The 41,406-nt window shown below is 66.5% G+C and carries 41 protein-coding genes, 1 tRNA gene and 1 pseudogene; 15 read left to right on the top strand and 28 right to left on the bottom strand.

All coding sequences use genetic code 11. From position 1 onward, the window contains the following. The 6 genes from QOC76_RS19040 to dop all read right to left on the bottom strand — a co-directional run. Nucleotides 1-465: FAD-dependent oxidoreductase (locus QOC76_RS19040; RefSeq protein WP_526359187.1), on the bottom strand; the 465-nt coding region annotated here is incomplete at its 3' end. Between the two features lie 8 nt (nucleotides 466-473). Then, nucleotides 474-2,915 (bottom strand): FAD-dependent oxidoreductase, encoded by a 2,442-nt coding sequence (locus tag QOC76_RS19035; protein ID WP_526359185.1) that lies wholly within the window; start codon nucleotides 2,913-2,915, stop codon nucleotides 474-476. Nucleotides 2,916-3,069: 154 nt separating this feature from the next. After that, nucleotides 3,070-3,792 (bottom strand): proteasome subunit alpha, encoded by a 723-nt coding sequence (gene prcA, locus QOC76_RS19030; protein ID WP_526359183.1) that lies wholly within the window; start codon nucleotides 3,790-3,792, stop codon nucleotides 3,070-3,072. Next, a complete protein-coding gene (gene prcB / locus QOC76_RS19025; protein ID WP_526359181.1) occupies nucleotides 3,789-4,718 on the bottom strand; it encodes a proteasome subunit beta in 930 nt (309 codons plus the stop codon). The genes prcA and prcB overlap by 4 nt, the downstream gene beginning before the upstream one ends. After that, complete coding sequence (locus QOC76_RS19020; RefSeq protein WP_046365221.1) at nucleotides 4,715-4,909, bottom strand: ubiquitin-like protein Pup; 195 nt, start codon at nucleotides 4,907-4,909, stop codon at nucleotides 4,715-4,717. The genes prcB and QOC76_RS19020 overlap by 4 nt, the downstream gene beginning before the upstream one ends. Before the next feature lie 90 nt (nucleotides 4,910-4,999). Next, nucleotides 5,000-6,496, bottom strand: coding sequence for a pup deamidase/depupylase (gene dop, locus QOC76_RS19015; protein ID WP_526359179.1), 1,497 nt, complete (start codon nucleotides 6,494-6,496; stop codon nucleotides 5,000-5,002). Between the two features lie 304 nt (nucleotides 6,497-6,800). On the opposite strand from dop, the gene QOC76_RS19010 reads away from it, so the two are divergent. After that, on the top strand, nucleotides 6,801-7,955 hold the full coding sequence (locus QOC76_RS19010) for a hypothetical protein (RefSeq protein ID WP_526359205.1): 1,155 nt from the start codon (nucleotides 6,801-6,803) through the stop codon (nucleotides 7,953-7,955). A gap of 128 nt (nucleotides 7,956-8,083) precedes the next feature. Then, nucleotides 8,084-9,262, top strand: a complete 1,179-nt coding sequence (locus QOC76_RS19005; protein WP_526359203.1) for a hypothetical protein — start codon at nucleotides 8,084-8,086, stop codon at nucleotides 9,260-9,262. Between the two features lie 88 nt (nucleotides 9,263-9,350). On the opposite strand, the gene QOC76_RS19000 is transcribed toward QOC76_RS19005, so the two are convergent. Both QOC76_RS19000 and arc read right to left on the bottom strand, forming a co-directional pair. After that, nucleotides 9,351-9,902, bottom strand: a complete 552-nt coding sequence (locus QOC76_RS19000; RefSeq protein ID WP_526359177.1) for a hypothetical protein — start codon at nucleotides 9,900-9,902, stop codon at nucleotides 9,351-9,353. 132 nt (nucleotides 9,903-10,034) lie between these two features. Beyond that, on the bottom strand, nucleotides 10,035-11,855 hold the full coding sequence (arc, locus tag QOC76_RS18995; protein WP_526359175.1) for a proteasome ATPase: 1,821 nt from the start codon (nucleotides 11,853-11,855) through the stop codon (nucleotides 10,035-10,037). Nucleotides 11,856-12,002: 147 nt separating this feature from the next. Here arc and QOC76_RS18990 point away from each other — a divergent pair, with 147 nt between their 5' ends. Genes QOC76_RS18990 through QOC76_RS18980 form a run of 3 tightly spaced genes read left to right on the top strand, consistent with a single transcriptional unit; the run spans nucleotide 12,003 to nucleotide 13,278 of the window. Further along, nucleotides 12,003-12,434, top strand: a complete 432-nt coding sequence (locus QOC76_RS18990) for a hypothetical protein (protein ID WP_526359173.1) — start codon at nucleotides 12,003-12,005, stop codon at nucleotides 12,432-12,434. Between the two features lie 11 nt (nucleotides 12,435-12,445). Further along, a complete protein-coding gene (gene lppK / locus QOC76_RS18985; protein WP_526359171.1) occupies nucleotides 12,446-12,970 on the top strand; it encodes a lipoprotein LppK in 525 nt (174 codons plus the stop codon). Nucleotides 12,971-12,981: 11 nt separating this feature from the next. Beyond that, nucleotides 12,982-13,278, top strand: a complete 297-nt coding sequence (locus tag QOC76_RS18980) for a DUF503 domain-containing protein (RefSeq protein ID WP_526359201.1) — start codon at nucleotides 12,982-12,984, stop codon at nucleotides 13,276-13,278. Here QOC76_RS18980 and QOC76_RS18975 read toward each other — a convergent pair. After that, a complete protein-coding gene (locus QOC76_RS18975; RefSeq protein WP_526359169.1) occupies nucleotides 13,275-14,102 on the bottom strand; it encodes a class I SAM-dependent methyltransferase in 828 nt (275 codons plus the stop codon). The two genes, QOC76_RS18980 and QOC76_RS18975, sit on opposite strands and share 4 nt — an antisense overlap. A 75-nt stretch (nucleotides 14,103-14,177) precedes the next feature. Between QOC76_RS18975 and QOC76_RS18970 the strand changes: the two genes are divergently transcribed. The 3 genes and pseudogenes from QOC76_RS18970 to QOC76_RS18960 all read left to right on the top strand — a co-directional run. After that, nucleotides 14,178-15,077, top strand: a complete 900-nt coding sequence (locus tag QOC76_RS18970) for a RecB family exonuclease (RefSeq protein ID WP_526359167.1) — start codon at nucleotides 14,178-14,180, stop codon at nucleotides 15,075-15,077. 170 nt (nucleotides 15,078-15,247) lie between these two features. Beyond that, nucleotides 15,248-16,042 carry an acyl-CoA thioesterase domain-containing protein gene (locus QOC76_RS18965; protein ID WP_526359165.1) on the top strand — a complete coding sequence of 265 codons (795 nt, stop codon included), beginning with the start codon at nucleotides 15,248-15,250 and terminating at the stop codon, nucleotides 16,040-16,042. Nucleotides 16,043-16,044: 2 nt separating this feature from the next. Further along, a pseudogene (locus tag QOC76_RS18960) lies at nucleotides 16,045-16,412 on the top strand (flavodoxin family protein); the annotation flags it as partial. On the opposite strand, the gene QOC76_RS18955 reads toward QOC76_RS18960, so the two are convergent. The 6 genes from QOC76_RS18955 to QOC76_RS18930 form a co-directional block, all read right to left on the bottom strand. Beyond that, complete coding sequence (locus tag QOC76_RS18955; protein ID WP_526359163.1) at nucleotides 16,357-17,742, bottom strand: FAD-containing oxidoreductase; 1,386 nt, start codon at nucleotides 17,740-17,742, stop codon at nucleotides 16,357-16,359. The pseudogene QOC76_RS18960 and the gene QOC76_RS18955 sit on opposite strands and share 56 nt — an antisense overlap. Continuing rightward, a complete protein-coding gene (locus QOC76_RS18950) occupies nucleotides 17,743-18,243 on the bottom strand; it encodes a DUF4126 family protein (protein WP_526359161.1) in 501 nt (166 codons plus the stop codon). Nucleotides 18,244-18,313: 70 nt separating this feature from the next. Beyond that, a complete protein-coding gene (hisG, locus tag QOC76_RS18945; protein ID WP_526359199.1) occupies nucleotides 18,314-19,165 on the bottom strand; it encodes an ATP phosphoribosyltransferase in 852 nt (283 codons plus the stop codon). Nucleotides 19,166-19,170: 5 nt separating this feature from the next. Then, the gene (locus QOC76_RS18940) at nucleotides 19,171-19,452 is read right to left on the bottom strand and encodes a phosphoribosyl-ATP diphosphatase (protein ID WP_526359159.1); all 282 of its coding nucleotides are present in this window, start codon (nucleotides 19,450-19,452) and stop codon (nucleotides 19,171-19,173) included. Nucleotides 19,453-19,488: 36 nt separating this feature from the next. Continuing rightward, nucleotides 19,489-20,961 (bottom strand): sugar porter family MFS transporter, encoded by a 1,473-nt coding sequence (locus tag QOC76_RS18935; RefSeq protein ID WP_526359157.1) that lies wholly within the window; start codon nucleotides 20,959-20,961, stop codon nucleotides 19,489-19,491. 82 nt (nucleotides 20,962-21,043) lie between these two features. Next, on the bottom strand, nucleotides 21,044-21,727 hold the full coding sequence (locus QOC76_RS18930) for an HAD family hydrolase (RefSeq protein WP_526359197.1): 684 nt from the start codon (nucleotides 21,725-21,727) through the stop codon (nucleotides 21,044-21,046). Nucleotides 21,728-21,767: 40 nt separating this feature from the next. Between QOC76_RS18930 and QOC76_RS18925 the strand changes: the two genes are divergently transcribed. Further along, nucleotides 21,768-22,577: an NmrA family NAD(P)-binding protein gene (locus tag QOC76_RS18925; protein WP_526359155.1), complete on the top strand. Its 810-nt coding sequence runs from the start codon at nucleotides 21,768-21,770 to the stop codon at nucleotides 22,575-22,577. Here QOC76_RS18925 and QOC76_RS18920 read toward each other — a convergent pair. Beyond that, nucleotides 22,574-22,708, bottom strand: coding sequence for a hypothetical protein (locus QOC76_RS18920; protein ID WP_526359153.1), 135 nt, complete (start codon nucleotides 22,706-22,708; stop codon nucleotides 22,574-22,576). The two genes, QOC76_RS18925 and QOC76_RS18920, sit on opposite strands and share 4 nt — an antisense overlap. A 36-nt stretch (nucleotides 22,709-22,744) precedes the next feature. After that, a complete protein-coding gene (gene metH / locus QOC76_RS18915) occupies nucleotides 22,745-26,416 on the bottom strand; it encodes a methionine synthase (protein ID WP_526359195.1) in 3,672 nt (1,223 codons plus the stop codon). 474 nt (nucleotides 26,417-26,890) lie between these two features. Between metH and QOC76_RS18910 the strand changes: the two genes are divergently transcribed. After that, a complete protein-coding gene (locus tag QOC76_RS18910; RefSeq protein WP_526359151.1) occupies nucleotides 26,891-27,781 on the top strand; it encodes a PAC2 family protein in 891 nt (296 codons plus the stop codon). Nucleotides 27,782-27,909: 128 nt separating this feature from the next. Here the strand turns inward: QOC76_RS18910 and QOC76_RS18905 are convergent, their stop codons facing one another. Genes QOC76_RS18905 through QOC76_RS18890 form a run of 4 tightly spaced genes read right to left on the bottom strand, consistent with a single transcriptional unit; the run spans nucleotide 27,910 to nucleotide 32,289 of the window. After that, nucleotides 27,910-29,343, bottom strand: a complete 1,434-nt coding sequence (locus tag QOC76_RS18905; protein ID WP_526359149.1) for a DUF1254 domain-containing protein — start codon at nucleotides 29,341-29,343, stop codon at nucleotides 27,910-27,912. Then, entirely contained in the window at nucleotides 29,340-30,218 is an 879-nt protein-coding gene (locus tag QOC76_RS18900; RefSeq protein WP_526359147.1) for an SDR family NAD(P)-dependent oxidoreductase, read from the bottom strand. The genes QOC76_RS18905 and QOC76_RS18900 overlap by 4 nt, the downstream gene beginning before the upstream one ends. Nucleotides 30,219-30,242: 24 nt before the next feature. Next, on the bottom strand, nucleotides 30,243-31,481 hold the full coding sequence (mshC, locus tag QOC76_RS18895; RefSeq protein ID WP_526359145.1) for a cysteine--1-D-myo-inosityl 2-amino-2-deoxy-alpha-D-glucopyranoside ligase: 1,239 nt from the start codon (nucleotides 31,479-31,481) through the stop codon (nucleotides 30,243-30,245). 10 nt (nucleotides 31,482-31,491) lie between these two features. Continuing rightward, a complete protein-coding gene (locus tag QOC76_RS18890) occupies nucleotides 31,492-32,289 on the bottom strand; it encodes a 3'(2'),5'-bisphosphate nucleotidase CysQ (protein ID WP_526359143.1) in 798 nt (265 codons plus the stop codon). A 28-nt stretch (nucleotides 32,290-32,317) separates the two neighbouring features. On the opposite strand from QOC76_RS18890, the gene QOC76_RS18885 reads away from it, so the two are divergent. Further along, entirely contained in the window at nucleotides 32,318-33,385 is a 1,068-nt protein-coding gene (locus QOC76_RS18885; RefSeq protein ID WP_526359141.1) for a DUF4185 domain-containing protein, read from the top strand. 1 nt (nucleotide 33,386) lies between these two features. Here the strand turns inward: QOC76_RS18885 and QOC76_RS18880 are convergent, their stop codons facing one another. From QOC76_RS18880 to QOC76_RS18860, 5 genes are read right to left on the bottom strand one after another with little or no spacing between them, the layout of a single operon-like run. Beyond that, a complete protein-coding gene (locus QOC76_RS18880; protein WP_526359139.1) occupies nucleotides 33,387-34,202 on the bottom strand; it encodes an Rv2133c family protein in 816 nt (271 codons plus the stop codon). Beyond that, the gene (locus QOC76_RS18875; protein WP_526359137.1) at nucleotides 34,186-34,767 is read right to left on the bottom strand and encodes an Rv2134c family protein; all 582 of its coding nucleotides are present in this window, start codon (nucleotides 34,765-34,767) and stop codon (nucleotides 34,186-34,188) included. Before QOC76_RS18875 ends, QOC76_RS18880 begins: the two co-directional genes overlap by 17 nt. Nucleotides 34,768-34,788: 21 nt before the next feature. Continuing rightward, nucleotides 34,789-35,496, bottom strand: a complete 708-nt coding sequence (locus tag QOC76_RS18870) for a histidine phosphatase family protein (RefSeq protein WP_526359135.1) — start codon at nucleotides 35,494-35,496, stop codon at nucleotides 34,789-34,791. Next, on the bottom strand, nucleotides 35,493-36,323 hold the full coding sequence (locus tag QOC76_RS18865) for an undecaprenyl-diphosphate phosphatase (RefSeq protein WP_526359193.1): 831 nt from the start codon (nucleotides 36,321-36,323) through the stop codon (nucleotides 35,493-35,495). Before QOC76_RS18865 ends, QOC76_RS18870 begins: the two co-directional genes overlap by 4 nt. Before the next feature lie 44 nt (nucleotides 36,324-36,367). After that, nucleotides 36,368-36,679 carry a hypothetical protein gene (locus QOC76_RS18860; RefSeq protein ID WP_526359133.1) on the bottom strand — a complete coding sequence of 104 codons (312 nt, stop codon included), beginning with the start codon at nucleotides 36,677-36,679 and terminating at the stop codon, nucleotides 36,368-36,370. A gap of 111 nt (nucleotides 36,680-36,790) precedes the next feature. On the opposite strand from QOC76_RS18860, the gene QOC76_RS18855 reads away from it, so the two are divergent. Genes QOC76_RS18855 through QOC76_RS18845 form a run of 3 tightly spaced genes read left to right on the top strand, consistent with a single transcriptional unit; the run spans nucleotide 36,791 to nucleotide 39,147 of the window. Next, nucleotides 36,791-37,798: a YncE family protein gene (locus QOC76_RS18855; RefSeq protein ID WP_526359191.1), complete on the top strand. Its 1,008-nt coding sequence runs from the start codon at nucleotides 36,791-36,793 to the stop codon at nucleotides 37,796-37,798. A 22-nt stretch (nucleotides 37,799-37,820) separates the two neighbouring features. Beyond that, nucleotides 37,821-38,078 (top strand): DUF5703 family protein, encoded by a 258-nt coding sequence (locus tag QOC76_RS18850; protein WP_526359131.1) that lies wholly within the window; start codon nucleotides 37,821-37,823, stop codon nucleotides 38,076-38,078. A 7-nt stretch (nucleotides 38,079-38,085) separates the two neighbouring features. After that, nucleotides 38,086-39,147, top strand: coding sequence for a quinone-dependent dihydroorotate dehydrogenase (locus QOC76_RS18845; RefSeq protein ID WP_526359189.1), 1,062 nt, complete (start codon nucleotides 38,086-38,088; stop codon nucleotides 39,145-39,147). Between the two features lie 89 nt (nucleotides 39,148-39,236). Here the strand turns inward: QOC76_RS18845 and QOC76_RS18840 are convergent, their stop codons facing one another. After that, complete coding sequence (locus tag QOC76_RS18840) at nucleotides 39,237-39,767, bottom strand: YbhB/YbcL family Raf kinase inhibitor-like protein (protein WP_526359129.1); 531 nt, start codon at nucleotides 39,765-39,767, stop codon at nucleotides 39,237-39,239. A gap of 28 nt (nucleotides 39,768-39,795) precedes the next feature. Then, complete coding sequence (locus tag QOC76_RS18835; RefSeq protein ID WP_526359127.1) at nucleotides 39,796-41,139, bottom strand: M20/M25/M40 family metallo-hydrolase; 1,344 nt, start codon at nucleotides 41,137-41,139, stop codon at nucleotides 39,796-39,798. Nucleotides 41,140-41,215: 76 nt separating this feature from the next. On the opposite strand from QOC76_RS18835, the gene QOC76_RS18830 reads away from it, so the two are divergent. Next, nucleotides 41,216-41,301, top strand: a tRNA-Leu gene (locus tag QOC76_RS18830). The last annotated feature ends 105 nt before the right edge of the window (nucleotides 41,302-41,406 follow it).

The following is a 41,406-nucleotide window of genomic DNA, read 5'->3' as shown; positions in this document are numbered from 1 at the left end:
GATGTGCGCCTGAACCGTCATCTCCGGGCGGGCGAACCCCGCCTTCGCTTCGTAGAGGGCGATGTCGCCGGGGTACGGCGTGAATGTCGGATAGCGACGCCGGATCTCGGCGGCGTCGAGCATCTCGTGCGACAGGCCCCATTCCTGGCTGGCGCGTTGGCTTCCGGCGACGGTCAGGCAGTTCGACGGCCCCATGAACAGGCCGCCGGTCAGCCGGTAGACCTCGAGCCCGGTGTCGGTGGCGAGTTGGTCCCACAGCTCGTAAGCCCGCAGGAGCAACGGCACGTACGCCGGGTCCTCGAAGTAGGACTGCCGAATGATGCGCGAGCCGCCGTGGCTGGAGCCCTTGTCGTGTGCGGGAGTGAACTTCTCCAGCCCCAGCACTCGCTGACCCCGCGCGGCCAGGTGGTAGGCGGCGGCGCTGCCCATCCCGCCGAGACCGATGACGATGACGTCGTAACCCATTGTTTGCGTTACCTCTTGATCCGCGCCATCTCGGGATCGACGACGGGCTCGGCGTGCACACCGGCCGCCAACCGGGTGCCGCGATAGTCGACGGTGACGCCGTCACCGACCTCGGCCGCGGCAGGCAGCCACGCGTAGGCGATGGTGCGCCCGACCGTCGGCGAATACGCCGCGCTGGTCACATATCCGACGCAGCGCTCGGCGATGTACACCGGCTCCTTGCCGAGCACGACGGCGGTCGGTTCGTCGAACACGATGCTGCGCAACACCTTCTGCGGTGCCGCCGCGCGCTCCAGCGCCGCCTTGCCGACGAAGTCGTCCTTGGTCATCTTGACCGCGAAGTCCACGCCCGCCGCGGCGGGCAGGTGCTCGGCGGTCATGTCGGTGCCCCACAGCCGGTAGCCCTTTTCGATGCGCAGGCTGTTGAACGCGATCCGCCCTGCGGCGATCACGCCGTGTGGCCTGCCCGCCTCGACGAGCAGATCCCACAGCGCGGCACCGTATTCGGCGCTGGTGTAGATCTCCCAGCCCAGTTCGCCGACATAGGAGACCCGCAGCATGGTGACGGGAATCGCGCCGAGGTAGGTCTGCAGCGCGCGGAAGTACTTGAATTTGTCGTGCGCCAGGTCGTCGGGGCACAGCGGCGCCACCGTGTCGCGGGCCAGCGGGCCCCACACGCCGACGCAGCAGGTGCCGCCAGTGATGTCGCGCAGCGTGACGTCACCAGGTAGGTGGCGGCTGAGCCAGTCGAAGTCCATCGGCCCGTTGACGGCGACCTGGAACCGGTCGTGCGCGAGCCTGGCGACGGTGATATCGCTACGGATTCCGCCGGTTTCGTCGAGCAGCATCGTGTAGGTGACCGATCCGACGCTCTTGTCGACGTTGTTGGTGGACATCCGCTGCAGGAACGCCGCCGCGCCTGTGCCCGCGATCTCGTAGCGGGTCAGCGGCGTCATGTCGTACATGGCGACGTGCTCGCGGGTCCAGTGCGCCTCGGCGATCGAGATCGGCGACCAGAACTGCGACGACCAGTCGTCGCGCTGCGGGAACGGCAGACCGTCGGCGCTGAGTCGTTGTGCCAGTTCGGCGTTCGCCTCGAACCAGGCCGGCCGCTCCCAACCCGCACCTTCGTAGAAGAACGCACCGAGCTCCTTCTGCCGCTCGTAGAACGGGCTGGTGCGCAGCCCACGGAGCGCAGTGCGGAACTGGGAGGGGTGGATGACGTCGTAGACCTCGACGAAGGCCTGCGAGCTGGTCTGCATGATGAAATCGGGGCTGCGGGCCATGTCCTCGAAGCGATAGAGGTCGCATTCGTGGGTGTCGATCGACGGTGTTCCGTCGACGATCCATTCCGCCGTCGCCTTGGCGACACCGGCGGAGTGCGTCACCCACACCGCTTCGGCAACCCAGAACCCCTTCAGGTCGCGATGCTCACCCATGATCGAGAAACCGTCGGGCGTGAAGGAGAAGATACCGTTGAACGCTTCTTCGACCTTCGAGTCCCCAAGTGCCGGAATGAGTTCGGCTGCTGCCGACCAAGCGGGCGCGAAGTCCTCCTCGGTGAAGGGCAGCATCGACGGCATCGGCTCGCCTGCCGTATCGGCCATCAGGGTGGTCATATCGACTGGCATCGGCCGGTGGCTGTAGGAGCCGATACCCAGGCGGTCGACGTGCTCGCGGAAATAGACGTCCTGATCTTGATGGCGCAGGATCGGAAGGCCGGCCTCGGACGACTCGGTGTTCCGGCCCACCAGCGCGGCGATCTGTCCGGTGCGCGCGTACTGGTGCGCCATCGGAACCAGTGGCACCACGAGGCCGACCTCCTTGGCCAGCCGGGCGCCCCAGAACCCGGCCGCACACACCACGATGTCGGCGTCGACGACACCGTCGGCCGTGCGCACACCGACCACCCGGCCGCCCTTGTCGACGATTCCGACGACCTCGATGTGCGGCACGAAAGTCGCGCCGCGCGCCATCGCGCGACCGGCCTGGGCCTCGACGGCGCGCACCGCCTTGGCCAGCCCGTCGGCGGGTGTGTGGAAACCCCCGAGGATGCGGTCGACATCGACCAACGGATGCAGCTGGACGCATTCGGCGGGGCTGAGCAGCCTGCCCTCGATTCCCCAGGCTTCGGCCCAGCCGACCTTGCGGTGCAAGTCGGCCCAGCGCTCGGGGGTGGTGGCCACCTCGAGCCCGCCGACCTGGTTGAAGACCCAGCCGTCGCGGTGTTCCAGCGAGCAGAACTTGTCGATGGTGTATCCCGCGAAAGCGCTCATCGTCTTCGACGGATTGGTTTGGAACACCAGGCCGGGCGCGTGGGAAGAGGACCCGCCGGTGGCGAACAGCGGCCCCCGGTCGAGCACCGTGAGGTCGGTGAGTCCGCGCGCGGTGAGCTCGTCGGCGAGGGCAGCCCCGACGACCCCGGCACCGATCACGACGACTTTTGGCATGGCGAGCCGATCTGTCGGCTGTTGCTTATAGCGCAACGCGTTGTGCAAGACGCAACAAATGCTCCTCCAGCAGAGTCGCCACGTCAACAGGAACACGCCGAAAAGAACAGCCTGGCAACCGGCTGTGAGCAGGAGACCTGCGAGTGGAGGGCGGCTACTCTTCTGAGCTGGACGAGTCCTCGGGCAGCACGGCCTCGAGGGCAGGCCCGGTGATGCGGCGGAATGCCCGCCGTGGCCGGTTCGTGTCGAGGATGGCGACCTCGAGTGTGTCGGGGCCGAGGATACGGTCCTCCGAGCCGTTGCGACCCGCCTTGAGGGCCGCGACGGCGATCTTCACCGCCTCCGAGAGCCCGGTGTTCTCGGCATAGGAGTCCTTGAGCTTCTCGATGATCGGCTCCGTCGTGCCGCCCATCACCACGAAGTGCGGTTCGTCGGCGATCGACCCGTCATAGGTGATGCGGTAGAGCTCCGGCGCCTTGGTCTCGCCGAAGTGTGCGACCTCGGCCACACACAACTCGACCTCATAAGGCTTGGCCTGCTCGGTGAAGATAGTGCCCAGCGTCTGGGCGTACACATTCGCCAGCTGACGGCCGGTGACGTCGCGTCGGTCGTAGGCGTAGCCCCGGGTGTCCGCGAACTGGATGCCGCCGCGGCGCAGGTTGTCGAACTCGTTGAACCGCCCGACCGCGGCGAACCCCACTCGGTCGTACAGCTCGCTGACCTTCTGCAGCGACCGCGACGGGTTTTCCGCGACGAACAGCACACCGGAGTCGTACGCGAGCACCACCACGCTGCGGCCCCGGGAGATACCCTTGCGCGCGAGTTCCGACCGTTCGCGCATCGCCTGCTCGGGCGAGATGAAATACGGAAAGCTCACGAGTCGCCCCGCGCATCGGTCGACGGCCCGGACGTGGTGCGGAATGTGTCTTCGCGAGAACGACTTTCGATGACCTCACGGGCCAACGCCGCGATCCGCTGCTCGGGCACCTCCTCGGCACCCTCGGCACCGAGGATCACCGCCGTCGGGTAGATGCCACGCACCAGATCGGGCCCGCCGGTCGCGGAGTCGTCGTCGGCCGCGTCGTAGAGGCCCTCGATGGCCACCCGCAGCGCCGACTCGGCATCGACCACCCGCGAGTACAGCTTCTTGATCGACGACTTGGCGAAGATCGAGCCGGAACCAACCGACTGGTAGCCCTCTTCCTCGAAGTTCCAGCCACCCGCGGCGTCGAACGAGACGATGCGCCCCGCCGCCTCCGGATCGGAGTCGTCGAGGTCGTAGCCGGCCAGCAACGGCAGCGCGATGAAGCCCTGCAGTGCCGCACCGAGATTGCCGCGCACCATGGTCGCCAAGCGGTTCACCTTGCCCGGGAACGTCAGCGGCACACCTTCGACCTTCTCGTAGTGCTCGAGTTCGACGGCGTAGAGGCGGGCGAATTCGACGGCGATCGCCGCCGTGCCCGCGATGCCCGTCGCCGTGTAGTCGTCGGTGATGTACACCTTCTTCACGTCACGGCTGGCGATCATGTTGCCCTGGGTCGCGCGGCGGTCACCCGCCATCACCACACCACCGGGAAAGGTCAGCGCGACGATCGTGGTGCCGTGCGGCAGCGCATCACCCGCTCCGACGCCCTCGGCACCGGTTCTGTTCACGGGTAGGAGTTCGGGCGCGGAACGACGAAGCAGTTCAGAGAAGGACGACAGGTCTACGCGCACGTGAGGAGCATAGAAGGCTTGCGGAACTGACGGAGCTCCGGGAAGAGGTGACGGGAAGTGCAGCTGATCGCGTTGCGTCCAGCTCACTGGCCACCCTTCTGGACGTATGCGCGAACGAAGTCTTCGGCATTCTCCTCGAGAACGTCGTCGATCTCGTCGAGCAGATCGTCGGTCTCCTCGGTCAGCTTCTCGCGACGCTCCTGCCCGGCGGCCGTGCTGCCGGTGAGGTCGTCGTCCTCGCCGCCACCACCGCCGCGCTTGGTCTGCTCCTGAGCCATCGCTGCCTCCTGCTTTGTCATCGGCGCCTATAGCCGCCCGCCGTTACTTCACACTACCGTTCGGCAGCGGGATTGCCCGGGATAGCACGGCTAATTGGTGAGCTGCTCTACCAGTTCTACGGCGCTGTCAACGGAGTCCAGCAGCGCCCCGACGTGCGCTTTACTACCCCGCAGCGGCTCCAGGGTCGGAATCCGGACGAGCGAATCACCGCCGAGATCGAAGATCACCGAGTCCCAGCTCGCCGCCGCGATGTCGGCGCCGAAGCGTCGCAGGCACTCCCCACGGAAGTAGGCGCGCGTGTCGGTCGGCGGATTGTCGACGGCGTCGCGCACCTGCTGTTCGGTGGTCAGCCGCTTCATCGAGCCGCGCGCCACCAGGCGGTTGTAGAGCCCCTTGTCGAGGCGCACATCGGAGTACTGCAGATCGACCAGGTGCAGGCGCGGTGCCGACCAGTTGAGGTTCTCCCGGTTGCGGAAGCCTTCGAGCAGACGGAGTTTCGCCGGCCAGTCCAGGATATCCGCACATTCCATCGGGTCCCGCTCGAGCAGGTCGAGGACGTTGGCCCAGGTTTGCACGACGTCCGCGGCGCGCGGGTCGGGGTCGCGGCTGTCCACCAGCTTGGCCACCCGGTCCAAGAAGATCCGTTGCAGCGCAAGGCCGGTCAACTCGCGCCCGTCGGCGAGAGCGACGGTGGCGCGCAGCGACGGGTCGCGGCTGACGACGTGCACGGCGTGCACGGGCCGGGCCAGCGCGAGATCGCTGAGGTCGATGCCCTCTTCGATCAGGTCCAACACCAGCGAGGTGGCACCGAGCTTGAGGTAGGTCGACGTCTCGGCGAGGTTCGCGTCACCGATGATGACGTGCAGTCGCCGGTATTTGTCGGCGTCGGCGTGCGGTTCGTCGCGCGTGTTGATGATGCCGCGTTTCAGCGTGGTCTCCAGACCGACCTCGACCTCGATGTAGTCGGACCGCTGGGACAGCTGGAATCCGGGCTCGTCGCCCGACGGCCCGATCCCCACCCGGCCGGACCCCGTTATCACCTGGCGGGAGACCAGGAACGGGGTCAATCCTGCGATCACGGCCGAGAACGGCGTCTGGCGCGACATCAGATAGTTCTCGTGCGAACCGTAGGACGCGCCCTTGCCGTCCACGTTGTTCTTGTAGAGCTGCAGCTTCGCCGCGCCCGGCACGCTGGCCACATGGCGCGCGGCGGCCTCCATCACGCGTTCGCCGGCTTTGTCCCAGACGACCGCGTCCAGCGGGTCGGTGCACTCGGGTGCCGAGTACTCCGGGTGGGCGTGGTCGACGTACAGCCGCGCGCCGTTGGTCAGGATCATGTTGGCCGCGCCGACCTCGTCGGCATCCACCACCGGCGGCGGACCCGCCGACCGGCTCAGGTCGAAACCGCGCGCGTCGCGCAGCGGCGATTCCACCTCGTAGTCCCACCGGGTGCGCTTGGCGCGCTGGATCCCCGCGGCGGCCGCATAAGCCAGCACCGCCTGCGTGGACGTCAGGATCGGATTCGCGGTGGGGTCCGACGGCGACGAGATGCCGTACTCGACCTCTGTTCCGATAATCCGCTGCATATCCCCAGCCTAGGCGACGACCCGAAGTAGCCTGCGACCGTGCCATCGGATCAGCACGATCGCGACACGACCGCGAGCCGGTTGGTGGCCACGCTGGGCGCCCCCATGGCCGCCGCGAATTATCCGGTCACCATGGTTCGCGAGGTGATGGCTGCAGATCGCCCAGCTTGCGTTCGGCATCCCGATCGCCGCGCAGGTGGGCGGGGTCGCGGAGGGCAACTTCCTTGCCTTCATCCGTGTCACCGAGCTGACCGAAACGCCGCACCGGCGTGCGATGCACGATCAAGGACGGGAGTACGCACCGATGGTGTCTGCGGAGGTCGCACAACGGCGCGCTGCCGATCGATGGTTCCTCGAACGAGGGTTGCCTGCGGTACTTCGGCCTGGGGCGTTGGTGCGACGGCTGATCCCACGGTCGGCACCCGCAATGGCAGTTCTGGCGGTGTTCATGGCCAACTCCGTCCTGGTTGTTCTCGTCAGCGGCAAGCACACGATCGATATCGACGGTCACCCGACGCGCACAGAGTGGTTCGTCCTGGCGCTGCTGGTGCTGGTCCTGCCGGTCGCGGTGACTGTCGGCTGGCTGGTGTCGCGGATCCGTAGCGTGCGTGTCCGCACGTTGGTGGCCGTCGGGTCGGTGGGCGTAGCCGTCGCCGGGGGCATCCTCGGCGGCCCGAGCCCGCGAATCGTCACCAATCTTGTGTTCGAGGGCATCGTGATCCTGGGTGCGCTGGCATTCACGGCGTGCGGAGCGGGGTCGATCCTGGGGTGGGGCCTGCGGACCGCCTTGGCGAATCTCGCATTCGTCGGCGAGCTGTTCGTGCGCGCGCTGCCCGTCGTGCTGCTCACCGTCCTGGTCTTCTTCAACACCTACGTCTGGTCGATGGCGTCGACCATCAGCCGGCCTCGGCTGTGGCTGGCGCTGTCCTTTCTCGGCCTGATCGCTATCGCGTTCATCACATCGGCGACGGTGGACCGAGTGCGGCCCATGCTGGCGGGGTCCCGCCAATCTTTCGACGACGACATCCGGTTGACCGGCACCCCTTTCGAGGGCATGCCTCACCCCGCCGCCGGCTATCCGTTGTCTTGGACGGAACGCTGCAATGTGATCTTCGTGCTCGCCACGTCGCAGGTGCTTCAGGTCGGTCTTGTGGCCATCGTCGCCGGGCTCATCTTTTTCGTGCTGGGTTTGATCCTGCTCAGTCCGCAGTTGCTGGCGCAGTGGACACGAAACGGCCCGAGTGACGGCCAGCTCTTGGGGATGACGCTGCCTGTGCCGCAGGCCCTGATTCAGATCAGCATGTTTCTCGCAGCGATGACGTTCATGTATGTCAGCGCACGGGCCGTCGGCGACGGCGACTACCGGACCCGGTTCCTCGACCCGCTCATCGACGATCTTCGGCTGACGCTGGTCGCGCGCAGCCGCTATCGGGCCGCCGTCGCAGGCACCGGTTCGTAACGCTTTTCCAGCGATTCCACCCGAACACGACCAGAGCCTTGCGCGCGAATATCCCCGAGTTCCACGGCCGTCGTCGCATCGGCGTCACTCCACCATTCGCACTGGAATCTCGCCGTCTCTCGCGCACAATGGTCGCCGTGCCGAATATGCGAGAGGTCCATCAGTGGTTCCTGCATCGGGGGCTGCCGCTGGTGCTCACCCGTCGGGTCCGCTCGCGCGCGCTGATCGAGCGCTCGGCACCGGTGGTCAGCGGCGTCGGCGCGGTCATCGCGTTGACGATGGTGCTGGCCGAACTCACCGGCGGCGACCCGGATTTCGGCAACGTGACCCGCCTCGCCGTGCTGACCTTGTTATTGACCGCCGCCCCGGTGGCGCTGTACCTGCTGCATCAGACCGGCACCACGCTGGGCATCGCGGGCAGGCGCTCGGCCGCGCTTCTGGTGATGGCTTTGTTCGTGTTCGGACTTCCGTTCGCCGACAGCGGATTTTCCGGTTTTGCGGCCGCCGAGATCTTCGGCTTCGCCGTTGTCGCGCTGCTCGCCGTATGGCTGACATACCTCGGCTTCGGGGCGATCGCGCTGTGGGCGTTTCGGTACGCCATGGTGCAGGTCGGCGCGCTCGGCACCCTGATGAGCCGCGCACTGCCGCTGCTGATGCTCACGGTGGTGGTGTACTTCACCGGCGAGCTCTGGCAGCTGGCCGCAAGGATGACCCGCCAAAGGCTTTGGCAGACCGTCGGTTTCCTCGCCCTCGTCGCCATCGTCTTCATGGTCACCACGATTCGCGACGAAGTGCACGCGCTGCGCGACGACCGAGCCGAACAACACGACCCGGCCCGACTGCTGGCGGATACACCGCTGAAGATCGAGGCGGACCATCAGCCGACGCGCAGTCCGCTGTCACTGGCCGAGCAGGTGAACGTCGTGGCCGTGATGGTGGTATCGCAGGCGATCCAGGTGGTCTTCTTCACCGCTGGGCTGTTCGCGTTCTTCCTCGCGCTGGGCGTCATCGCCATACCCGACGATGTGACCGTTCTGTGGTCCGCCGAAGAGGGCTGTCCCGTCGGCGAACCGCCTTGCGCCGGAACGTGGTTCGGCGTTCACATCCCGATACCGCAGACCGTGGTGCACACGTCGCTGTTCGTCGCGGTGCTGTCCGGGTTGTACTTCACGGTGAGCACGAGCGTCGACCCGCTGTACCGGCAGCGTTTCTTCGACCCGCTGGTGTCCGACGTGGCGGTGAGCCTGGCCGGCCGCGACGCCTATCTCGAGATGGAGCTCCGCGGTTCCCTAGACCCGGTGCCCTAGGCACCGCGTGCATGGCTCTCCCCGTCACCGCGAGCGTGCGTGTCTGCACCCGACACGCCGCTCAGCGGCGTCACTCTGTGCACGCTCGTCACGGAACTAACTGCAGCGAATAGCTGTTCGCGAGATCGTCTTGGGTCACGCAAGCGGGGCTTGCAAGGCCTGGCAGATCGGCCAGCGTCAGAGCCGGGTCGATCGTCTGGCTGAATGTCTGCATAACCCAGCGCCTGCCGTCGGGGTCGACGAGCTCATAGATCTCCCGGCCCGCGTCGAATGTGAACACTACTTTTCGGTCAACCTGGTTGACGTTATACGGCGCCGGGTTCATGGAGGCCAGCTGTACGGTGGCCTGCCGGATCATCTCGAGGCCACCGAAATTGTTGTGTTCCAGCGCTTCTCGATGTAGCTTGCCGATGCTGCTCATCAGCCAGTACCTGGGTCCGTTCAGCAGGGCGGCGACGGTGCCGTTCTTTTCCGCGATGGCCTTCGCGTTCAACGCGTCCCACAGTTCGGCGGGGCAGTCGTTGAGCGGGAAAGTGTTGTAGACGTTGGCCTGTGGACCCGACGCGCCGACGGTGACCAGAAGCACCTCGCCGTAGCGCTTGCCGAATACGCCGTCGATCACAGAGATGTCATCGGACATATCGCGACGGTAGCCCTCGGCACGCCGCGAAGGTGCGCGAAGTGCCGCGATTCGACGGCGTGTCCGGCAGCAGACACGCACGCTCGCGGTGAGGGGGTGACCGACCCCGGCTCGCGGTGCAAGGCCTAAGGCCTACAGGTACTGACCCAGGTTCGACTCGGTGTCGATCGCCCGCGAGGCGCTCGACGACTTGCCGGTGACCAGGGTGCGGATGTAGACGATCCGTTCGCCCTTCTTGCCCGAGATCCGTGCCCAGTCATCGGGATTGGTGGTGTTGGGCAGGTCCTCGTTCTCGGCGAACTCGTCGACGATCGAGTCGAGCAGATGCTGAATGCGCAAGCCGGGTTGGCCTGTCTCCAGCACCGCCTTGATCGCATTCTTCTTCGCGCGGTCGACCACGTTCTGGATCATCGCCCCGGAGTTGAAGTCCTTGAAGTACATGACTTCCTTGTCACCGTTGGCGTAGGTGACTTCCAGGAACCGGTTGTCGTCGATCTCGGCGTACATCCGGTCGACGACCTTCTCGATCATCGCCTTGATGCATACCGCCCTGTCGCCGTTGAACTCGGCGAGGTCTTCGGTGTGAATCGGCAAGTGCTCGGTGAGGTACTTGCTGTAGATATCCTGCGCCGCTTCGGCATCCGGACGTTCGATTTTGATCTTGACGTCGAGACGGCCCGGCCGAAGGATCGCGGGGTCGATCATGTCCTCGCGGTTGGACGCTCCGATCACGATGACGTTCTCCAGCCCCTCGACACCGTCGATCTCCGACAGCAGCTGCGGGACGACCGTCGTCTCGACGTCCGAGCTGACGCCAGTGCCGCGGGTGCGGAAGATGGAGTCCATTTCGTCGAAGAACACGATCACCGGAGTGCCCTCAGAGGCCTTCTCCCGTGCCCGCTGGAAGATCAGCCGGATGTGCCGCTCGGTTTCACCGACGAACTTGTTGAGCAGCTCGGGGCCCTTGATGTTGAGGAAGTACGACTTCGCCTCGCGGGCGTCGTCGCCGCGCACCTCGGCCATCTTCTTGGCCAGCGAGTTGGCGACCGCCTTGGCGATCAGCGTCTTGCCGCAGCCGGGAGGTCCGTAGAGCAGCACACCTTTCGGCGGGCGCAGCGAGTACTCCCGGTAAAGCTCCTTGTGCAGGAAAGGCAGCTCGACCGCGTCGCGGATCTGCTCGATTTGGCGACCCAGGCCGCCGATGTCGCCGTAGCTCACATCGGGAACCTCTTCCAGCACCAGGTCCTCGACCTCGGCCTTGGGGATGCGCTCGAAGGCGTAGCCGGCCTTGGTGTCGACCAGCAGCGAGTCCCCGGGCCGCAGCTTGCGCGGCCGCAGGTCGTCGTCGACGTCGTCGTCGTAGCTGACGGGCAGGTCCTCCGCCGCAACCAGCGGATCGGCGAGCCAGACGATGCGTTCCTCGTCGGCGTGACCGACCACGAGGGCGCGGTGCCCGTCGGCAAGGATTTCGCGCAGGGTGGAGATTTCCCCGACGGATTCGAAGTTTCCGGCCTCCACGACGGTCAGCGCCTCGTTCAGACGGACGGTCTGGCCCTGCTTCAGTGACGTCGTTTCGATGTTCGGCGAGCACGTCAGCCGCATCTTGCGGCCGGAGGTGAACACGTCGACGGTGTCGTCCTCCTGGACGCCGAGGAGCACGCCGTAACCGCTCGGCGGCTGACCCAGCCGGTCGACCTCCTCACGGAGGGCGAGCAACTGCTGTCGGGCCTCCTTGAGGGTCTCCATCAACTTGGAATTCCTGGCAGCGAGCGAATCGATCCTCGCCTCCAGCTGGTGCACATCACGGGCGCTACGGAGACCGCTCTGCGGTCCCACCGCGTTTTCCAGCTGCTCGCGCAGTACTGCTGCTTCTCGGCGAAGTTCCTCGAGCTCGGCCGCGTCATCGCTGGACATCGGTGTCCCGTAGGATTCAGAACGCTCTGACTCGCTCATGTTGCGCTCCCTCCATGCACCGCAAGTTGGTGCAGTAACAACTTCAACGCTACCGGCGATTCAGCCTTTGTGTGCGGTCTAGGTATTCGACACACCAGCACCACTTGTTAGCCTGAAGCCTGACCCGGGCCAATCGAAAGGACAATCGTGACCCTCAAAACCCTCCTTACCGGCGTCGCAGCTGCTGCTGTGATGGGTGGTGCGGCCATGGGTGTGACGTCGATTGCATCCCCCGCAATCGCTTCCGCAGACGACTGCGTCGACGCGGGCACTCTGCAAGGTGTGATTGACAGCCTGGTGGCCCCGGGCGGGGACTTCGCGGGTCCCAAGGGCCAGCTGATCTCGCCGCCGCTCGGCATCCTGTCGGGCAAGTATGCCAACGGCAAGCTGCGGGGCCTCTACGCGGCCGGCACCCTGCCCACCCCGATCTCCGTCGGGGCGCCGACCTGCTCCGGCAACACGGCGACATCACAGATCACCGCGGTCGGTAAGACCATGCCGATCACCTTCGTCAACGTGCTGGGCAACTGGAAGGTCACCGGCGCATCCGCTAATACGGTGCTTGCAGCATTCGGCTGATCCCGACCAACATGCGACAGCGGCCAACGGTATTTCCGTTGGTCGCTGTCGCGTTCTTCGGCGTCATCGCACTGTCGGGGTGCAACAGCGATACGCCACCGGCGGCCGAACCGCCCACGACGACGGCCGTCGCGGCCACGCCGCCGCCCGTGTCATCTCCCCTCCCACCGCCGGAGGCACTCGTCGATGTGCTCGCCCGGCTGTCGGATCCCGCTGTGCCCGGCGCCGAGAAGACCGGCCTCGTCGAGTTGGCGACCGCCGATGACGCCGCGGCGCTCGACAGGTTCGGCAAGGCGCTCGCCGACAACGGCGCTCTGCCGCTGAGCTTCGAGGCGGTCGACATGAAGTGGTCGGACACCGAAGCGGGAAACGTGGTGGCGACCGTCAACGTCACGACCGCCAACAAGCCGCCCGGCACGTTCACCTTCCCGATGGAGTTCACCCCCGTCCGGACCGGATGGCAGTTGACTCGCAAGACCGCTGATCTGCTGCTCCAGTTCGGCGAGGGGGCGACCGCCGCATCGCCTCCTCCGTGACGACGGCCGGTATGTGGATCGGCTGGCTCGAGTTCGACCTGCTGCTCGGTGACGTGCATTCACTGAAACAGAAGCGCTCTGCGGTCCGGCCGGTGATCGCCGAACTTCAACGGAGGTTCGCTGTTTCGGCGTCGGAAACCGGATCGCAGGATCTGCACCGGCGCGCCGGTATCGGGATGGCTGTGGTGTCAGGCGACCGGACTCACGTGGTGGATGTGCTCGATGCCGCCGAGCGATTGGTCGCCGCACGGCCGGAGATGGAACTGCTCTCGGTGCGGCGCGGACTGCGACGCAGCGACGACGACTAGATCTGTCGCTTACGCCGTGACTGCATCGGCGCGACGGTGCCGGGGGCGAGCTTGCGCGCGCTGATCAGAAAAGCGGTGTGTCCACGCATGCTCTGTTGCGGCCGCACGGCCAGCCCCACCACGTGCCAGCCTCGCTGCAGCGTCTCCCACGCCCGCGGCTCGGTCCAGCACTGCTGCTCCCGCAAAGCCTCGACGACCCGCGACAGCTGGGTCACCGTCGCCACGTAGATCATCAGTACGCCGCCCGCTACCAGCGCTTCGGCGATCGTGCCCAGCACCTCCCATGGGGCCAGCATGTCCAGCACCACGCGGTCCACTTGGGGGCCGCTGTATTCGGCGACGTCGGCGATGACCAAATCCCAGTTCTCGGGCAGCTCGCCGAAGAAGGTCGCGACGTTGCGCGACGCGTGCTGGGCGTGGTCGTCACGCACGTCGTAGGACACCACCCGGCCCTCGGGCCCGACGGCGCGCAGCAGCGAGCACGTCATCGCACCCGAGCCTGCGCCCGCCTCCAACACCCTGGCGCCGGGAAAGATGTCGCCTTCGTGCACGATCTGAGCCGCATCCTTGGGGTAGATCACCTGCGCACCGCGCGGCATCGACATCACGTAGTCGACGAGCAGGGGCCGCAGCACAAGGAACGGATCGCCGTTGGCCGAGGGGACCACGCTGCCCTCCGGCAGTCCGATCACTTTGTCGTGGGCGATCGCTCCCCGGTGGGTGTGGAATTCGCCGCCTGCCGTCAGCACCACGGTGTAGTGCCGCCCCTTGACGTCGGTGAGCTGCACGCGATCTCCAACGGCGAACGGACCGGTCCTTGGCACAGCTGCCCAGCCTGCCAGCAGACGCGCCGAGGTAGGTGTCCGGGGTTGTCGGAGCGGAGCCATAAGCTGCCCGTCATGGACCAGAACGAGGTCCCGTCCCCGCCGTCGGAGCACCGAAGGCCAGCTCTGTCGCCGTCGCGGGCCAGCGACTTCAAGCAGTGTCCGCTGCTGTATCGGTTCCGCGCCATCGACCGCCTGCCCGAGCCGGCGTCGACCGCGCAGCTGCGGGGGTCGGTCGTGCACGCGGCGCTCGAACAGCTCTACGCACTGCCTGCGCCCGATCGTGTGCCCGACACCGCGAGGTCGTTGGTCGACCCCGCGTGGGAGCGCGTCGTGGCCGACCGGCCCGACCTCGCCGACGATATCGACGCTGACGTCCGGGCGGCGTTGCTGGACGAGGCGAGGGCGCTGCTGTCCGGGTACTACCGACTCGAGGACCCGACCCGGTTCGACCCGGAGAGCTGCGAAGAACGCGTCGAGGTCGAGCTCGCCGACGGCACTCTGCTGCGCGGGTTCGTCGACCGCATCGACGTCGCGCCGACCGGTGAGCTCAGAGTCGTCGACTACAAGACGGGCAAGGCGCCGCCGGAGGCCCGGGCGCTGGCCGAGTTCAAGGCGATGTTCCAGATGAAGTTCTACGCCGTCGCATTGCTTCGGTCACGCGGCGTCCTGCCTGCAAGGCTGCGGCTGTTGTATCTGGCCGACGGCCAGGTGCTCGACTACTCCCCCGATCTCGAGGAGCTCGAGCGATTCGAGAAGACATTGATCGCCATCTGGCGGGCCATCCAATCCGCAGGCGCGACAGGCGATTTCCGTCCGCATCCGTCACGGCTGTGCGACTGGTGCGCCCACCACGCGCACTGCCCGGTGTTCGGTGGCACGCCGCCTCCGTACCCGGGTTGGCCGGACCGCCCCGCCGAAGGCAGCGGTCCGGGTGACGATGCGGTGCTGTACTCGGCGGAGCCTGCTGCGTGAGCGTCCGAAGGCGAGCGTGAGTGAGGATCGCAGCGAAGCGAGGACCGCAGTGAGCGGGAGCCGAGCCATGAGCGTCCGAAGGCGAGCGGGAGTGAGGATCGCAGCGAAGCGAGGACCGCAGCGAGCGGGAGCCGGGGCATGAGCGTCCGAAGGCGAGCGGGAGTCGAGGCATGAGCGGATGTCACTACCGTCGGCTCGGCGCCGACGGCGACGTCCAACTCTTCGAGGCCACCGACTACACCCGAAGCAACTGGGATCGCGAGATCCAGCACGGTTCACCGCCGCTGGCACTGATGACAAAACTCATCGAGGAACTCGCACGCGATTCGCCGTTGCGCATCGGCCGGGTGTCGATGGACATTCTCGGCGCGATTCCTGTTGCGCCGGTGCGGGTTCGGGCCTGGGTCGAACGCCCCGGCAGTCGCATCTCCTTGCTGGCGGCCGAAATGGTGGCCGCACGGCCCGGCGGCCCCGACCGTGCCGTCGCCCGCGCGTCGGCGTGGCTGCTGGCGACCAGCGACACCGCCGACGTCGCCACGGACCGCTTCCCGCCCCTCGTCGAAGGCGAGGCGGATCGGGTACCGCACAGCTGGGAGGGCGCCACGGGCTATCTGGAAGCGATCAGCTGGCGCCGACAACGGGATCTCGACAACGGATCACCGGTCGTGTGGATGAGTCCACTCGCCCATCTCGTGGATGCCGAACCGATGACGCCGGTGCAGCGCCTTGCCCTGGTGGTCGACTGCGCCAACGGCGCGGGCGCGGCGATCGATCCCGCGGCCTTCGTGTTCATGAACACCGATACCGCGATGCATCTGCACCGCGTTCCCATCGGCAATGACTTCGCGCTGCGGGCACGGGGCTCGATCGGACCCGACGGCATCGGCGCCACCACAGCCGACATCTTCGACCGGCAAGGGTTCGTCGGGACGTGTGCCCAGACCTTGTTCGTTCAGCGGCGCTGACATGCATGAACGGCACATGGCGCGACAAGGTGTCGGCCGGCTTCATGAACTCCGGAGCCAAGGCGGACGACAAGATGCACACCCTGACCTCGCTGTCGGTGTTCGCCGCCCAGCATCACATGCACTGGGTAACCTGGGATTGGGCGCCGGCTGGAACAGCTCGTCCGGTAGCGAGGACGACCTCAGCAGGCTCGGCTTCTGGTTGGGCGCGGGCGCGCAGACCGACGTCGACGCCCACCCGGATCAGATGCATCCCTCCGATGTCCGGACGTGCAATCATCTCGGCCGGCGGGTGGCGGCGGTGACGCGACAACTCAACCTTGGTCGAGCGGCTTCATCTCCTGCAGCATCGTCGGCACCAATTCACTGACCGTCGGGTGGATGTGCATCGTGCGGGCGACCGAAGTGTAGGGATCCCCGGCGGACATGATGTCGAGGAGTGAATGCACGACCTCGTCCCCGCCGACGCCCAGGATGGCGGCACCGAGTATCTCCTTGGTCTCGGCGTCGACGACAACCTTCATGAAGCCCTGTGTCTCCCCTTTTTCGACCGCACGCCCGACTCTCGTCATCGGTCGCTTGCCTATCAACGCCTTTCGGCCTGACTTGCGCACCTGGTCGACGGTCAGGCCTGCGCGGCCGAGTGGCGGGTCGATGTAGAGCGCGTAGGTCGGCACGCGGTCGCTGATCCGGCGCGGATCGTCGTCGAGCAGATTGGCGGCCACGATCTCGAAGTCGTTGTACGACGTGTGCGTGAACGCGCCGCGACCGTTGCAGTCGCCCATCGCCCAGATGTGTTCGACGTTTGTCCGGCACTGGTCGTCGACCACGATGTAGCCGCGGCCATCGGTCTCAACGCCCGCGTTCTCCAGTCCCAGGTCGTCGGTGTTCGGCCGCCGCCCGATCGCCACCAGCAGATGGGTGCCTGCGATGGGGTCGGCACCGTCGCGCGGCGTCACATCGAAACCGTTGTCCCGCTTGCGAAACGCGATCGCCGTAGCGTTGAGTTCGACGGCGATCCCCTCCTTCTCGAGGATCTCCTTGATGGTCGCGGAGACGTCCTCGTCCTCGCGGGATGTCAGCCGCGGACCTTTCTCGACGACGGTGACCCCGGCACCGAAGCGCCGGTACATCTGGGCGAACTCGAGCGCGATGTAGCTGCCCCCGATGATGACGAGATGTTCGGGCACCGTGTCCAGATCGAGGATCCCGACATTGGTCATGTAGTCGATATCGGAAAGTCCCGGCATCTCCGGGATCACAGCCCGGCCACCGACATTCAGGAAGATCCTGTCCGCCTGCAGGACCTGGTCGTCAACCCGAATGGTGTGCGGGTCGACGAACCGTGCGTGTCCTCGGATCAGCGTGCAGTTATCCATCCCTTCGAGCCATGACTCGACGCCCCTGCGGTCGTCGAGCATGATCTTGTCCTTACGCGCCTTGACCCTCGCCATGTCCACACTGACATCGCCTATGCCGACGCCGTATTCGGCGCCGCGGCGGGCCGTTTGCGCGGCGTGCGCACTGGCCACGAGCGTCTTGGTCGGGATGCAGCCGGTGTTGACGCAAGTACCGCCGACGAGCTTGCGTTCGATCACCGCAACCGTCTGCCCGGCCTCGGTCAGCCTTCCCGCCAGGGGTGGCCCGGCCTGGCCGGCACCGATGATGATCGCATCGAACCTCTGTGCCGCAGTTGCCATTCAGATGACCGCGACGAGTGCGACGACCGCGAATCCGCCGACAATGGCAATGGCATCCTCGACAAGGGCGACCGGCAGGTCGCGTCCGCCACTGGCCGCGACGAGCCGCTTACGCGCTTCGGCACCGCCGAGCGTGCCGACGACCGCGCCGATCAACGCGGCACCGATCGCACCGACGACGACCCACGCCGTCGGGTTCAGCACGGCCCCGGTGGCGAGCACCGCACCGGAGAACGCACCGGTGAACAGCCTGGCGCCGAACTGCATCGGCACCCGCCTGCTCGGTGTGCTCGGCAGTTGGTCGGTCACCAACTCCCCGATCGCCAGAATGGTCAGCACCGTGACCGTGATCGGGTGCGCCACCCAATGCGCCCAGGTGTCGTCGAGGTTGATCCAGCCGAGCGCTCCGGCCCATGCCATCACCGCGGGCGCGGCCAATGCGCGCAGACCGGCGACCACACCGATCAGCAGAGCAAACAGCAGAACCAGGAAATACGTCATGCGGACCTCTCAGACCGGTGAAAACGTCACCCGGACGCTAACACGCAGAACTGGACAGAACCCGACTTAGTCAGAAGCGGCAGAACCTGATGTCGGAGGCCAGTATTGCCTTGGCGCCGATGGCCGCCAACTTGTCCATGATGGCGTTCACGTCGCGGCGCGGTACCAGTGCGCGCACTGCAACCCAGGCCGCATCGGCCAGCGGCGCGATGGTCGGCGACTCCAGTCCCGGAGTGACGGCGGTGGCCGCCTCGACCAAGCTGCGCGGGCAGTCGTAGTCCAGCATCAGATACTGCTGGCCGAACACCACGCCCTGCACGCGCGCGGCCAATTGATCGCGTGCCGCGGCGTTGTTGTCGCCGGGGTCGGTGTGTTCGATGAGCACCGCCTCCGAATCACACAGCGGCTCACCGAAGGCGACCAGATCATGCAGGCCCAAGGTGCGACCTGAGCCGACGACGTCGGCGATGGCGTCGGCCACACCGAGTGCGACGGAGATCTCGACGGCCCCGTCGAGGCGGATAACAGTCGCCTCGATCCCTTTGGCCGCCAGATCCTTTCGGACCAGGTTGGGAAACGCGGTGGCGATCCGCCTGCCTGCGAGGTCGGCGACTGTCCAGTCGCGGCCTGCAGGGGCGGCGTATCGGAAGGTCGACGACCCGAAGCCCAGGGCCAGCCGCTCGCGCACGGGGGCATCGGATTCGGCGGCCAGATCGCGACCGGTGATACCGAAATCGAGCTGCCCCGATCCTACGTAGATGGCGATGTCCTTGGGGCGCAGGAAGAAGAACTCGACGTTGTTGACCGGGTCGATGACCGTCAGGTCCTTCTGGTCGGTGCGACGTCGGTAGCCGGCCTCCGAGAGAATCTCGGCGGCGGGCTCGCTCAGCGTGCCCTTATTGGGTACCGCGACCCGCAGCATGTCGCTCACAGTTTTCCGTACACGTCGTCGAGGGTCAGTCCGCGGGAGAGCATCAGCACCTGCGTCCAGTACAGCAACTGGCTGATCTCCTCGGCCAGCGCGTCGTCACCCTCGTGCTCTGCGGCCAGCCACACCTCGCCCGCCTCTTCGAGGATCTTCTTGCCCAGCCCGTGCACGCCGCCGTCCAGCGCGACGACGGTGCCGCTACCGTCCGGCCGGGTGCGCGCCTTTTCGCTGAGCTCGGCGAACAGCGCGTCGAAAGTCTTCACGGCTCGCGATTGTTTCACGGGCTCCCGGGCAAAGTCACGGCGGTTTAGCGCCGTCTACGTCTTCGCGGTCGACTGCCCCTCGTGGACGATGTTGCCGTGCATGTCCTCCAGCGAGACACCCTTGGTCTCCTGCACCCACCTCCACACGAAGAGGAACGAGAGCACCGCGCACAGTCCGTAGAAGCCGTAGGCCAAGCCGAGGTGCTCGCGCAGGCCCGGGAACGTGACGGTGATCAACCAGTTCGCGGTCCACTGACCGGCGGCGGCCAAGCCCAGGGCGGCCGCGCGGATGCGGTTGGGGAACATCTCGCCAAGCAGGACCCAGACCACCGGTCCCCACGACATGCCGAAGGCGACGACGAACAGGTTCGCGGCGACCAACGCGATCACGCCGGACGCACCGGGCAGGCTCGGCTTGCCGTCGACGATCGTGGCGTTGGCGAAGATGACCGCCATCGTTATCAGGGTCACCGCCATCCCGGACGATCCGATGAGCAACAGCGGCTTGCGTCCGATCTTGTCGATCAGTGCGATGGCGATCAACGTGGTGGCCACATTCACCACGGAGGTGATTACCGTGTATACGGCCGACTGATCGGCGTCGAATCCGACCGCCTGCCACAGCACGTTGGAGTAATAGAAGATCACGTTGATACCGACGAACTGCTGGAATACCGACAGCCCGAGGCCGACCCAGACTATGCCGTAGATGCCGCCGGTCGGCTTGCGCAGATCCTTCCAGGACGGCTTGTCCTCCCGTTCCAGCGTTTCCTGGATACGGGTGATGGTGATCTCCAGATTCCGCTTACCGAGCAGCATGGTGAGCACGCGACGAGCTTCCGGAATCTTGTGGCTGGCAACCAGATAGCGCGGAGACTCGGGAATGGTGAATGCCAGCGCTCCGTACACAATTGCCGGCACAGCCATCACCATGAACATCCAGCGCCACGCATCCAACCCCAGCCACAGCTGCTCGTTCGGGCCACCCGCGATCTTCTGCAGCACCCAGTTGATCACGAAGGACAAGAAGATGCCGGACACGATGGCCAGCTGCTGAAGCGAGCCAAGACGCCCGCGGATGCTGGGCGGCGATGTCTCGGCGATGTACGCGGGGGCGATGACCGAGGCGATGCCGACCCCGATGCCGCCGACGACACGGAAGGCGACCACCAGCCACACGTTCGGCGCCAGCGCCGTGCCGATCGCACTCACCAGGAAGAACAAGGCGGCGATCTTCATCACCGAGATGCGCCCGATCGAGTCGGCGATCCGGCCGGCAGACATGGCGCCGACTGCGGCACCCAGCAGCGCGGACGCCACGGCGAACCCCAGCTTCGCGTTGTCGATCCCGAAGTCTTCCTGGATCGAATCAACCGCACCGTTGATCACGGCGCTGTCGTAGCCGAACAACAGACCGCCGAGGGCGGCCACCGAGGCGATCCTGACAGCCGTTCGGCCCGATGAGAAGTCCTCGTCGGCGATCGGTAAAGACGATTCATCCCCTACGGGTGCATTGGAACCTGCCATGGGCGTCCCTTTCGCAGCGTTGCGTGATCCGGGTCACTTGAGTACCCCTGTCTTACCATTGGCAAGCACGCCGCGGGTGCACTTACGCCGAGCGTTCCCCGACGTCACCGCTGAGTTGGGCATGGATCCGGCGAAGATCCCCGATTTCCAGGCCCGCCAGCGAACTCGCATGAGTCCGCCGCGGACCGTCGGGCACCTCGACATCGTTGGGCACCACCAACACCGGGCATCCGGCGCGTTCCGCCGCCGCCGTCCCGGTGACCGAGTCCTCGACTGCGAGGCACTCCTGCGGCGTCAGGCCCAGCAACCCCGCCGCGCGCAGATATGGGTCCGGTGCGGGTTTGCCGTTCGACACCTCGTCTCCGCATACCGTAGCCGAGAAGTAATGGCGCCCAATGCCGTTCAGTGCCCTCTCGGTGAGGGCTCGGGCAGTGTTGGTAACCAGCGCCATCGGTGTGCCCTCGGCGGCAAGCGCGTCCAACAGCTGCTTCGCGCCTTCACACCACGGCAGGCCCGCCTCGAAGAGGTCGGCGGTGTAATCGTTCAGCCAGCGGCTGGACTCGGCCATCGCGGCGGGATCGAGGTCGAGACCGAGGTCCGTGTAGACGATGCGCATGGTGTTCTCGGCAACGCTGCCCACCATCGAGGCCCGAACGGCGGGCGTCAGCTCACCGCCGAGCTTGTCGTAGAGCGCGGCCAGGGATACGTCCCAGACCTTTTCGGAGTCGACGAGGGTGCCATCCATGTCCCACAGCACCGCCTTCACACCCGCGATTGTGTCACGGAGCCCACGTAGCGTGAAAATCATGACCATCCTTGTGACCGGCGCCACCGGCAACATCGGCAGGCGCGTCGTCGATCATCTGATCGACATGGGCGCCAACGACATCCGCGCACTGACCACTGACCCGGCCAAGGCCAATCTGCCAGCCGGCGTGACACCCGTCATCGGATACCTCGGCAGACCCGAATCGCTGCCCGCTGCGCTTGCCGGCGTCGACCGGATGTACCTTGCGCCGCTGCCCGCAACGCTTCAGACCACGCTCGAGATGACCAAGGTCGCCGGCATGGCCTACGTCGTGGCGCTGTCCGGTGTCGACTACTGGCAGAGCCATGCCGACACCATCGCGGCCTCGGGCGTCGCCAACACGCAGCTCGGGCCGGGCGAATTCCTAGAGAACCTGGTGCTCTGGGCAGACCAGATCAGGACCACGGCGACGGTGCGCGATCCGTATCCGGGGGCGGTGGAAGCGATGATCTCGATGGATGACATCGCCAGGGTGGCCGCGACGCTGCTGATGACGCCCGGCCAATCGCATCACGGTCGGATGTATGAGCTCACCGGCCCGGAGTCGCTGACCCGCGCACAGATCGCCGAGCAGATCGGAGTCGGCATCGGCGTCGACGTGGGGTTCGAACAGTGCAGCCGCGACGAGGCCGTCCGCGCCCTGCGGCCGGTGATGGGCGACAGAGCCGGCTGGTACCTCGACACGGTGGCCGGTGCGCTCGACAAACCGCAGCAGGCCAATGGGTTGGTCGCCGAGCTCACCGGTGTTCCCGCGCAGTCGGTCGCCGAATGGGCGCGCGAAAACGCCGCGCTCTTCGGCGCGGTCTAGACGTTGAAGGACTTGGCCTCGGGCTGGTGCAGGACGAACGCATCGGTCGACTGCTCCTGATGGAGTCGGCGATACCCGTCAACCGGCTGCGCCGCCGCATAGGAAAGTGAACCGAAACCATTCGGCCGCATGGTGTTTCGGCTCGGTGAGCATGACGCCGTCACAGCTCAGTCCTCCGGGTTGTAGCCGAGGTTGGGGGCAAGCCAGCGCTCGGCCTCCTGCAGAGTCCAGCCCTTGCGCTTCGCATAGTCGGCGACCTGGTCCTGGGCCAGCCGGCCGACCACGAAGTACTGCGACTGCGGGTGCGAGAAGTACCAGCCGCTGACGGCGGCACCGGGCCACATCGCCATCGACTCGGTCAGCTCGATGCCGGACCGCTCCTTGACGTCCATCAGCTCCCAGAGCGTCGCCTTCTCGGTGTGCTCCGGGCATGCCGGATAACCGGGGGCGGGGCGGATTCCCACGTACTTCTCATCGATCAGCGCCTCGTTATCCAGCTGCTCGTCAGGCTGAAATCCCCAGAACTCCTTGCGGACCCGTTGGTGCAGCCGTTCGGCGAACGCCTCAGCCAGCCGGTCGGCGAGCGACTCCAGCAGGATCGCGCTGTAGTCGTCGTTGGCTGCCTTGAACTCCGCGATCTTGTCCTGGCTGCCCAGCCCCGTGGTGACGGCGAAGGCGCCGACGTAGTCAGCCAGACCCGTGTCCTTGGGCGCGATGTAGTCGCCGAGGCTCCGGTTCGGGATGCCGTCACGGTGCTCGCCCTGCTGGCGCAGGTTGTGCAACCTGGTGAGCACCTCGGTGCGGGTCTCGTCGGTATAGACCTCGAAGTCGTCGCCGACCGCGTTCGCCGGGAAGAACCCGATCACGCCGTTGGCAGTCAGCCACTTCTCCTTGATCAGGGTGTCGAGCATCTCCTGGGCGTCGTCGTACAGCTTGCGGGCCGTCTCGCCCGAGACAGGGTTGTTGAGGATGTCGGGGAACCTGCCCTTCATCTCCCAGGCGTTGAAGAACGGCTGCCAGTCGATGTATTCGCGCAACTCGGCGACGTCGTAGTCCAGGAATTCGCGCACGCCAAGACCCTGGGCAGGCACCGGTGGCGTGTAGCCGTCCCACTCGATCGGCGTCCGGTTGGCGCGGGCCTTCTCCAGCGTCAGCATCGGCCGCTCGCTCTTCTGGGCGTGCCGTTCGCGCAGGGATGCGTAGTCCTTCTCGGTGGCCTCCAGCAGCGCTGGACGCTGCTTGTCGTCGAGGAGCGCAGCAGCCACCGGCACCGAGCGGGACGCGTCCTTGACCCAGACCACCGGACCGGAACGACGCGGCGACACCTTCACCGCGGTGTGGGCGCGCGAGGTGGTCGCGCCACCGATCAGCAGCGGGATCTGCAGATCCTGACGCTCCATCTCGACGGCGAAGTTGACCATCTCGTCCAGCGAAGGGGTGATCAGGCCGGACAGCCCGATGATGTCGGCGTCGTGCTCCTTCGCCGCGTCCAGGATCTTCTGGGCGGGCACCATCACCCCGAGGTCGATCACCTCGTAGTTGTTGCACTGCAGGACAACCCCGACGATGTTCTTGCCGATGTCGTGGACATCGCCCTTCACGGTCGCCATGATGATCGTGCCGTTGGTGTCCTTACTCACTGAAGCTCCAGCGGCACCGGACTGTTCCTTCTCCGCCTCGATGAACGGCAGCAGGTACGCCACGGCCTTCTTCATCACCCGTGCCGACTTCACGACCTGCGGCAGGAACATCTTGCCCGAACCGAAGAGGTCACCGACGACGTTCATGCCGTCCATCAGCGGGCCCTCGATCACTTCGATCGGGCGACCGCCTGCGGCCTCGATCTCGGCCCGTAGCTCCTCGGTGTCGGCATCGACGTTGGCGTCGATCCCCTTGACCAGGGCGTGCGTAATCCGCTCACGGATCGGGAGGTTGCGCCACTCGGCCGCCACCGGGTCGTCGGCTTTCTCGGAACTGTTGAACCGTTCGGCGATCTCCAGGAGCCGCTCGGCCGCGTCCTCGCGCCGGTTCAGGACGACGTCGGTGATCCGGTCCCGCAGCTCGGGGTCGATCGAGTCGTAGGGCACCAGCGCACCGGCGTTGACGATGCCCATGTCCAGGCCGGCCTTGATGGCGTGGAACAGGAACACCGCGTGGATCGCCTCCCGGACGGGGTTGTTACCACGGAACGAGAACGACACGTTCGAGATGCCGCCGGAGATGTGCACCCCTGGCAGGTTCTCCTTGATCCAGGCGCAGGCCTCGATGAAGTCGATCCCGTACGTCGCGTGCTCCTCGATACCCGTCGCCAGCGCGAAGCAGTTCGGGTCGAAGATGATGTCCTCGGCAGGGAAGCCGACCTCTTCGGTCAGGATCCGGTAGGCGCGCCCGCAGATCTCCTTGCGGCGCTCCAGGTTGTCGGCCTGACCCTGCTCGTCGAAGGCCATCACGACCACGGCGGCGCCGTACTTGCGGCACAGACGTGCCTCGCGGATGAACTTCTCCTCGCCCTCCTTCATGGAGATCGAGTTGACGATCGGCTTGCCCTGCACGTTCTTCAGGCCCGCCTCGATGACCTCCCACTTGGAGGAGTCGATCATCACGGGGACGCGGCTAATGTCGGGCTCGGCCGCGACCAGCTTGGTGAACCGGTCCATCGCGGCGACGCCGTCGATCATGCCCTCGTCCATGTTGATGTCGATGACCTGCGCACCGACCTCGACCTGCTGCAGGGCGACCGACAGGGCGGAGTCGTAATCCTCGGCCTTGATCAGGTTGCGGAACCGGGCGGAGCCGGTGATGTTGGTGCGCTCGCCGATGTTCACGAACAGGGAGTCTTCGGTGATGTTGAGCGGCTCCAGGCCCGAGAGCCGGGTGGCCACTGGGATCTCCGGCAACTCCCGCGGCGGTTTGCCCTCCACGACCTTGGCGATCTCGGCGATGTGCGGCGGGGCCGTTCCGCAGCAACCACCGACCAGGTTGACCAGGCCGGCCTCGGCGAACTCGGCGATGTAGCCGGCCTGAGCCTCCGGCGACTCGTCGTACTCGCCGAAGGCGTTGGGCAGGCCGGCGTTCGGGTAGCAGGAGACGAAGGTGTCCGCGATCCGCGCCACCTCGGCGATGTAGGGCCTCATCTCCGGCGCGCCCAGGGCGCAGTTGAGGCCGACCGCGAGCGGCTTCGCGTGCCTGATCGCGTTCCAGAACGCCTCGGTGACCTGACCGGACAGCGTCCGCCCCGAGGCATCGGTGATGGTGCCCGAGATGATCACCGGCCAGCGCCGCCCGCGCTCCTCGAACAGCGTCTCGACGGCGAACACCGCCGCCTTCGCGTTCAGCGAATCGAAAATCGTCTCGATGATGAGGAGATCGGCACCACCATCGACTAGTCCGTTGGCGGCATCGAGGTAGGCGGCGACCAGCTGGTCGTAGGAGACGTTGCGGGCTCCGGGGTCGTTGACGTCCGGCGAGATCGACGCGGTCCGCGTCGTCGGCCCGAGGGCGCCGGCCACGTAGCGGGGTTTCTCCGGAGTGCTGAACTCGTCGGCGGCCGCCCGCGCCATGGCGGCTCCGGCGTAGTTCAGCTCGTACGCGAGCTCATGCATGTCGTAGTCGGAGAGCGACACCGCGTTCGCGTTGAACGTGTTGGTCTCGAGTATGTCGGCACCCGCTTCGAGGTACTCGCGGTGGATCCCCTCGATGATCTGCGGCTGGGTCAGGTTGAGCAGGTCGTTGTTGCCTTGCAGAGCGGTCGGCCACTCGCTGAACCGTTCGCCGCGGTAGCCGGCCTCATCGGGACGGTCCCGCTGGATCGCCGTGCCCATCGCGCCGTCGATCACCATGATCCGCTGGCGCAGAGCAGCCGTCAGTTCATCGGTGCAGTCGGGGCGGATGTTCGGCTCCCCGATCTTCGGCTCAAGGGCGTTCACGTGCGTTCCTTCCGTAACGGAAGGCGTCCTTTACTCCGTCGAGCGTGGCGGCTACCGGTAGCGACCCGGAACCGTTGCAACGCCTCTCGACCAGGAAAGTCTACGTCGTCACCCGATCGATGTCTGGACGCCCAGTTCATTGCACTCAAGCGACAGCTCGCGAACCTTATCCGCAGTGTCAGCCGCAATGTCGTGCCCCAGAGGTTAACCAGATTGCAGGCGAACGTATTTCGTATCGACCGCGCCCTCGAGGTTGTTGACGTCGTCGAGGGTCGGCTCGTACGGATGGTCGTCCGGAGCAGTCACATAAACAGGGTAGTCCGTCTACCAAATCAGGCTTGCGCGCCATAAGGCTCCCCGAGCCCCCACAAGCCTTACGCTGGCGTAGTGACCCCGTCGGATGCAACCGGCCGCAAGCCCGCCGACCTGCCTGAACTCACCAACACCGTCGTGGTGGCGGCGTTCGAGGGCTGGAATGACGCCGGCGACGCGGCGAGCGACGCGCTGGAGCACCTGGACGCCATCTGGGAAGCCGAGCCGCTTGTCGAGATCGACGACGAGGCCTATTACGACTATCAGGTGAACCGGCCCGTCATTCGCCAGATCGACGGCGTGACCCGTGAGCTCGTATGGCCGTCGATGCACATCTCGCACTGCCGGCCGCCCGGTTCGGATCGCGACATCGTGCTGATGCACGGCGTCGAGCCGAATATGAGATGGCGCACATTCTGCGCCGAGTTGCTGGCCATCGCCGACAAGCTCAACGTCGACACCGTCGTCATCCTGGGCGCGCTGCTGGCGGACACGCCCCATACCCGGCCGGTGCCGGTGTCGGGCGCGGCGTACTCCCCCGACTCGGCCAAGTTCTTCGGGCTCGAGGAAACCCGCTACGAGGGCCCGACCGGCATTGCGGGCGTCTTTCAGGACGCCTGCGTCGCGGCGGGCATCCCGGCGGTGACATTCTGGGCGGCGGTACCGCACTACGTCTCGCAACCGCCCAACCCGAAGGCGACGGTGGCGCTGCTGCGCCGCCTCGAGGACGTCCTCGACATCGAGGTGCCGCTTGCCGACCTTCCCACGCAGGCTGAGGAGTGGGAGGAAGCGGTCAGCGAGATGACCGCCGAGGACGAGGAGATCGCCGAATACGTCGCCTCGCTCGAGCAGCGAGGCGACGCCGAGGTGGACATGACCGAGGTGCTGGGCAAGATCGACGGCGACGCGCTGGCCGCCGAGTTCGAGCGCTACCTGCGCCGCCGCGGGCCCGGCTTCCGGGGTTAGCACCCCTTCCGCGACGGTGCGTGTCGACGCAGCCTGCTGTTCCACGAGCGTGCGCAGACTGCCGTTTCTGCGCGGCGTGTCGGCCGCAGACACGCACGCTCGCCCTGGGGAAGCGGTGGGTTAGAGGGTTAGACCATCTCGGGTTTCGGCGACTTCCACGTGCCGTTGAGCGCATCGGGCTTCGGCCAGTACAGCCGCAGCACCAGCACGAAGGGCCCCTTCGGTGCGGGCAGCCAGTTGGCCTCCTTGTCCTGGCCCGGCGACTCGTTCTGGACGTAGAACGTGTAGCCGCCGTCCTTGTCGGGGACCAGGCTGGGCAGCATCGGCGAATTGATCAGATACCGGTTGATGGGGTTGGCGACCAGCAGGCTCTGCGGCAGTTCGTACATGGTCAGCGACCAAAACGCGTTGACCGGCGGCAGTTGATCCTTGACGAATCGGAACGTGTAGTTGTTCGCTCCGGTCAGCGGCGCGCCGGTGGAGTCGCTGAACGACGCGGGGTAGATGGCTTCCGCGGCGGTGTTTCCGTAGATACCGAGCGCGGCGCCGGCCATCCGGTACAGGTAATTGCCCTTCAGGTCCGCCGCCGTCCCGAAGAAGTCGGCGGAGGTGACCTGGTCGGTGTCGACCTTCTCCTTCTTGAAGGTGTCGAATTCGGCCCACGCGTCAGCCATCCCGTCCTCGACTGCTTTGCGCATTTCGGGGCTGAGCTTGTCGGCGTCGAAGTCGCCGTCGGGACCGATGCCGATGGACGCGAAGCGGTCGCGCATCTCCTTCTCACCGGGTAATACCGGGGCGAAACGCATTGCGAAGCCGAGGATCTCGAAGAACTGGGGCGAGGTCTTCTGCGCCTCGGGTGTCAGCGGCGGAACGAAGTCGATAGCCGGTGCAGGCGCGGGCGGCGGCTGGTTGAGAAAAACCGACAGTGGCGTGACCTGGTAGCCGGCCTGCACCTCCTTGACCTTGTCGATGTCGGACGGGCCGAGGAGCTGCGTGCGGTAGAGCACGAACGCCAGGTCGGTATCGGAGCGAATGACCTCGTTGATGCCCTCGGGTTTGTCACCCTTCCAGTTCGGCCCGGCAAGCAGATACTTACCGCCGCCGTTGCCGGTGGTCCGGCTACCGACGTAGTGGAAGTTGTAGGTGTAGCCGTCGACGAACTGCAGCGAATAGTAACGGTCCTGCTCGATGGGCGGAACCGTCAGTACCAACGGCTCCGTGCGCAAGTCCGCGCCGAGCGCCGAATACGGGGTGTCCGAGTTGGGTGTCTGGACCGCCTTGTCCTCGGGTGTGTAAACCCTTGCGGTGTTGTGGATCTCGTTCCAGCCGCCCTTGTACTCGGGATCCTGGTTGTTGACGAAGTAGGCGTACTGCACCCGGTAGCTGTCGACCATCGGGAAGCCGTAGATGTAGGCCTCCTTCGCGATGGCACGGGCCGCCTCCGGCGTCACAGCGGCCGGGCTTGGCGGCGCCGGCGACTTGTCCGCCTCGTTGGCCTCCTTGCCGCTGCAGGCCGCCAACACGACGAGGACGGCGATCACGACGCCGATGCGGCGAATCACTTCTTCTCGACCTTCTTGGTGCGGGCGCTCATGGAGCGGCCGAGCGCCTCTACCTCGGCGTCCATCTGTGGCAGCAGTTCGGGAACGGACTTCAAAGTGGTGGACTCGCCGAGCCGCGTGGAGAGCAGCGGCTTGAGCCAGCGCATCACCGAAACGTAGTCGGGACAGTAGACATAGCGCTTGCGTGCTTCGATGCCTTTGACGAACGCCTTGCCGCACGCCTCGACCGAGGTCGTCTTGCCGAGCGGGCCAGGCAGCGCGTCGAGCATCTTGCGGAAACTCGGCAGATCGGATTTGGCGTCCCGCACCATCGGGGTGTCGATCCACAGCATGTGCGCGGACCCGACGTCGACGCCGCGGTGGGCCACCTCCAACCGCAGCGCATTGGCGAACTGTTCGACGGCTGCCTTGGCAGCGTTATAGGGAGCCAGCCCGGGCGACGCCGCGAAGGCCGCCGCAGACGACACGATCAACACGTAGCCCCGCCTGTCCATCACCGACGGGAGGGCGGCACGAACGGTGTTGAAAACGCCGACGACGTTGACGTCGACCAGTGTGCGAAACGCTTCGGGATCGACCTTGAGGATCGAACCATAGGTCGCGATGCCGGCATTGGCCATCACGACGTCTATACCGCCGAATCGATCGACCGCGCGGGACGCCACCTGTTCCATCGCCGCCAGTTCGCGGACATCGGCGACGGCGGTGAGCACCCGGTCCTCGCCCAGCTCCTCGCCGATGTCAGCCAACGCGGCCTCGTCGACGTCGGTCAGCACCAAGTCGGCGCCCTTCTCGTGCAGCCGGCGTGCGACTTCCGCGCCCACCCCGCGGGCGCCGCCGGTGATGAGGACGACCTTCTTGTTCACCGCACTCATGCGTGATCCCTTTCGCAAAGCGTTCTACAGCTTGATGCCCAGCAACGCGTCGACGGCCGCTGCCACCGTTCGCGGCGCTACGGTGTCGTGGCCACCGTAAGTAAGCGCATCCGTGGCCCAGCCATCCAGTGCGGCAAGGGCTTTCGGGGTGTCGAGGTCGTCGGCCAGATAGCGGCGCACGCTCGCGATAACGTCGGTGGCATCCGGGCCCGCCTGCAGCGCCGTGGCGTCGCACCACCGCTGCAGCCGGGCGAGCGCCTCCGCCAGCACCGCGTCACTCCACGACCGGTCCGAGCGGTAGTGACCGGCCAGCAACCCGAGCCGGATGGCGCCGGGATCAACACCCTCGGCGCGCAAACCGGAGACCAGCACCAGGTTCCCGCGGCTCTTGCTCATCTTGTGGCCGTCCCAGCTGATCATTCCGGCGTGCACGTAGTGCCGGGCGAATCGCCGCTCGCCGGTGACGGATTCGGCATGCGCGGCGGAGAACTCGTGGTGCGGGAAGATCAGGTCGCTGCCCCCACCCTGGATGTCGAGGCCAGTGCCGATCCTGTTGAGCGCGATCGCGGCGCATTCCACATGCCAGCCGGGCCTGCCAGGACCGAACGGCGACGGCCAACTGGGCTCGCCCGGCCGCTCGGCCCGCCACAGCAGAGCATCGAGTTCGTCGCTCTTGCCCGGACGGCCGGGGTCACCGCCGCGCTCACCGAACAGCCGAAGCATGGTGTCGCGGTCATAGCCCGACTCGTAGCCGAACTGCGCGGTGGCGTCGGCCCGGAAGTAGACGTCGGGGTGCTCCGCATCGTCGACGACGTAGGCCGCGCCGGAGGCGAGCATCTTCTCGACCAGCTCGACGACCTCGCCGATCGCCTCGGTCGCGGCCACGTAGGCGAGCGGCGGGATGACCCGCAACGCCGTCATGTCCTCGGAGAACAGCGCAGTCTCCCGGTCGGCCAGCTCGCGCCAGTCGATGCCGTCGCGGGCGGCCCGCTCGAACAGCGGATCGTCGACGTCGGTGATGTTCTGCACGTAGTTCACCCGAAGGCCCGCATCGAGCCACAGCCGGTGCACGAGGTCGAACGTCAGGTAGGTCGCGGCATGGCCCAGATGGGTGGCGTCGTACGGGGTGATACCGCAGACGTACATGCTTGCCGTTTCGCCCGGGGACACCGGCCTCACCTGCCGGTCGGCGGTGTCGTACAGCCGCAGCTGCGGACCGCGCCCCGCCAAGACCGGAACGCTCGGCGCCTGCCACGACTGCATGGCTTCGACTCTAGAAGGTCCGCCGGGGACCGCCCCTGACGGCCGACCGGATACCGGTCAAGAGCGCCTCGGCCAGCTCCTTGCGGCACATCAACAGGTCGGGCAGATAAGGATCGCGGCGGTTGTAAATGAGGGGCGAACCGTCCAGCCGCGACGCGTGCAGGCCGGCCGCCCGAACCACGCCGGCAGGGGCGGCCGAATCCCACTCCCATTGGCCTCCCGCGTGCAGGTAGGCGTCGACGTCGCCCCTGACCACGGCCATCGCCTTGGCGCCGGCCGATCCGATACGAACCAGCTGGACATCCATCTGGTCGGCGAGTCGCCACAACACCGCGGGCGGGCGGCTCGCGCTGGCGGTGATCCGGATCGGGCCTTCGCTGCGGGGCGCGGGCGGGGTGACGGTGTCGGTGCGGTACACCTGACCGAACGCAGGCAGCGACACCGCCGCGTCGGTTATACCGCCGTCTCGCCCGCTGGAACCGTCTTCTCCCCCGCTCCGCTGCCACAGCGCGATGTGCACCGCCCAGTCGTTGCGCAGAGTGGAGAACTCCCATGTCCCGTCGAGCGGGTCAACGATCCACACCCGGTCGGCCCGCACCCGCGACAGGTCGTCGACGGCCTCTTCCGACAACACCGCGTCGGCGGGGCGTTCGCGCGCCAAGCGGTCGAGGATGAGCGTGTTGGCCCGCTTGTCCCCGGCGTCGCCGAGGTCGTAAGGATCCCAGAACCCTTCCTTGCGCACCTGCAGGAGCAGTTCACCGGCGTCGCGGGCCAGCTCGGCGGCCAGCGCGGCGTCGGTCAGGGTCACAGAAGCAGTATTGCCGAATAATGAGGTGGTGACCGACCGGGGCATCAAGACCGCGCAGGTCGGACCGCCGACCATCAAGGTCAAAGACCTCACCGGCCACGGCAGTTCCGCGGAGCGGTTCGGTGTCGGAGGTACCGATCTCGGCATCGCGGTCGCCCTGGCCGACGGTCGGACCGGATTCATCTTCGGCGACACATTCGACGAGTGCCGCGCGGGAGGACCCGGCTGGCGCAGCCCGGTCATGCTGCGCTCGAAAGACACCTCGCCGCAGACCCTGAACGGCGGCATCACCTTTCACGACGCGGTCGGCGGTGACTACGCCCGGCAACTGTGGGACTACGAACACGACGGGCCGCCGTGGAAGGGCGGCGGGGTCTCGACGGTGCTTCCTGCCGACGCCATCACGATCGACGGCAGGCTCTACCTGTTCGCCATGGTCAACCGCGGCCTGCATAACGTGTTGTGGACCGAGGTCAACTACAGCGACGACTGCGGCGACACCTGGCAGGACGCAGGGCCGGACGCCCGTCGGCTCGGTTCGCACGACGACGGCCGTCAGCAGCTGATCACCTGGGAGCACGACCCGGAAACCGGCTGGGTGTACGTGATCGCCAGCGCATTCAACCGTCGCGAGAACGCCTATCTCTACCGGGTGCGCGCCGACGACCTGCTGGACCGGTCGGCTTGGCATCCGTGGACCGGCGGCTGGTTCAACAGCGACCCGATGCCATTGCTGCCAGCGGGCACGACGGTCGGCGAGATGAGCCTTCGTCGTGTCCAGAACCGTTGGGTCTTCAGCTATTTCGAGTCGAACTCGGGAACCATCCGGGTCAAGGTCCTGAACAGTCCGACCGACGACTTCAAGGCCGCGCCGACCACGGCCGTGTTACGCAACACGTCATGGCCGTCGCCACGGTGCAGTCCCCCTGACGGGTGCACCGCGGGTACCCTCAGCCAGCCCTATGGCGGCTATATCGTGCCCGGCTCCACATTGCGCAACCTGCATCTCGTTGTCAGCCACTGGAACACCACCGATGGTTCCAACTGGCCCTACCGCGCAATTCAGTACCGGCACAACGCGACCCCGCGGCTGTGACTCAGAAGGCGGGCCACGGGATCGGTCGATGCCGGTCGGGTGACGGCATCACCGGATTGTCAAGCAGCGCAACGGCTCTGCGACGCAAGGCAGCCACCTCGCGGCCGGTGATGTGCTCACGCAGCTGCTCGCCGAGCACGCCACGTACGTCGTCGCGCAGTTGGGCGACCGTCTCCAGCGTCTCGTCATCGACGGGCTTGCCCGCCCACCCCCACAGCACGGTGCGCAGTTTGTCCTCGACGTGCAGGCTCACGCCGTGATCGACCCCGTAGACATGGCCGTCGACCGCGGACAGGATGTGGCCGCCTTTGCGGTCTGCGTTGTTGATCAGCACGTCGAACACCGCCATCCGGCGCAGCCTGGCGTCGTCGGCGTGCACAAGCGTGACCTCGTCACCCGCGTAGTCGTAGGCGCGTAGCACCGGCAGCAATCCGGGCGGGATGTGGCCCGCGGGAAGCAAATCGACCAGATCCGGGCCGGACTCGGGGTTCTCGCCGACCTCGTCGCCGGGCTGGTCCACCCATAGCTGCAACATGCCTTGTCCTGCCGGCCCGTCGCGAATGATGGTGTAAGGCACGATGTCCCAGCCCAGCGCCGCCGACACCAGATACGCGGAGCGTTCCCGGCCTGCCAGCGTGCCGTCAGGGAAGTCCCACAGCGGAGCCTCGCCGGCGACCGGCTTGTACACGCAGTGCACCGTCAGGTCGTCGAGGTGTGCCTCGCAGAGAAACGTGGCGTTGCTGGCGGAGCGGATACGTCCGATGACGGTGAGTTCGCCGTGCCGCAACGCCTCGCAGTCGCTATTCCTCGGGTTCATCGTCGGGCTCGAGCAGGCTGCGCCGATAGCCGTTGGTGCGCACACAAATGTGGCCCTCGGGGTCGAGGGGCTCGTCGCAGAGCGGGCACGGCGGCCTGCCGGCGGAGATGACCCGGTTGGACCGAGTCGCGAATTGACGCGCGGACTCGGGGGTGAGGAACACGCGCACGGCGTCGGGCCCGTCCTCGGCGTCGTCGAGCACGACGGACGCATCGAACTCGGTATCGGAGACCGCCAGCAGCTCGACCACGACTGTCTCCGCCTCGGAATCCCAGCCGAGCCCCATCGTGCCGACCCGAAACTCCGCGTCGACGGGCGTGACCAACGGGCTGAGGTCCTCGACGTCCGTCTCGGGCGGGATCGGGGTGCCGAACCGGCGGTTGATCTCCAGCAGTAACGCCGCGATTCGTTCGGCGAGCACCGCGACCTGCTGCTTCTCCAAGATCACCGAGACGACCCGCTTGTCGTGTACCGCTTGCAGGTAGAAGGTGCGGTTGCCGGGCTGCCCGACGGTCCCGGCCACGAAACGGTCGGGTGTGCGGAAGACATGGATTGCGCGGGTCATGGCCCCTCCAAAATACCGCGATCAGTCTGTGGAGCCGCCCACCACCGCGTCGTCGGGCGGCACGTCCTCGGACTTGCCCTCAGTCTTCTCAGCCGGCTTTGCCGTCAAACCCGAAGCAAGTTGGTCGCCGGTGTGATTGACGTGAACCACGAAGGGACGCATCGCTGTGTAGCGGATCACACTCATCGACGCAGGGTCGGCGGTGATGCGCTGGAAGCTGTCCAGGTGCGTGCCGAGCGCGTCGGCCACGATCGCCTTGATCACGTCGCCGTGGGTGCAGGCCAGCCAGAGCACGTCGCCTTCGTGCTTTTCGGCGAGAAGACGGTCATGCTCCCGCACCGCCGCAACGGCGCGGGCCTGTACGTGTGCCAGGCCCTCACCTTTCGGGAACACCGCCGCGCTGGGCTGCTGCTGCACCACCGCCCACAGCGGCTCTGAGACCAGATCGCCGATCTTGCGGCCGGTCCACTCGCCGTAGTCCACCTCGGAGATGCGCTCGTCGGTGATCGGCTCCACCCCGAGGGCGGCCGCCAGCGGCTCGACGGTGCGGCGACACCGCAGCAGCGGTGAGGAGACGATGGCGCGAATCGGCAGCGAACCGATCCTTTCGACCACGCCACGGGCCTGCTCCTGACCCTTGTCGTCGAGGTCGACGCCCTCGCTGCGCCCGGCGAGTGTCTGCGCGGTGTTCGAAGTCGAGCGGCCGTGCCGCAGCAGGATCACGGTCATGTCGCGGCCACCACGCCGGTGCCGAGCAGTATCAGGACGACGGTGCCGAGAACGATGCGGTAGCCGACGAACCAGTACATGCTGTGCCGCACCAAAAACCGCAGGAACCAGGCCACTGCCGCGAGACCGACGACGAAGGCGATGACGGTCGCCACCAACAGCTGGGCGCCGCTGGCGCTCATCCCCTCACCGACGGGATGGAAGGCGTCGGGCAGTGAGAACAGGCCCGAGGCGAAAACCGCCGGGATCGCCAGCAGGAAGCCGAATCGGGCGGCCAGCTCGCGGTCCTGTCCGAGGAACAGGCCCGCGCTGATCGTCGCACCGGACCGGGACACCCCCGGCACCAACGCCAGGCACTGGGCCAGTCCGACGGTCACGCTGTCGCGCCAGGTGAGCTGCTCGACGTGCCTGGTCTGCCTGCCGAAGTACTCGGCGGCCGCGATCACCGCGGAGAACACCACCAACGCGGACGCAATGATCCAGAGGTTCCTTGCGCCCGTGCGAATTTCGTCCTTGAACACCAAACCCAACAATCCGATCGGAATGGTGCCGATGATCACGTACCAGCCCAGGCGGTAGTCGGCGTCACGGGCGGCGGCGTTGAAAAGACCGGTGAACCAGGCCTTCACGATGCGCGCGATGTCGCGCGCGAAGTAGACCAGCACAGCCACTTCGGTGCCGAGTTGCGTTACCGCGGTGAACGATGCGCCCGCGTCGTCGGCGAAGAACAGCCGCGAGGCGATTGCCAGATGCCCCGACGACGACACCGGTAGGAATTCGGTGACTCCCTGCAGCACCGACAACACGATCACTTGCAGCCATGACATCGCCGGCGCCTCGATCACGACGACGACCGTACCGTGAGGTGTCGTCAGCGTGCTGTGCGCGGCACCGGTTGGGCGTTCGCGACCGCGTCACGCACCGCGGCCACCAGGCTGCGTTCGTCGAACAGATCGATGTCACCAGCCTTGCGGGTGGCGCTGGCTATCACGTCCTCGGCCTGCGGCACCAGCCCTGCGATGCGGGGTCGGTAGATCTCGACGATCAGCTGCTGATGTTCGACGTGGAATGAGAAACTGCGGCCCTCATCCAGCTGACCGAATCCGCTGGCGTACAAGCCAGTCGAAATGTCTTCAATCGCAAACCCTTTGTCGGCCGAATCCCGGCTCGGCGCGAGGCTCATGACCAAACCATACCGCTTCGGTCGACGTGCCTACACTTGCTGTTCGATTGCCGTCCACTTCGCACGCACGAAAGCTACCCGTTGCTAACACGTGTCAAACATGCAGGTCACCTGGCGTGTTGTGGTGTGCTCCTCATTGTCGGGTGCGGTGTGACGGCGTGCACATCCAACCCGGCCGACGCGCCGCCGCCGACGATCGCACCGGCGGAGGCGGCGGTGTCTCCCCCGGCGAGCAGGCCACCCGCCGGAGTCGTGCGCCCGCTGGCAGGCCACCCGAGGGCCGTGGTGTTCGACGCTGCCAGCGCGTCGTTGGTCGCGCTCGGCCCCGGCGACAAGACCGACCACGCCGTGGTCACGGTGATGCCTGCGGAAGGCCCAGGTCAGGCCGTGTCACTGCCTGCCGCGGCCACGGCGATAACCGGCGACAACAGCGGCCACGTCTATATATCGACGCGCGGCGGATACTTCCTGGTCGACGTCGCCCAAGGCCGGGTCGACCGGATCCCCGTCGACGGTCAGGCCGGCACCGACTTCACCGCGATAGCCCGCCGCGCCGACGGAAAGCTGGTACTCGGCAGCGCAGACGGTGCGGTTTTCACGTTGAGCTCCGACACGGCGGTCGGCGCGGAGCTCAAGATTTTCGCCCGCGTCGATGCCCTTGTCACACAGAAAAATACGGCCGTGGTGCTCGATCGCGGGCAGACGTCGGTGACCGAGGTCGACGCCAGCGGCAGCAAGGCGGAGCATGCGCTGAGGGCCGGTGAAGGCGCCACCACGCTGGCCGCCGATCCGGCGGGTCGAGTCCTGGTGGCCGACACCAGGGGAGGTGGCCTGCTGGTCTTCGGCACCGACCCGCTGATGCTGCGGCAGCAATACCCGGTGCGGGATGCGCCCTACGGCCTTGCGGGGTCGTCCCGGTTAGCGTGGGTGTCACAGACCACCACGAATACGGTTATTGGTTACGATCTGGCAACCGGAATACCAGTCGAGAAGGTGCGTTACCCCACTGTGCAGCAGCCCAACTCTCTGGCCTTCGACGAGGCCTCTGGCACCCTGTATGTGGTGTCGGGTGTCGGAGCTGGGGTGCAGGTGATCACAGGTGCCGGAGGCGTGCGATGACTGAACCCGCTGGGGCCGGCCGGTGACCGCGGTTCAGCGCGGCCGCATGCCACCTGGCTGGGATGCCGACCTGTCCGACGAGTACGAGTGGGTGCCGCTGCGGCTGCCGCCTGATCTGACCCGCATCAGCGCGTCCACCCGGCTGTCCATCGAAGCGGAGTACCGCGGGTGGGAACTGACTCGCGTCCGGTTGTATACCGACGGCAGCCGTCGAGTGTTATTGCGCCGCATAAAAACCGCCGTCAACAAGCCTGACATCGCCGACCAACCGGCGATGTAGCGCCATGGTGTACCGAGCCGTTCGGCGGGCGTTCTTCCTGGTCCCACCTGAACGCATTCACACCTGGGTGTTTCGCGCACTGCGGGGCGGCACCGCGCCGCGACCGACGCGCCGCGCACTGAAGGAGTGGCTGGCGCCGGACGATCCCGTGCTCGAGAGCACCGTTTTCGGTGTCCGGTTCCCGGGGCCGATGGGGCTTGCCGCCGGATTCGACAAGAACGGCGTCGGGCTGGCCACCTGGGGCGCCCTCGGATTCGGATATGCCGAGGTGGGCACCGTGACCGCGCAGGCTCAGCCGGGCAATCCCCCGCCCAGGATGTTCCGGCTGCCCGAGGACCGGGCGCTGCTCAACCGGCTGGGCTTCAACAACGACGGGGCGGGTGAGCTCGCGCTGCGTCTCGCGCGGCACACCCCCGACGTGCCGATCGGCGTCAACATCGGCAAGACGAAGAGCGTCCCCGCCGAGCGCGCCGTGGACGACTACCGGGAGAGCGCGCGGCTGGTGGGCCCGCTGGCGGCGTACGTCGTCGTGAACGTCAGCTCGCCGAACACGCCGGGGCTGCGCGACCTCCAGGCGGTCGAGTCGCTGAGGCCCATTCTCGCCGCGGTCCGTGAAGAGACGACGACGCCGGTGCTGGTGAAGATCGCGCCCGATCTGTCCGATTCCGATGTCGACGAGATCGCCGATCTGGCCGTCGAATTGGGCCTGGCCGGCATCGTCGCGACCAACACGACGGTGTCCCGCGACGGCCTGGCCACCCCGGGGGTGGATCAGCTCGGCGATGGCGGGATTTCCGGTCCGCCGGTTGCGCGGCGGTCGGCCGAGGTGCTGCGGCGGCTGTACCGGCGGGTGGGCGACCGGCTGGTGTTGATCAGTGTCGGCGGCATCGAATCGGGCGACGACGCCTGGGACCGCATCACATCGGGGGCCTCGTTGCTTCAGGGCTACACCGGCTTCATCTATGGCGGCGGCCTATGGGCCAAGCAGATTCACGACGGTGTCGCCCGCCGATTGCACGAGGGCCGGTTCTCATCACTGGCCGACGCCGTCGGCTCAGCGGTGCGCTAGCTGATGAGTCGCCGAGCGTGCACGGAGTGTCACGACATTACGGCGTGTTGACGAGCAGACGCGCACGCTCGCGGGGTGAAGGCGCGGGGTTAGTTCTGCTCGTAGGTGCCGTGAATGATCGCCCTCGCGATCGCCTGACCGAACAGGTTGAAACCCAGGTATGCCGGGGTGGCGTCCTCGGGCAGATCCAGCTTCTCGGCGCCGACGGCGTGCACGACAACGAAATAGCGGTGCACGCCGTGGCCCTGCGGCGGCGCGGCGCCGATGAAACGCTTCAGACCGGCGTCGTTCGCCAAAGTCATTGCACTGCCCGGCAAGTCGCTGCCATCGCCGACTCCGGCGGGAAGGTCGGTGACGGTCGCGGGCAGGTTGGCCACCGCCCAGTGCCAGAAGCCAGACGCGGTCGGCGCGTCAGGGTCGTAGACGGTGACGGCGAAGCTGCGGGTCTCCTCCGGGAAGCCCGACCAGCTCAACTGTGGGGAAACGTCCGCACCGCCAGCGCCCATGATGCCGCTGACCTGGTCGTTGGACCACGCCTCTCCGTCGCTGAAAGACTCGGAGGTCAGCGTGAACGTCGGAAGCTTCGGCAGGTGGTCGTAGGTGTTGTATGGAAAAGACACGGTAGGCCATTCCTTTCAAATCGTGTGATCAGCAGTGCAGCAGGAAGTGCTCGAGAACCTGGGCGCCGAACGTCAACGCGTCAACGGGTACCCGCTCGTCGACGCCATGGAACAGTGACGCGAAATCGAGCTCGGGCGGCAACTTCAGCGGGGCGAACCCGAAGCACCGGATTCCGAGCGTCGCGAAGTGTTTCGCGTCGGTGCCGCCCGACAGCATGTACGGCACTGTTCGGGCGTCGGGGTCCGCGGCCAGGATTGCCGCGTTCATCGCCTCGAGCAGCTCGCCGTCGAAGGTGGTTTCGTAGGCGGGCAGGTCGGTGATCCACTCGCGGCTGACATCGGGCCCGATGATCTCGTCGACCTCACGTTCGAATGCCGCGAACCTGCCGGGCAGCACGCGGCAGTCGACGACCGCCTCCGCGGTCGCGGGAATCACGTTGGCCTTGTAACCCGCCTTGAGCATCGTCGGGTTGGCGGTGTCCCGCAGCGTCGCGCCGACGATCTTGGCGATCGGACCGAGCTTGGCGATAGCGCCTTCGAGATCGGGCGAGTCCACGTCGAATGTGTAGCCGGTCTCCTCCGCGACGGCCTGCAGGAACTGCTCGACCGCATCGGTCAGCACCACCGGGAACTGGTGGCGTCCCAACCGGGCCGTCGCCTCGGCAACGGCGGTCACCGCGTTGTTGTCGTGCACCATCGATCCGTGGCCCGCCCGGCCGCGCGCGGTCAGCCGCATCCACTTCATCGCCTTCTCGGCGGTTTCGATCAGGTAAAGCGTGCGCTCGCCGCCCTCACGACGCGGAATCGTCAGCGAGAACCCGCCGACCTCGCCGACCGCCTCCGTCACACCCTCGAACAGGTCGGCCCGGTTCTCGACGAGCCACTTGCAGCCGTATTTGCCACCTGCCTCCTCATCGGAGACGAACGCGAACACCAGGTCGCGCGGCGGCACGGTGCCGGAACGTTTGAAGCCGCGGGCGACGGCGATCATCATGCCGACCATGTCCTTCATGTCGACTGCGCCGCGGCCCCAGACGTAGCCGTCGGAGACGGCGCCGGAGAACGGGTGCACGCTCCAGTCCGACGCCTCGGCGGGCACCACGTCGAGGTGGCCATGCAGCATCAGGGCGCCGCGGGACGAGTCAGCACCCTTCAGCCGGGTGAACACATTCGCCCTGCCCGGTGCGCCGGCCTCGATGTACTCCGTCTCGTAGCCGACCTCCTGCAGCTGCTCGGCCACCCAGCGGGCGCATTCCGCCTCGCCCTTCGTCGTCGCGGGATCCCCGGTGTTGGAGGTGTCGAACCGGATCAGCGCACGAACCAGATCAACCACTTCCGCGTCGGGTCTAGTCACAGTCCCCTTTCCTACCACTCGCGGTGCTGCTGGGTTTGAGCCGCGGCCCGCCGATCCGATAGCCTTAGCTGCTCCCGACGGGTTTGGGGGCTAGGTCCGAGTGGCGGAATGGCAGACGCGCTAGCTTGAGGTGCTAGTGCCCTATTAACGGGCGTGGGGGTTCAAGTCCCCCCTCGGACACAATTTCTTAGCTATGCAGGTAGAAAATCCCCTCCAAAATGGGTTGGAGCCGATTTTCGTGTTTGCTGATGCCGATTAGGCCTCGACAGCTGCACCGGAAGGCCA

This window comes from Mycobacterium sp. (assembly GCF_032159565.1).
Lineage (GTDB): Bacteria > Actinomycetota > Actinomycetes > Mycobacteriales > Mycobacteriaceae > Mycobacterium.
The sequence above is the reverse complement of the archived record's forward strand: the minus strand, read 5'-3'. Positions and strand labels throughout refer to the sequence as shown.

What these genes read in the sequence shown, in the direction of transcription:
- QOC76_RS19035 (WP_526359185.1), bottom strand. Translation starts at nt 2,915, where the DNA reads ATGCCAAAAGTCGTCGTGATCGGTGCCGGGGTCGTCGGGGCTGCCCTC.
- QOC76_RS19020 (WP_046365221.1), bottom strand. Translation starts at nt 4,909, where the DNA reads ATGGCTCAGGAGCAGACCAAGCGCGGCGGTGGTGGCGGCGAGGACGAC.
- dop (WP_526359179.1), bottom strand. Translation starts at nt 6,496, where the DNA reads ATGCAGCGGATTATCGGAACAGAGGTCGAGTACGGCATCTCGTCGCCG.
- QOC76_RS19010 (WP_526359205.1), top strand. Translation starts at nt 6,801, where the DNA reads ATGGTGTCTGCGGAGGTCGCACAACGGCGCGCTGCCGATCGATGGTTC.
- QOC76_RS19005 (WP_526359203.1), top strand. Translation starts at nt 8,084, where the DNA reads ATGGTCGCCGTGCCGAATATGCGAGAGGTCCATCAGTGGTTCCTGCAT.
- QOC76_RS19000 (WP_526359177.1), bottom strand. Translation starts at nt 9,902, where the DNA reads ATGTCCGATGACATCTCTGTGATCGACGGCGTATTCGGCAAGCGCTAC.
- arc (WP_526359175.1), bottom strand. Translation starts at nt 11,855, where the DNA reads ATGAGCGAGTCAGAGCGTTCTGAATCCTACGGGACACCGATGTCCAGC.
- lppK (WP_526359171.1), top strand. Translation starts at nt 12,446, where the DNA reads ATGCGACAGCGGCCAACGGTATTTCCGTTGGTCGCTGTCGCGTTCTTC.
- QOC76_RS18980 (WP_526359201.1), top strand. Translation starts at nt 12,982, where the DNA reads ATGTGGATCGGCTGGCTCGAGTTCGACCTGCTGCTCGGTGACGTGCAT.
- QOC76_RS18970 (WP_526359167.1), top strand. Translation starts at nt 14,178, where the DNA reads ATGGACCAGAACGAGGTCCCGTCCCCGCCGTCGGAGCACCGAAGGCCA.
- QOC76_RS18965 (WP_526359165.1), top strand. Translation starts at nt 15,248, where the DNA reads ATGAGCGGATGTCACTACCGTCGGCTCGGCGCCGACGGCGACGTCCAA.
- QOC76_RS18955 (WP_526359163.1), bottom strand. Translation starts at nt 17,742, where the DNA reads ATGGCAACTGCGGCACAGAGGTTCGATGCGATCATCATCGGTGCCGGC.
- QOC76_RS18950 (WP_526359161.1), bottom strand. Translation starts at nt 18,243, where the DNA reads ATGACGTATTTCCTGGTTCTGCTGTTTGCTCTGCTGATCGGTGTGGTC.
- hisG (WP_526359199.1), bottom strand. Translation starts at nt 19,165, where the DNA reads ATGCTGCGGGTCGCGGTACCCAATAAGGGCACGCTGAGCGAGCCCGCC.
- QOC76_RS18935 (WP_526359157.1), bottom strand. Translation starts at nt 20,961, where the DNA reads ATGGCAGGTTCCAATGCACCCGTAGGGGATGAATCGTCTTTACCGATC.
- QOC76_RS18925 (WP_526359155.1), top strand. Translation starts at nt 21,768, where the DNA reads ATGACCATCCTTGTGACCGGCGCCACCGGCAACATCGGCAGGCGCGTC.
- QOC76_RS18920 (WP_526359153.1), bottom strand. Translation starts at nt 22,708, where the DNA reads ATGCGGCCGAATGGTTTCGGTTCACTTTCCTATGCGGCGGCGCAGCCG.
- metH (WP_526359195.1), bottom strand. Translation starts at nt 26,416, where the DNA reads ATGGTGATCGACGGCGCGATGGGCACGGCGATCCAGCGGGACCGTCCC.
- QOC76_RS18900 (WP_526359147.1), bottom strand. Translation starts at nt 30,218, where the DNA reads ATGAGTGCGGTGAACAAGAAGGTCGTCCTCATCACCGGCGGCGCCCGC.
- mshC (WP_526359145.1), bottom strand. Translation starts at nt 31,481, where the DNA reads ATGCAGTCGTGGCAGGCGCCGAGCGTTCCGGTCTTGGCGGGGCGCGGT.
- QOC76_RS18880 (WP_526359139.1), bottom strand. Translation starts at nt 34,202, where the DNA reads ATGAACCCGAGGAATAGCGACTGCGAGGCGTTGCGGCACGGCGAACTC.
- QOC76_RS18875 (WP_526359137.1), bottom strand. Translation starts at nt 34,767, where the DNA reads ATGACCCGCGCAATCCATGTCTTCCGCACACCCGACCGTTTCGTGGCC.
- QOC76_RS18870 (WP_526359135.1), bottom strand. Translation starts at nt 35,496, where the DNA reads ATGACCGTGATCCTGCTGCGGCACGGCCGCTCGACTTCGAACACCGCG.
- QOC76_RS18865 (WP_526359193.1), bottom strand. Translation starts at nt 36,323, where the DNA reads ATGTCATGGCTGCAAGTGATCGTGTTGTCGGTGCTGCAGGGAGTCACC.
- QOC76_RS18860 (WP_526359133.1), bottom strand. Translation starts at nt 36,679, where the DNA reads ATGAGCCTCGCGCCGAGCCGGGATTCGGCCGACAAAGGGTTTGCGATT.